The organism is Williamsia sp. D3 (assembly GCF_000506245.1).
Taxonomy (GTDB): Bacteria; Actinomycetota; Actinomycetes; order Mycobacteriales; family Mycobacteriaceae; genus Williamsia; species Williamsia muralis.
In genome coordinates, this window is record NZ_AYTE01000007.1 from 1 (window position 1) to 57,671 (window position 57,671).

The window sequence follows — 57,671 nt, forward strand, 5'->3', positions numbered from 1 at the left end:
GCCCAGGGCGGTCTCGCTCATCGGCTGAGGCTGCCACGACTCGACGTAGTCGCCCTGTTGCTGACGGTGTCCGATCGGTGCGCAGAAGTATGTGCCGAGACGGCCGGTGTTCGGATCGACGGCGCGCACGGTCAGCAGGGTGATCTCGTAGTCGAAGTCGATGAAACCTTCGACGATGACCCGTCCACCCTGGACGCGACCGCCGGCGACGGCGTGGTCCCAGGCTCGGTCGACCTCGTCCGGCCCGCGCACCACACTCTGGCCCTTGCCCGACGATGACATCACCGGTTTGACCACACACGGGAACCCGACCCGGTTGGTCGCGGAACGGACCTCGTCGGCCGAATCGGCGAACGCGTAGGGCGACGTCGGAAGACCCAGCCTTTCGTCGGCCAGCCGACGGATGCCCTCGCGGTTCATCGTCAGGGCCGTGGCACGCGCGGTGGGGATCACCTCGGTCAGACCGTCTTCGTGGACCTCGACGAGGACCTCGGTGGCGATGGCCTCGATCTCGGGGACCACGAAGTCTGGTTGCTCGGCCTCGATCACGGCACGCAGTGCGCGCGGGTCGGTCATGTTCACCACGTGTGAGCGGTGGGCGACCTGATGTCCCGGAGCGTTCGGATAACGATCGACCGCAACCACTTCGACGCCGAGCCGCTGGAAGGCGATGATCACTTCTTTGCCGAGTTCCCCGGCGCCGAGCAACATCACCTTGGTGGCGCCCGGGGTCAGTGGAGTGCCGATACGGTCGGGCACGGCAGAGATGACAACGCCGCTTCCCGAGGTATTGGTAGTCACAGAGCTAAGGCTAGCGCCTTCGGTCGGCCGTTCTACACCTGACGATCACCGGGCGCGGACTGCCGGGGCCGGGTCAGCCCATCTGGGCATGCCGATAGCACCAGCGCCACGTCTCGCCGGGCTCGGCCGAACGCATCACCGGGTGCCCGGTGGACTTGAAATGTGCGGTGGCGTGCTTGCGGGGACTCGAATCACAGCAGGCGACATGTCCGCAGGTCAGGCATTTACGAAGGTGCGCCCAGTGATCGACGCCCTCGGCAACGCAGTCCTGGCATGCATCTTGCGAGTCGACGGGTGGGTCCGCCGACGGATCCTCACTGGTCTGGACGAGTTCGGGGCACAATTCGTCCGCCACGTCGGCAAGCAATGTGGACGGTTTGATGTTGCGGTGCATGACCGACCGGATGGGGTTGCGCATCAGGTCCTTCCTCATGTGGTTCGCGAGCGGGCTCGGGCCAGGCCTCGGCGACGGGAGACGTCTGCGGCGAGAACAATTCCATTCTCCCGTATCTTTGGCTGGTTCGGTCGGGTGTGCGCTGAGGGAGGAATTCGGACGGTGGACGAAGGACTGTTGATCGTCGCCGTGGTCGCGGTGATCCTGGCCGCCATCTGTCGCCGATTCGGTCTCTCTGCCCCGTTGGTGCTGGTGGTGGTGGGGCTGGGGCTCGGCTGGATCCCAGGTCTCCCCGAGTTCACCCTGGAACCCGAGCTGGTCCTGTTCGCGGTGTTGCCGCCGCTGCTCTACTCGGCTGCCCTGGACAGTTCCTATGTGGCGCTGCGCAAGAACGTCCGCGCGGTAGGACTGCTGGCCGTCGGGCTGCCGCTCGCGACCACCGCGGGGGTCGGAGTGGTCGCGTACTACGCCGTCCCCGACCTCCCCTGGGCCGCCGCTTTTGTCCTGGGTGCGGTGATCGCCCCGCCCGATGCCGTGTCTGCGCAGGCCGTCGGTCGCCGTCTGGGTCTGCCCCGGCGCGTGATGACGCTGCTGGGCGGCGAGAGCCTGCTGAACGACGCCACCGCCCTGACGGCCTACCGCTTGGCGTTGGCCGCGGCTGTGGGCGCGACCACCACCGTGTGGGACGGCATCCTGGCCTTCCTGATCGCTGCCGTCGGCGGCCTGATCGTGGGACTTGCTGCCGGGCTCGCGGTCGCCTTCATGCGCCACTTCCTCACCGATCCCCCGATGGAGACGGCCCTGGGAATCATCGCGCCGTTTGCGATCTACTTCGTCGCCGAGGAGATCCATGCATCGGGTGTGATCGCGGTTGTCGCGGCGGGCCTCTATCTGGGTCAGCGGTCGGTGCGCGAGGGATACGCCACCCGCTTGCAGGACAACGCCGTCTGGCGTTCGATCGACGCCATCCTCGAGTCGTTTGTGTTCCTGCTCATCGGACTCCAGCTCCCGCAGGTCATCGAAGGTCTGGGAGACCGGTCGACCGCCGCGATCTGCTGGGCCGCGGCCGCCGTCTTCGCCGCGACCATCGCGATCCGCATCGTCTGGGTGTTCGGAGCGACATACGGTGCCCGGCTGTTCCCACGAATACGTGAGCGTGAACCGTATCCACAGCCCGGCGCGGTGTTTGTGGTGTCGTGGGCGGGCATGCGCGGGGTGGTCAGTCTTGCTGCGGCCTTTGCCATTCCGCTCACCGTCGACGACGGTACCCAGTTCCCGGCCCGCGACGCGATCTTGTTCCTCGCCTTTGTGGTGGTGGTCGGGACCTTGTTGTTGCAAGGAACCACGTTGCCGTTGCTCATCAGGTGGCTCGGTGTGCAGGGTGATGAGAGGCAGGCCGATCTGGTGGGCCTGGCCCGCGCCCAGGACCGCGCCGGCCGGACCGCGTTCGCGCGGCTCGAGCAGATCAAGGCCGAGATACCCGAGGGTGACGCCCGCCTGGAGCAGGTGAAGATCTTGGAGCACTGGATCCGGGCCCGGAAGAACCTTGCGTGGGAAGGACTGGGCCGGGACTCCGACGAGATCGGCGAGAGTCCGACGGAGGCGTACAACCGGATCCGCAACGAGCTCATCCAGATTCAGCGCGAGGTGTTCATCGACGAACGCGACCGCGGGCGGATCGACGACGAGGTGCTACGGAGCGCGTTGCGGCAGCTCGACCTCGCCGAAGGTCTCGGCGACAGCCGAAAGCAGGTGTGACAGTCGGCAGCCGAAAGCAGGTGTGACAGTGGATAGCCGAAAGCAGTTGTGACGAGCGGTCTGTCAGTCGGCGGAACTCTGGGTCGCGTACACCTCGGTGGCCTCGGAGCGGCCACGTAATACCGTCGAGTCCTGGTGGTGCCATTGTGACGCTTCGGATTTCGATGCCGCCTCGACCGCGCGGCCCGATGAGAGAGGACGGCCCGGGTCCTTTTTCGCGAGTTCACTGAGCCGGGCGGCCTCGTTCACGGCGTCGCCGATGACGGTGTACTCGAAACGCTGGATGGCGCCCACGTTGCCCGCGACCACCGGACCGTAGGCGACACCGATGCCCGCCTGCAGTTGCGGCACTTTGATGGCCAGTTCCTCGCTGATCTCACGCGCGGCGACGAGGGCCGATGCGGCGGAATCGGACAGGCCGATCGGAGCCCCGAACACGGCGAGCACCGCGTCGCCCTGGAACTTGTTGACCAGTCCGTCGTGCTTCTCGACGGTCGACACCACCACGGCGAAGAACTGGTTCAGGATGTTCACCACATCGGCGGGCGGGCGGGTGGCGGCCAAGGTGGTGGAGCCGATGACGTCGATGAACAGCACGGCGACGGTCTGTTCGCTGCCGCCGAGTTCGGGGTCCTGCGCCAAAGCGGCCTCGGCGACCTCCTTGCCGACGTGACGGCCGAACAGGTCGCGCAGGCGCTCGCGTTCGCCGAGACCGGCGACCATCGAGTTGAAACCCGCCTGCAGGTCGCCGAGTTCGGTGCCGTCGAAGACCACCACCCGTACGTCGTTGTCTCCGCTGCGAACCCGGCTCATCCCCTGCCGGACGGTACGGATGGGCGCGACGATGCTGTCCATGCTCAGGAAGTTCAGGATCGACCCGGTGAACAGTGCGGTGGCGCTCAGGACCGTGACGGCGATGAAGATGTCGACCTTGGTGGTGTCGTCGCGGAACAGCCCGAAGATGACCACGAGCATCACCCCGACGATGGGGATGCCTGATCCCACCGACCAGGTCAGCATTCCGCGTGTGCGCAGGCTGCCGCGGCGGGCAGCGCGGACGTGCCCGGCTTCGAGGGCCTGGGCGGCGACGGGCCGCAGGGAGAACTCGGTCAGCAGATACGCGATGGAGCACACCACGGCTGCCGAGAGCCCCACCACGAATGCGATCTTGGGGATGAGGGCAGCGTCGTAGACCCCGTATGCGGTGGTGAACAGGATGCCTGCCACCACCCACAGCGCGGCCTGCAGCCTGGTGAGCAGTGCTGGTGCCTTCAGTGCTGCGCGCGCCTGGGCCGCCGTCGGCGGTTCGTCGCGCAACGCCCACCGGAGTCGTCGCAATACTCGGGTGGTGCCCACCCATAGTCCGATCAGGAAGGCCAGCGAGACATAGACCGGCACCACGATGAAGTTGACCCACCACAGACCGGACTGCAGCACGCTCGGCTCGGGGATGCCGATGGTCACCAGCAGGATTACCATGCCGGCACCGATGGCGTTGGCGGTGAGGACACCGACGGAGATCAGGAGCTGGATCCGGATCCGCTTCTTGTGGATGGAGTCCTGCGTGGACCCCAGGAGGATGGATCCGTAGTCGGACTCGCGCCGCGAGAGCCTCATCGGCGCTCCGGTGTGGTGCGAGTGGGTTTCACGCCGGTCAATCTACTGCGGATCGGCGCTCACCAGGCAGGCGGTACTCCTGTTTGGGCCTGCCGGTGGCGCCGTAGCGCAGGCGCATCGCCAGCTTTCCCGACGCCACCATGTGGGCGAGATGCCGCCGGGCGGTGGGCGGCGAGATGCCGACCGCCGCGGACACCTCGTCGGCGAACATCACCTGGCCCGATTGCGCGAACGCCTCCAAAATCAGTTGCTCTGTGTGCGAGCCACTTTCGGAGCTCTCTCGCGTGACGCGGCCGAACCGCAATGCGCTGACCGCGGCGTCGACAGTGCTCTGGTCGATCGCCGGTGCAGCCAGGATGCGCCGATACTGCGCGTAAGCGGACAGTCGACGCGCGAGCTCGGTGTTCTCGAACGGTTTGATCAGGTACGTCAGCGCCCCACCGCGGAACGCGCGCCGGATGGCAGCGCTGTCGGTCTCGGCGCTGACGACAAACGTGTCGCAGCCGATCTGGGCCGCGAGTTCGAGTCCGGAACCATCGGGCAGGTGGACGTCGACGAGGGCGAGGTCGACGTCGGGTTGTTCGGCGAGGACCGAGAGGGCCTGCTCGCGACCGCCTGCTGTGCCTGCCACCGAGAACCCACCGACGGCCTCGACGATGGACGCGTGCAGACCGGCGACCCGGAAGTCGTCGTCCACGATGAGCACCTTGAACTCCCGGGCTGTCATCGCGCCGGCTCCTGGTCCAGCGGTTCGACTGGTTCGTGCGGGCTCAGCATCCTGGGCAGCCGCGCGACGAAGACGGCGCCACCGAGGAGGTTGTCGGGTTGCTTGGCGTCGCCGCCCGCATCCACGAGTGTCAGGTCCCCGCCGCGGGTTTGCGCCAGCTGTCGCGACAGCGCCAGACCCATCCCCCGCCCGCCGGGCACGGAGTCGTCCTTGTGGGTGGTGACGCCCTCGGTGAAGACCTGCCGCGGATCGGCGAGCCTCACACCGGGCCCGGAGTCCGACACGACCACCAGCAAGGTGTCGTCTGCGACGATCAGTTCCACCTCGACCTGGGCGGGTGCCCCGCCGGAGGCGGCCTCTGATGCATTGCCGGAGGCGGCCCCGATTGCCCCGCCGGAGGCGGCCTCTAATGCATTGTCGGTGAGGTTGCCCACGATTGTCGTTGCGGCCACCGGGTCCTGCAATGTTCCGGAGACCAACGTCTGTGGACCCAGCGTGAGCAGTACGCCGCGCTCGCGGGCGGAGGCTGCCTTGGCGTCGAGGAATGCCCGCAGGTGCGGCTCGTTGATGTTCTCGCTGCCGGGCAGGTCGATGCCGTACGGACCTGTGCCCATCACCTCGTCCAGATAGTCGAGTGCAGCGCCGGCATCGCCTTGCCGCAGCAAGCCGGCGGTGACGTGCATCCGGTTGGCCGATTCGTGTCGCTGAGCGCGCAGGGCATCGGTCATCGACTTGATCGAGTCGAGCTGTCGGGTAAGGGCTTCCACGTCGGTGCGGTCCACCACCGACAACACGATGCCTAGATCTGTACCGTCGCGCCGCACCTGGTGGGAACTGACCAGCACCACACGGTCACCCACCGCGGCCGACCGCGGCGTCTGCACGGGCGTGGTCGCGACCTCCAGCACGCGTGCGGTCAGACCCACCTCGGTGACCGGGGTGCCGATGTCGGCGGTCACGCCCAAGAGGGTGCGCGCCTTGTCGTTGATCACCCGGACCACACCGGATGGGTCGATGGCAACAACACCTTCACCGATCGAGTGCAGTACCGCCCCTTGCTCACGCACCAGCTCCGCGAGTTGGTCCGGTTCCAGGCCCAGGGTGAGGCGACGCCACCGCCGCGCGAGCAGCGCCGAGCCGATGACACCGGCGAGGAGCGCGGCCAGTGCGATGAGGACAAGGGCGATCACATCACCGCGCAGGTCGTCGCTGATCTTCTCCGTGGAGATCCCGACGCTCACGAGCCCGACAACCTCGGTGGAGTCCGGGGCGAGGACCGGTACCTTGGCACGCACCGATTCGCCCAGCGTTCCACGGTCGGTGGCCAGGTCCTCTCGACCGCCGAGTGCACGGCCCGGATCGGTACTGAGGGGGCGGGTCAGTTCGGTTGTGTCGGGGTGCGCAAGCCTCAGTCCACGATTGTTGGCGATGACCACGAAGAGGGCGCCGGTGCGGTCGGCGACGGCGACTGCCTGCGCTTGGAGCGGTCCGCCGGCAAGAGCTTTCTGATCGAGCGAGTTGCCGCTGCCCGCGGCCACCTCGGCGCGCACCTGATCGTCGGTCGCCACCGATCTGGCGATGGCGAGTGCGCGCTGACCGTATTCCTCCCGGAGTTTGTCGTCGCTGCCGGAGATCACGATGCCGAAGCCGACACCGAGACTGACCAGGATCACCACCACCTGCAGGAGCAGGACCTGGTTTCGCAACCGCATGAACACAGCGTAGGCACCCGCCATCCGACGGGTGCCCACGTTGCCTGCCAACAGTTTGGCCATCGTGTTGTCGATCAGATGGGGATGGCTCCCACAAGGGTGCCGACCACAAGCATCGCGACCGAGACCGCCGCGGCCCGCCACAGCACCTTCTTGTGATGATCGGCCAGCGAGACCCCGGCGAGCGACACAAGCAACAAGATCGCCGGAACCAGCGGGCTCTGCATGTGCACGGTCTGGCCTGTGATGGAGGCCCGTGCCATCTCGGCGGGGGTGATCCCGTAGGTGGCGGCGGTTTCCGAGAGCACCGGCAGCACACCGAAGTAGAAGGCGTCGTTGCTCATGAGGAACGTGAACGGCATCGACAGGAGGCCGGTGATCACGGCCAGGTGCGGTCCCATCGAATCAGGGAGCACGGAGGTCAGCCACTGTGCGATCGCCTCCACCATGCCGGTGCCTGCGAAGACCCCGGTGAGGACTGCCGCCGCGAGAACCATGGCCACCACGGAGACGATGCTCGAGGAGTGCCTGGTGATTGCCTGCTGCTGATCCTTGATGTGCGGGAAGTTGATCACCAGCGCGATGCCGGCGGCCACCATGAACAGCACCGGGATGGCGACGACGTCCATTCCGAGCACGGCGAGCAGGGCGACGGTGAGCGCCGCGTTGATCCAGAAGAGCCTGGGACGCAAGATGTCGCGATCAGGGTCTAGCGCGCCGGCGACGATGCCGGCGTCTGCGGTGCCGCCTGAATCGGTGTTCCGGAGTTCACTGGAGCCTGCACCGAATGCGTCTGTGCCCGAACCACCCGTACCCGAACCACCGGTGCCTCGCCGCGGTCCGCGACCACGGCCGTTGCCGCTGCCGCCGTTGCCGCCGCCACTGCCGACCAGGACGTCGGCGGACTCACGGGCCAGCACCGATTCCTTGATGGTGATCGAACCGATCCTGCGACGTTCCATCAGGCCGAGGTGGTAGGAGAACAGGAGCACGATGACAAGACCGACAACCAGCGACGGGATCATCGGGATGAACACCTCGGACGGTGAGATGCCCAGTGCCGCAGCGGCACGCGCGGTCGGCCCACCCCACGGGAGGATGTTCAGGGTGCCGTTGGCCAGACCCGCGGTGACCGTCAGGACCACCGGACTGACACCCAGCTTGAGGTAGAGGGGCAGCAGTGCCGAGGTGACGATGATGAATGTGGTGGAGCCGTCACCGTCGAGGGACACCACCATCGCCAGCAACGCCGTTCCCACCACCAGCCGTGCCGGATCGGCCTTCACCGCCCGGACGACTCCGCGCACGATCGGGTCGAACAGGCCGACATCGATCATGATGCCGAAGTAGATGATGGCGAAGAAGAGCATCGCCGCTGTCGGGGCCAGGTCCTCGATGCCGTCGGTGATCATGTCGCTGATCCCCAGGCCCGCGCCGGCGAACAGACCGAAGGCGATCGGGACCAGGATGAGGCCCACCACCGGAGTGGTCCTCTTGGTCATGATGAGGAACATGAAGGTGGCCACCATCAGGAGGCCCAAGGCTACTAACATGACAACGCTGCTCTCGGTTGGCGACTGTGGACTGGCGGGAGTGACCTCCGCTACATCCGAAGTCTTGAGGTAGCGCACGTCACAGTCACGCTTGAGCGCGTAAGTCGCGTTTTGCGCGTTTTGCTCACCGTTCGCAACACCGCATGAAACGGGTTGAACTGCAGGTTTTATCCGTCAACCCGGCAGCAGATAGTGAGCTGTCAGCGTTTTCCACAGCGGAAGATGCGGATCGTTGCGGGGGTCGCGTCTGTCGATGAGGTACGGCATGGCCGCCCCGCGCATTCCGGAGAGCAGGATCGGATACAGCTCGTCGTAGCGGGGCGCGGACGTCAGAACCGGCCCGAGAAATGATGCGACAGCAGCGCGGACGGTCGGGCCCAATTCACGTTCTGCGGGCAGCAGCGCACTGCGCAGGTTGGTGTTGGTGCGCGCGGCGGTCCAGAGCTCGATGGACGCGACGAAGTACGGCTGGTGGAATGTCGACCATCCGGTGTCGATGCCGAGGGAGATCCGCTCGATCGGATCATCGGGCCAGTCGACCTGGCGGGCCAGGTCCTCGATGCGCACCTTCGCGAGGTGATGCACGGCCGCCATCAGCAGGTCATCGCGAGATGGGAAGTGATGCAACAGCTTTCCGCGCGATACCCCTGCGGCCTCTTGGATGGCGAGGGTGCTCGCCTGGGCGTAACCCCTGTCGATCAGCACCTCGAGCGCCGCGTCGAGTATGTGATTGCGACTACGTGTGCCCTTGGACTCCCGTGGTCCGAGATCGACTGCGACAGGATCAGATTCGGGCCCGGTGGTCATCCGGTGATGCTACCGCGGCTCACACGTCCATGATGTGTGGCAGACCCGCCCGGTAGCGGTCGCGGTCGGTCTGTTTGAACGGGTCCAGCAGCGGGAGTTCCCAGAGCGGGTGCACCGCCACGCGAGCGGCGTTGCTACCTGCCGCGTCCAGAATTGCGTTGGCCACCCGCCGTCCCGACTCGTTGGCACCCTCCATCGTCGCGAGGTCGATGTTCGTGCGCACGTGGTCGCCGCCGATGAAGAAGTTCGAGATCGCGGTCTCGGCGGTGGGCCGGTGCCGGTAGGAATCGGCGGTGTTCACCATCAACGGCGTCGCGTTGGAGATGGCGGGTTCCCAGGTGATACCCGGATCGAGATGCCAGCTCACCAGTTCCTCGTCGCGCAGGATCGGCTTCGAGCCACGGTTGAGCGCGCGGCTCATCTGCGCCCAGACCTCCTTGGCGACCTCGTCTTTGGTGCATTGTTTGGCGGTTTTGCCGTACAGGATTCCCGGAGTGTCCCAGTCGGAGATGTCCACCGACAGGCAGTCGTGTACCCACCCGTCGCCGTAGATCCTCCCGAAGTCGACCTCCCACGGCGCCGCCTGGAACAGGCCGGTCAGGGCCCACGGAGTCCCCAGCGCCGCAATGTGACTCGGCACCACATCAGACCGCCGCGACAGGAAGTACTGGATTCCCACCATCCAGTCGTCGACCAGGTGGTTGATGCCCTCGAGTGCCGGCGCGGCCGCAAGGAGATCCGGCCGCAGGAGCGGTTTGAGCCGGTCCAGCGGCATGGCAGCGACGTACCAGTCGGCGGTCACGGTGGAGCTGGAACCGGCGTCGCCGGTCACCCGGGCACCGGTGATCCGTCCACCCTGCACGTCGAAGCCGGTTGCGGCCTGGCCCATCACGAACCGCACGCCCCGACCACGCAAGTACGCCACCCACGGGTCTATCCACGCGTGATTGGTGGGAGCGTTGAGGATTCGGTCCACCCCACCCCCGACGATGGTCCCGGCGTACTGCGAGATCAGACCGGTGGCCGAGGTGACCAGCGCGAGTCCGATCTGCCCGATGGTGCGCGCCGACCCCATGTCGGGTTTGGCCGCAACCGTCGCTCGGGTCAGGGCGCTCACCAGATACTTCTGGTAGGCAGGGGATTTGCCATTGGCCTTGACGAACTCCATCCAGGACTGCTTCTCCCACTGACCGATTCGCCGTTCCTCGCAACTGGTCGCGATGACGAGTTCTCGCTGCACGAAGAACGCGAGTTCGTGGGCGGGTACGTCTCCGGCGATCTTCAGCGACGTCATCAAGGTGTTGCGAAGATTGTCTAGATCGGCGATGGCGCCGACATGCTGCACGAGCCCGTCGATCGACTGTGGTGCGGTGACCGGCGCATAACCCGGTTCGTCGAGGGCCACCACCGCACCCTCGACATTGATCAGGTGTCGGTCCCTGACGTTTCCCCCACCTGGCAACGGGATTCGCGCCATGGTGTCCGGAACGTGTTGATAACAACCGGGAAAGAAGCGGAAACCGTGCTCCCCCGGCAGCGCCATCCGTCCGCCGGCGGCGCTGCCGGGCACGTCCATGCTCCGTGCCTTACCCCCTAGGAAGGCAGGCTCATAGACGGTCACCGAGAAACCACGCTCGATGAGTTCTTGGGCCACGGCCAGTCCTGACATCCCGCCGCCGAAGACCGCGACCTCGCGACCGCCGCCGGCCCCCGTCGGTGGGACCGCACGGGCAACCGGTCCGACCAGCGACGGCACCACAAAGCTGGTGCCGATAGCGCCGGTCGCCGCCGCGGCCCCCTTGAGCAGGGTGCGCCGAGACACCCCTCGGTCGCCCGTTGTCGTACCCACCATGATCGAGACCCCTCCCAACAGTCAGTACTGACTGTTCCCTGAGGGATGTCTATCACAGCGTTCGCCGCGGTTGGGACGGTTCGGCAGATCAGTCCCGTCAGACGAGCCCGGGCGAGCCACAGGGGCCAGGCCCGTGCCGTCGGCTAGAGGATGTCGCGCCGCACGATGGTCTGCTCCCGGCCGGGCCCCACGCCGATGCACGAGATGTGCGCGCCGGACAGCTCTTCGAGTCGGAGCACGTAGTCCTGGGCATTCTTCGGCAGGTCGTCGAAGGTGCGGCACTGTGAGATGTCCTCCCACCAGCCGGGCATCTCCTCGTAGATGGGCTTGGCGTGGTGGAACCCGGTTTGCGTCATCGGCATCTCGTCCACCCGCTCCCCGTCCACCTCGTAGGCGACGCAGATCGGCACGGTGTCGAGGCTGGAGAGCACGTCGAGCTTTGTCAGGAAGTAGTCGGTGATGCCGTTGACCCGCGTGGCGTACCGAGCGATCACGGCATCGAACCAGCCACAGCGACGCGCGCGGCCGGTGGTGACGCCCACCTCGCCGCCGGTCTTGGCCAGGTAGGCACCCCACTCGTCGAACAGCTCGGTGGGGAACGGCCCCGACCCCACTCGCGTGGTGTAGGCCTTGAGGATTCCGAGGACGGTGGTGATCCGGGTCGGGCCGATGCCCGAGCCCACCGCCGCGCCACCCGACGTGGGGTTCGACGAGGTCACAAACGGATAGGTGCCGTGATCGACGTCGAGCAGGGTGCCCTGCGACCCTTCGAGCAGCACGGTCTCGCCGGCCTCGAGCGCTTGGTTCAGCAGCAGCCTGGTGTCGGCGATGCGGTGTTTGAAACCGTCTGCCTGACCCAGCACCTCTTCGACCACGTGCGCCGGGTCCAGGGCACGCCGGTTGTAGATCTTGGTGAGGATCTGGTTCTTGATCTCGAGGGCAGCCTCGACCTTCTGGGTCAGGATGCTCTCGTCGAGCACATCGGCGACCCGCACGCCGACCCGGGCGATCTTGTCCTGATAGCAGGGCCCGATGCCGCGGCCGGTGGTGCCGATCTTCTTGTTCCCGAGAAATCTCTCGGTGACCTTGTCGATGGCGACGTGGTACGGCATCAGCAGATGCGCGTCGGCCGAGATCATCAGACCCGTGGTGTCGACGTCGCGATCCTCGAGACCGCTGAGCTCGGTGAGCAGCACCCCCGGGTCGACGACCACACCGTTGCCGATGACGTTGTTGACTCCCGGAGTCAAGATGCCTGACGGGATCAGATGCAGAGCGAAGGTCTCCCCGTTGGGCAGAACCACCGTGTGACCGGCATTGTTGCCGCCCTGGTATCGCACCACCCATTGCAGTCGACCACCGAGTAGATCTGTGGCTTTGCCCTTACCTTCATCGCCCCATTGGGCGCCGATCAGCACGATCGCAGGCATTTATGCGCTCCTTCCGGTTCGAGCGTGACGTAGACACACCGAACCGTGGGACAACCCTACTTGTTCGGACCGACGATTACCCGATCCCGGTGGCTCAAGAACCTCTCGGCGCCGTGCCGAGACCATCTGCGGTGCCCGCCAGTACGATCGCGGACGGGCGTCACGAGGATGATCGCCGCAGGTGAAGAGACGAGTGAGGTGACCGGTGGCGCCACAGGGTCTACGCGTGATCGCCGAGCAAGACGCGGCCGACGATCTCATCCCGCCGGGCGTCGCCACGGTCCGGGCGGTGCGCGAACGCGCGTCGATCATCGGTGCCGTCACCGCCACACTGGCCAACCCGGACATGCGACGAGTTGTCGTGGTCGCCGGGCCCGAGTTGCCCGACGCCTTCTGCGCTGCCGTGGTCGCACGACTCATGCTCGTCGAGCGCCTCGACGTCGAGGTCGCGCTCGTCCTGCCCGCCCCCACTCTTGCCACCAAGATCTACGAGCTGCCGTTCGGGGCGCCGGCCGTCGAACTGGCCCAGAGCGGCGCCGCCGTCGAACTACCACTGGTCCGGGACGATGCGGCCATCGTGTTGCTCGGCCGCGCCCACCAGCGCGGCGTCGACGGCGACCTCGGCGGCGAGAGTTACGTCGACAACGACCTGCTCTACCGCGGGCGGACCAAGGGAGTTGTCATCGAACCGCTGATGACGATGCCCGGGGTCAGGGCCAAGGTCGACCGCCGCTGGCGTTCGTCCTGGCTCACCGGCAGGGCCGTCCAGACCGGCGCACCACAACTGGTCGTCGACCGCGACGGGGTCCCCGGTCCCCGGCCGGTCAAGAGGTCGACCTTCTACCGCCATCACGTCAACTGGAAGTTGGTCCGCCCTTGAGCACCACCACCACCGAGATCATCCGCTCGGTGCGTCCTGGTCCGGTGTTCCTCGCCGTGGTCGCGGCCACCGCGCTGGGCGGTGCACTGCTCTGGACATCGGGCCGGGACAACGACCCCGTGGCGGTGATCGGGGCGCTCCTGCTCGTTGTGGGCGGCTGGGTGATCTCGCTGTCGCTGCACGAGTTCGGGCACGCCGTCACCGCGTTCAAGTTCGGTGACCGCGGCGCCGAGCTCCGCGGCTACCTCACACTCAACCCTCTCAAGTATGCCCATCCCGGCCTGTCGATCGGGCTGCCGCTGGTCATCATCCTGTTGGGCGGCATCGGTTTTCCCGGTGGCGCCGTATACGTGAACAAGTCGGGATTCACGCGGGCCCAGCGCAGCCTGGTCTCCGCTGCGGGCCCGTTGGCCAACATCCTCATCGCCATCGTCCTGCTCGTGGTCATCTCCGGCCGCGACAACGCGGCGCTGATCGGTGAACTGAACTTCTGGTCGTCGCTGGCGATGCTGGCCCTGCTGCAGATCACCGCCGCAGTGCTCAACCTCCTGCCGATCCCCGGACTCGACGGCTACGGGATCATCGAGCCGTACCTGTCCGACAACACGCGCCGATCGGTGGCGCCGGTCGCACCGTTCGGGATCCTGCTGATCTTTGTCATCCTGCTGGTGCCGCAGCTCAACCGTGCGTTCTTCGACCTCGTGTACTGGTTGTTCGAATTGTCCGGGGTCAGCAGCTTTCTGGCGTCGTGGGGCTGGGACTTGTTTGTCTTCTGGAAGTAGGGGGTAGTCGCCCCCCAAGCACGGCGCCGGAACCTGTCGTAGTGTGAAAAATCCGTGTGCTGATGCGAGGAGGACCAGTTGCAGATCCGTCCAGGTGCGGCGTACCCGCTTGGAGCAAATTACAGCGGAGCCGGGACGAATTTCGCGGTGTTCAGTGAAGTTGCCGAACGTGTGCAGCTGTGTCTGATCGGCGACGACGGCGAGGAAACGCAGATCGATCTGCTGGAGCAGGACGGCTTCATCTGGCACGGCTTCTTGCCTGACGTCGAGCCCGGGCAGCGTTATGGCTACCGCATCCACGGGCCCAACGACCCCGCGCAGGGTCTGCGATGCAACCCGGCCAAACTCCTCCTCGACCCTTACGCCAAGGCGATCGACGGCAAATTCGACTGGGCCCAACCAGTTTTCAGCTATATGTTCGACGACCCGTCGACGCCCAACAACGAGGACTCCGGTCCTTACATGCCTGCGTCTGTGGTGATCAACCCGTACTTCGACTGGGGCGTCGACCGTCCCCCTCACCACGCCTACGCGGACACCGTCATCTATGAGGCCCACGTGAAGGGCCTCACCCAGACCCACCCCGCGATCCCCGAGGAGCTGCGCGGCACCTACGCCGCGATCGCTCACCCCGCGATCCTCGACCATCTGACGAACCTGGGTGTGACCACTCTCGAACTGATGCCGGTCCACCACTTCGCGGATGACTCCGTGCTGCAGGACCGCGGTCTCTCGAATTACTGGGGCTACAACACCATCGGGTTCTTCGCCCCCGATTCCAAGTACTCCCGGGGCGACTCGCGGGTTGCGCCTGTCCAAGAGTTCAAGTCGATGGTCAAGGCCGTGCACGAGGCGGGCATCGAGATCATCCTCGACGTGGTCTACAACCACACCGCCGAGGGCAACCACATGGGTCCGACCCTGTCGTTCCGCGGAATCGACAATGCCGCGTATTACCGTCTGGTCGAAGATGATCCGCAGTACTACATGGACTACACGGGCACCGGGAACACCCTGAACGTCCGGCATCCCCATGCCCTGCAGCTCATGATGGATTCACTCCGCTACTGGGTCACCGAGATGCACGTCGACGGCTTCCGCTTCGACCTCGCGTCCGCTCTGGCCCGCGAGTTCTACGACGTCGACCGGCTTTCCAGCTTCTTCGACCTCGTCCAGCAGGACCCGGTGGTCAGTCAGGTCAAGCTGATCGCCGAGCCATGGGACGTGGGACCCGGCGGATACCAGGTGGGCAACTTCCCCCCGCAGTGGACCGAATGGAACGGCAAATACCGCGACACCGTGCGCGACTTTTGGCGCGGCGAGCCGGGTACCCTGGGCGAATTCGCCGCTCGCATAACAGGTTCGGCCGATCTCTACGAGCACACCGGACGGCGGCCTGCCGCGTCCATCAACTTCATCACCGCCCACGACGGTTTCACACTGCGAGACCTCGTCTCCTACAACGAGAAGCACAACGAGGCGAACGGTGAGGACAACAACGACGGCGAGAGCCACAACCGCTCGTGGAACTGCGGTGTCGAAGGCGAAACCGACGATCCCGAGATCCTCGCGCTGCGTGCCCAGCAGAGCCGCAACATGATCGCCACCCTGCTGCTGTCGCAGGGTGTGCCGATGATCAGTCACGGTGACGAACTGGGACGGACGCAGGGCGGCAACAACAACGCGTACTGCCAGGACAGCGAGCTGGCCTGGGTCGATTGGGAAAACGTCGACGAGGACCTCATCGATTTCACCCGTCGTGTCGCCGAGTTGCGGTCGAACCACCCGGTGTTCCGTCGCCGACGCTTCTTCGAGGGCCGGCCGATGCAACGATCGGCCGACAAGCTGCCCGACATCGCCTGGCTACGACCCGACGGCAGCGAGATGACCGAGGATGACTGGAACGCCGATTTCGGTCGTGCGGTCGGATTGTTCCTCAACGGCAGCGCCATCCCCGAGGTCGACGATTTCGGCGACCGCATCATCGATGCCTCGTTCATGGTGTTCCTGAGCGCTCACTACGAACCCATCGAGTTCCCGCTCGACACCAAGTACGGCGAGCAGTGGGAGGTGGTGCTCGACACCACCGTCGCGGGCGACGAAGCCGAGAAGCCATTGACGGCGCCGACCACGGTCACCGTCGGTGCGCGGGCGTTCCTGGTGCTGCGCCGCATCGAACCCGAAGACGACTGACCCCGTCGGCCGGGCCCTCTCGGCGGAGTCGGGCGGCTGCTACCAGGTGATCTTCTTGTGGCAGTCGCCTTGAGTTCCGGCCGGATCCACCTGAATGGTGGCGTGGTCGAGGCCATGACGTTCGAGCACTTCCCTGGCGGCGGCGAGCACCGCGGCGTTGTCGGCCGTGGCGGTCACATGCACCGTTGCCACGTCCATGCCGGTGGTCAGCGTCCAGACGTGCAGGTCGTGCACCTCGGTCACACCCGCCAGGTCGCTGAGTTCGCGCTGGATCCTGTCCACGTCAACGTGGACCGGGGCCTGCTGCGCCAGGATCCGAAGTGCGTCGACGGCAAGGCGGATGGCGCGCGGGGCGACCCACAGCGCAATCAGTACTGCCACCACCAGGTCCGCGTACGGCCAACTGGTAGTCATCGTCACCACGCCTGCCACCAGCACGCCGATCGACCCGACGGCGTCGGCGAGCACTTCCATGTACGCGCCGCGCACCGCGATGCTTCCCTTGGCGTCCGCGCGTAGCAGCAGCATCACCGCCAGATTGGCCGCGAGGCCGATGAGCGCCACCACCACCAGGGTCCCGCCCGGTACGTGGGGATCGGTACCGATGCGCTCGATGGCCTCGTAGAGGACAAATACGGCCACGCCGATGAGCAGCACGGCGTTGGCCACAGCGGTGAAAACCTCGGCGCGGTGCCAGCCGAAGGTCTTGACCCCGCTCGAACTCCCGTGCCGGGCGAGCAGCAAAGCGCCCAGTCCCATCACCATGGCCACCACATCGGTGAGCATGTGGCCCGCATCGGCGATCAGAGCCAGCGAGTTGACGGCGATGCCGACGGTCAGTTCGACCGCGAAGAACACGGAGATGATGACTGCCCCGGCCACCATCGGCCAAAGTCGCCGCTGGGTTCCGTCGTCAGCGGCGCCGTGCCCGGCGTGACCGTGGCTGTGCGTGTGGCCCATCGTGTCCCTTCGCGGTCAGTGGACCCCAAATATATGCATGACTACGCATGCGTCGCAACTGTCAGCGCAGCGTGGCGATCGCCGAGACGCGGGAAAGTCCGCACACCATCAGCAGATCAACGATTGTGGAACGAATCTGCGCCAAGATCACCGTCTCCGACAGCGCGCTGCCCTCGACCAGTTCTGGCTTCGAGCGACGGGCGATGCTGCGCAAGACCCTGGCCGCAGACGCCGGGTCGGGCTGCTGGCCGGGGTCGGCCAGGATCATGTCGTTGACCACCTCGAATGCGTGCGCGAGGCTGACGATGAGTTCGACGATCTCGGGCTTGATCGGCTCGTTCTTGTCCATCGCGCTCGCCGCCCGACGTGCCAGCACCCGAACGTTTCGCACCGCATTGTCGATCGGATCGGCGACGGCGGTGATGCGTTCGAGGCGCGACCGACTGTTCCAGTACAGCGGGGAGATGACACTGATCTCACGCCCACCAGAGATGTCCGACCGCATCGCATCGATCTCCGGCTGGGTTCCGCGCGCTTCTTCGAGCGCTTCGAGCAGCAGGTCGCGGTCCATCCGGCGCAGCCCCTCGGCCACATCTGCGAGCACATCGGACACCGTGGTGAGCACCCCGGCGGCGTCGCGGCGGGCCCGCAGCACCGGATGGGTGGGAACCACCGCAACCACCACGATCGCCACCACACCGCCGATGAAGGCGTCGATGACGCGGTGGAACCCGTCGGCTCCTCCTGGCGGCAAGAGCGTTGCCACCAACACGGCCGAACTCGCGGCCTGAATCGGCACCAGCGGACCCCGATCGAGCACGATGGCCACCACCATCGCGATGGCGACGACCACCATGATCTGCCAGGTGCCCGATCCGATCGCCGCGATGATCAGGTCGCCGACGGCCACGCCGACGGTCACGCCGATCGCCACCTCGAGGGCGCGGCGCCACCGCTGCCCGAGTGACAGACCCAACGAGATGACCGCGGCGATGGGAGCGAAGAACGGTCGCTCGTGGGCGAACACCTCGGTGGCGAGGTACCAGGCGAGGCCGGCCGCCAAGGAACACTGGAGGATCGGCAGGATCGCCACGCGCAGCCGATGCAGAGGGGCGCGGACGCGGGCCGGCAACCGTTCGCGGGCGAACACCGCGCGAACGGTCAGCAGACGGCCGTCCGAGCCGCCGGTGTCAGGCGAGTCCGAGCTCGCCGGCGGCTGCCGGGTCACTTTCGTTCAGCAGATCGAGGCAGCGCCGGTATTCGTCTTCCTCACCGATGGTCTGCGCCGCCCGGGCGAGCACGGCGACGCAACGCAGGAACCCGCGGTTGGGCTCGTGGCTCCACGGCACGGGGCCGAACCCTTTCCAGCCATGCCGGCGCAGCTGGTCGAGCCCGCGGTGGTAGCCGGTACGTGCGTAGGCGTAGGCGGTGATGGTCGCGCCTTCGTTCATGGCGGCTTCGGCCAGGTAGGCCCAGGCGATCGAGGCGGTCGGGTGCTGGGCGGCGACCGCAGCCGGGTCGGAACCGTTCAACAGGTCCGATTCGGCTTCGTCGTCTCCGGTCAAGAGGGTGGGCTGAGGGCCGAGAAGATCTCCGAACGACGTCATCGGACCATTGTCGCAGCTCTCGATCGGGTGCGGGCGACCCCTCCGGCCGCCCGTTCATTCGATAGGGTGGGCGCGACGCTGCGCGGGGGTGACTGTCCGAAGGTCGGCCAGGTTCCCGTGCACTGTGAACAGTGTCGGTCGAGGAACAGGGCTGGGTGGATGTCACATCCTGACGATGAAGGCAATTCTGTAGTACGGAGGGCCTTTTCGGCAGTTCGTAAGCTTCGCGAAGCAAGATCGGGTAGCGGGGCCGAAGCAACACGACGTCCCGGTGCATCCACAACATCTCCTGCAGGGCAGGAAAAACAGGGGGGTCTGTTGCCGCAGGGAAAGTCCGATGGCGAATCGCCGCAGGGGGCCGCGAACGATTCGGCCGACAGTCCGGTGACCGACACGGCGAGCGCGACCCCGGAGTCGGCATCGGGCACCGGCGCCGCTCCCGCCGAGCGCCCGACGTCCCCTGCCGAGTCCCCTGTCGAGCCGGACGCTGATACCGCGGTGGACAACCGAGCCGACGCCGCAGACGAAGACTCCCCTGCCACCCCGGACACCGCCGCGACGGCAAGCCAGGATCCGGTGGTCGACGCCGTGGTCAACGAAGCTCCGGCTGCCGAGCGCTCCGAGAACTCCGACCCGGCCGTCGAAACGGCAGAGGCCGAGGACGACGTCGAAGTCCCGCTCTCCGCGGAGAATGAGGCCGCCGCATCGCACGAGCCCACCGATACGTCCGGTGACGACGAGCAGCCTGCCGATGCGAAGGACAACAGCGCACCTGTGGCCGATCCGCACACCGATGAGCCGGTTGCCGATCAGACAGCCGACAGTCAGACTGTCGAATCTTCCGTTGAACCGGAGGCGGCGCAGGATGCTCCCGAAGAGGCGCCTGCACAGACGACGTCTGATCGCGCCGAAGCCGAAGCCGAGGCCGTGCCGGAAGACGAGCAGGCCGTTGCAGACGAGAAGGCCGCGGCGGACGAGAAGGCCCCGCGTCAGGACACTGCCGGGGAACAGCCCGGCGGCGACCCCGCCCCGGCGCCCAGCGAGGCCGTGACCGCCCAATTTGCCGCTGTCCCGGCGGTATCCACGTCGAAATCCTCGGCATCACAATCCGACTCGACGTCGAAGGACGAGCCCGTCGGATCACCCGCCGACGAGAACGAGACGGAGGTGATGGCGGCCGCTGCGGCCCCTGCCGTCGCCACCGACCAACCGACGGAGCGGATCAGCACCACAAAGGCGGCACCGACGACGTCGTCGACCGATTCGAACACCAGGTCAATGTCGAATCCAGGATCGCCGTCGAATACAGGGTCGCCGGCCGCGCAGGTGCCCGACTGGAAAGCGGAACCGGCTGCCCCGCAGTACATTCCGCCTGCAGGCGGCGCCCAGCAGAATCGAACCGCCGGCGGACCCAAGAAGTCGCGTAAAGGTCTGTGGTTCGCTCTCGCCGCACTGGTCCTGATCGCAGCTGTGGTCGCGGCGGTCATCGCCGTTGTCGCCTCCGGAGACGAAACCAGCGAGGTCCCCGCCGACGTCGCGGCCGCGCGGGCGCTCGAGTACACCACCGCGCTACGCGACGGCGACATCATCACTCTCCGACAGATCACGTGCGGCGAAGCGCAGCAACGCTTTACGAGCATGTCCGACCAGGAGTTCGCCGAGGATCACCGGATCCAAGAGGAGAACAACGAACTGGTCGGCGTCGACGGTGTCAAGGCGTCCAAGATCGTCAACGACGGCAATGGAGCCGTCGTAGAGGTGATCGCCTACAAGACGCTCACCCCTGACGAGAAGCTCGACGTGGCACTCACACTGAGCAAGATCGACGGGGAGTGGAAGGTCTGCAAAGCCTGATCGGACTGTGACAACCGCGCCTTCGCGGTCGTTCGGGCGTTAGGCTTGGTCGGTGCCCTCACCGCAGGACCGGCCATCACCACCTCCCCATCACCGTGTAATCGACGCGGCGACCATCCCATTGCGTTCGCAGCGACCCCCGGGCCCCGTTCGACGTAGCGGGTTCGAGGCGCCGCCTCGACCGAGCGACACCGCGGGCCGACCACCGCAGCCCCCTGGCCGTCCATGGCAGCCGCCGGCGCCACATGGCGTCCACGCGCCGGCGGACGTTCCTTTCCGGGACCGTCCTCAGATGAAGGTGGAGCAACAACAAGCCGCTCCGAGGCCCGTGATCGTCGCCCCGGCCCGGATGACAACAACGCAGCGACCGCACCGCCGGGTGGATACCTCGGTCTTGTGTGCGGCCGCTGCGTTGTTACTGCTCGGAGTGGCGGTCCTGGTGGGTATCGCGCTCTGACCCACCGGGACCGCTTACCCGGTTTTCGTCTCGGCTGTCAGGCGCTGATGGACTTGCCGACCGACTTGAGGTCGGTGCAGGCCTCCACCACACGCTCGCTCATCGACGTCTCTGCCTTCTTCATGTAGCTGCGCGGGTCGTAGAACTTCTTGTTGCCCACGTCGCCGTCCACCTTGAGGACGCCGTCGTAGTTCGAGAACATGTGGCCGACGATCGGACGGGTGAAGGCGTACTGGGTGTCGGTGTCGACGTTCATCTTGATCACGCCGTAGCTCAGGCTTCCTCGATCTCGCTCTTGAGCGAGCCCGAGCCGCCGTGGAACACGAAGTCGAAAGGCTTGGATCCCTCGGCCAGACCCAACTTCTTGACGGCCACGTCCTGGCCGGTCTTGAGCACCTCGGGGCGCAGCTTGACGTTGCCCGGCTTGTAGACGCCGTGCACGTTCCCGAAGGTAGCGGCCAGCAGGTAGCGACTTCCGGAGTCGCCCGCACCGAGTGCCTCGATGGTGGCCTCGAAGTCTTCGGCGGTGGTGAAGAGTTTGTCGTTGATCTCGTTCTCCACGCCGTCTTCCTCGCCGCCGACAACACCGATCTCGACCTCGAGGATGATCTTCGCGGACGCGGCCTTGGCCAGCAGATCCTTGGCGATCTCCAGGTTCTCGTCCAGCGGCACGGCGCTGCCGTCCCACATGTGCGACTGGAACAGCGGGTTCTGGCCTGCGTCGACGCGCTCCTGGGAGATGGCGAGCAGCGGACGCACGTAGGTGTCCAGCTTGTCCTTGGGGCAGTGGTCGGTGTGCAGGGCCACCGTGATGCCGTACTTGGCGGCCACCACGTGCGCGAACTCGGCCAGCGCCACCGCACCGGTGACCATGTCCTTCACACCGAGACCCGAACCGAACTCGGCGCCACCGGTGGAGAACTGGATGATGCCGTCGCTGCCCGCCTCCGCGAATCCTTTGAGGGCTGCGTTGATGGTCTCCGACGAGGTGCAGTTGATCGCGGGGAAGGCGAAACCGCCCTCTTTCGCCGCGTTGAGCATCTGTGCGTATTGTTCGGGCGTTGCGATGGGCATGTGGCCTCCAGCGAGGTTCGGTGATCTTCGCTGACCAGTATTGCAAGGACCGTCTGCGCCGGTGAGCACCCTCCCGCCGTACGGCACAGCGCCGCCTGGCGGGACCGGCCGGCAACAACCGGTACCCTTGGGTCCCGTGATGGAGACTGTCCTTGCCCAAACGACCGATGTGGCGTTGATGCCTGGGTTCTTGGACCCGATCAATCTCCTCAATTCCTTCGGGACCTGGATGCTCGGTGGGCTGCTGCTCATCGTGTTCATCGAGTCGGGTCTGCTGTTCCCGCTGCTGCCCGGCGACTCCCTGTTGTTCACAGCCGGATTGATCGTGGCCGCCAAGTCGAGCGAGATCGAGCCGTTCGCGCCGCTGTGGGTGTTGCTGCTCACCATCCCGATCGCCGCTTTCCTCGGCGATCAGGTCGGCTATTTCCTAGGCAACCGGTTCGGATATTCGCTGTTCAAGCCCGATGCGCGGGTCTTGAAGAAGAAGTACATCGATGAGGCGCACGAGTTCTTCGAAAAGCACGGGCCCATCACCATCTTCCTGGCGCGATTCGTTCCGATCGTCCGTACCTATGCGCCGCTCGTCGCCGGTGCAGCCCGGATGAAGTACTCGACGTTCCTCGCCTACAACATCGTCGGAGCCATCGCCTGGGGTGCGGGCGTCACCCTGCTCGGGTACTTCCTCGGCCAGATCGAGTTCATCCAGAAGAACATCGACATCATCTTCCTGATCATCGTGTTCGTCTCGGTCCTCCCGATCATCACCGAGCTGTACAAGCGCTGGCGCGGCCGCGATTCTCAGAACTCAGCCGATGCTGTGGCAGATCCCACCAGCGCACCTTCCGATACCCCGAGCTGACCCCGCCCCGCCGCTCCGGACACCCAAACGCAGGCTTTGTGTCTCCTTGCAGGCACTGCAGCGCCTGCATCTGGTGACAAACCCTGCCTGTGGTGGATCAGATGACCCCGCCCGTACGAAGGCCGTCGCGCAGTAGGGCCCGGAACCGTCTCCGGTCCTGAAGCATCTTCCAGTCCCAGCGGATCACGACGAAGCCGTGACGAAGCAAACGGTTGTGGCGATCGCGTTCGGCGTGCCACGACGCGTCGGCTTCCTGGCCGTCAGCTGTGTACTTGCCTCGCCCATCGAACTCGCCGATGACCTTCCCGTCCCAGTCGAAGTCGCTGCGGGCAAGGAAGATCCCGCCCGGCGAGAAGAACTCGTGCTGCAGCCGCGGTAGTGGGATGTCACCAATCTCGATCATTCGCGCCCGGCTCAGGGACTCTCCGGCAGTCTCGGCTTTCTCGTCGGCATGGCCGAGTGCGTTACGAAAGTTGGCGATACCTCTGCTCCCGGCGAGTCGAGCCGCCAGACCTTCCAGCTGGGCTCGCGGTACCCCGCGACGAAGTCCGCAGTCCACCACCGTCAGCGCACCGGCAAAGTCGGAAGCGCAGGCCACGTCCGCGACCGTTCGCGCCATCGACGTGACCCGGAACGAACCCACCTCGACGATGTCCTCGTCGAGTAGCTGTCCGCGGTGCAGGTATACAGATTTTCCGCGTTCAGCACCCCGGTCCACGATGAAGTGGACCTGTCCATAGTCGCGGCCGAGCGTGTCCACCTCGTGCAGGACGGCGGCAGATTGATGACTCAGCACTCTCCGGCCCCTGGTCCGCCCGGCCACAGCCACGACACGCCGCAGGTAGGTTTGCTCAGGCGTGAGGTCCGGCTGGGGTTCGCAGTAAGCGCCTCGGACCACACGCTCGAGTTCGCCGCGGCTCGTCGCCCGTCGCAGCGCGTGATCTGTGCTCGCGCCCGTACCAATCTGCACGGACCGCAGGATCAGGTTCACGTCGTCGATGCTCTCCACACCGCAATGGTCAGACATCGTTCCGTACCTGCTGAGCCCATCACCCAACCGCGGACTGATGCTGTGGATGACTGTTCCACTGTGGAGAACTCGACCTGTCCACGCGTACGCAGGATTTCCGGCAGAACGCAGGCACTGCAACACCGGCAAACGAACACAAAGACTGCAGATTGGAAGAAGTCGACTACCAGGCCTGATCCAGGTCGGCATGTTGCCTGATCCAGGCATGCATGGCGATACCGGCAGCGACACCGGCGTTGATCGAACGGGTGGAACCGAATTGGGCGATGGAGACGGTGAGGTCGGCGTGGGCCTGGGCGTCGGCGCTCACCCCGGGTCCCTCCTGACCGAACAGCAGAACACATTCTCGTGGGAGGTCCGCGGTCTCGAGCGGCACCGACCCCGGGGTGTTGTCCACGGCCACCACGGCAAGCGACCGCGAACGAGCCCATTCCATCAGGGCACTCACCGAATCATGATGCAGCACATGCTGATAACGGTCGGTGACCATGGCGCCGCGACGGTTCCAGCGTTTGCGCCCGACAATGTGGACCGCGGCCGCCGTGAATGCGTTGGCAGTCCGCACCACGGTGCCGATGTTGCCGTCGTGCCCGAAGTTCTCGATGGCCACGTGGAAGGGGTGGCGGCGCGCGTCGAGGTCGTCGATGATGGCCTCGCGCGTCCAATACCGGTACGCATCAACAACATTGCGCCGGTCACCGTCGGCCAGAAGCGTCGGGTCGTACCGTGGATCGGTCGGCGGCTCGGTGCCGTATTCCTCGGACCAGGGGCCCTTGCCGACCACCGGTTCGCCCCACTCGGTGGGCCCAGGCTCAGCGGTGGACTCGTCCTGGCTCACTCAGGCCAGGCCGATGTCGCTCAACCCGAGCAGCGAGCGGTATTCCACACCTTCGGCCGCGATGACCGCGTCGGCTCCGGTGGCCCGGTCCACCACTGTCGCCACCCCGACAACGGTGGCGCCGGCGTCGCGGAGGGCGCGCACCGCGGTGAGTGGTGAATTGCCGGTGGTGGTGGTGTCCTCGACCACGAGGACGCGCTTGCCCACGATGTCGGGCCCTTCGATCTGCCGTTGCATCCCATGGGCTTTCGCGGCTTTGCGCACTACAAACGAGTTGATCGGCCGGCCGGGGGCGTGCATGATCGCGGTGGCCACCGGGTCGGCGCCGAGGGTGAGTCCGCCGGCCGCTTCGAAGTCCCAGTCGGCGGTCAGTTCCCGCAACAACATCCCGATCAGCGCGGAGGCCTCGTGGTGCAAGGTCGCTCGCCGGAGGTCGACGTAGTAGTCGGCCTCGGCGCCCGACGACAACGTGACCTTGCCGTGGACCACGGCGATTTCCTTGACGAGTTCGGCCAACCGCTCACGCGCCACCGGCGTCGCGTCGGCGCCATCACGATCGGTCACGGTCACTGTGGTCCTCCGGGTCGGGGGCTCCCCGGCGGACCGGGCTGGCGCGGTATCGGTCCTGACGTGCGTACGGGCGGAACAGGTCCGCGGGGGAGCGGCCCGGCGCTTCGGGTCATCGGACCTGATCCCTCATTGCGACGGATCGGGCCGGCCTCGCGGGCGTGGGCCCCCGATTCGGTCCGCGGCCCCGGATTGCGCTGCGGTCGTGGCAGATCCTCGCGGCGGATGTTCTCGGTACGGGGGTCGGCCAGGCCGCGACGCGCGCGCCCGGTGGGACTCGACGGGTCCCGCGGGTCCGGCGCGCTCTGCGGATCGACGACGGGCGGCAGCACCCGGAGCAGGTCGGTGAAGCGGCGAACGGTCTCCAGAGCGACATCGAGGCGTTCGGGGTCGTTGGTGATCGGCATCGAACCGAGCGACCACGCCCCCTCGTTCCAGAGGATCTGGATGTAGTCGGGAGCGTTGGTGGCCAGGGCGACCATGCGGCGATCGCACACGCGGCGGGCGACATCGAGGTGACTGGAGAACATCACCCTCTTACCCATCGCGCCGAGCAGTTCGACATCGTCCTCGGCCGGCGCGAGAGTCTTCTCGTGCCGCAGATCGATCGTCACGTTCGATTCGGTGGTCCGGCGGATTGCCACGATGGTGGCGGTTTCGGCAAGGTCGAAGACGACGGTCTCTTCGCCGTAGTAGCTGCCGTAGGCCAGATCCTGGACCTCGATGTGGTCGGGCACATCCATCGCCGCCCGTCCGAACTCCGATTTCAGGGCCGGATCGGAGTCGCGGTATTTGAACCCGTGCTGATCGCCCCACACCGCTCGTTCACGGCGCACCCCGGTCGTCCGCTTGCGGTCGAGCCACAGCAGAGCCAGGGCGCCGGCCAGCGCGAGGGCGGCGATCAGGAAGTAGACGGCAGTCATCACCGGTCAGCTTACCGTGGGGCGTCCGATTCGATACGCAGGCGAGGTTGCCGAGACCCGCACTCGCCCAGCGGGCCCCGCGAGGGCCTCAGTTCTCGGGGATCGAACCGGAGACCCGGCCGTCCACGATGAGGTCGGCGATCATCGTGCCGTCGACCTTCACCACCCGGACGACAACCAGGTCACCGACGTCGAGAACACTGAGCGAGCTGCCCTCGGTGGACTGCACGTGGGTGTCCGGACTGAGGATGAAGTGCTGTTTGCGGCCGTCGGCGGTGTGGACGTCGAGGGAGTCGGAGCTGATCTTGTCGATGGTGCAGAGCACCACCTTCGACCGTTCGGTGCTGAGGGCCTCGGGAATCTCTTCGGTTGTGGTCTCGCCCGAGAGCACTCCGGCCTGACTCGGCGGTTCGCTCGGGGTGACGTACTTGATCTGTGTCGACGCCTGGCCCTGATCGCTGCGCTCGGCTCCGAGATGGATGCAGTAACCCAGGGCCACGCCCGCAACCGCCAGGCCGGCGATGCACAACAGCGTCACGACCCTTGTCGAACGCGGCGCGGAATCAGTCACGTGTCCGAACATAGAAGCCGAGTCTGAGATCCGTCTGTGAATAGCGACAGCGGGGCCTGACTTGTCACCTCTGTCAGGAGCTTTCGCGTGCCCTGACGTAGCCGGCCTGCTTGTCGACCACGTTGATCAGCGGTTCGCCGGCGATGTAGTGCTGCAGGTTCTGCAGGAACTGACCGGCCAGTTCATCGCCCCACCCGACCACATCCCCGCTCATGTGCGCCGAGATGTGCACGTTCTCCATCTCCCACAGCGGGTTCTCGGCGGGCAGCGGCTCGGTCTCGAACACGTCTAGCGAGGCGGCTCCGATCGATCCCGTCCGCAACGCGTCGACGAGCGCCGTCTCGTCGACCAACTCCCCTCTGCCCACGTTGACCAGGTGCGCGGTCGGTTTCATCGAGGCCAGTACCGCGGCGTCGATCATGCGGGCGGTCTGGGCGGTGAGCGGTGCGATGGCGACCACCACGTCGAAGTCGCCGGCGTAGGAAGTCAGGTCTGCGGTGGCCCGCACCACACCGAAGTCCGGGTCGTGCGCACGTTCGGTGCGACCCGCACCGCTCACCTGCAGGCCGGCTGCCCGTAGAAGGCGGGCGGTGGCGCGTCCGATCCCGCCGGTCCCGATGACGAGTACCGAACGTCCGGCAGTCCGGGTGGTGTCGCGGCGGATCCACCGCTTTTCCCGCTGGAGGGTTTTCGACAGATGCAGCTGCTTGTCCTCGGCGAGGATCGAGCCGAGGACGAACTCGGCGATGGGCCCGTCGAAGACCCCGTGGGCGTTGGTGATGGTCACGTCCGACCGGCGCACGTCATCGAACAGCATTGCGTCGACGCCTGCTGCACAGACATGTACCCACCGGAGGTCATCTGCGGCCGACCAGTTGTCCCGCAAGGCCGCGGAGAAGAAGTCCCACAACAGCAGAACGTCCGCACCGTCGAGCGCCGCACCCAGATCTGCGGTGGTGCATTCACGCACGGTTGCGATGTTGCGGATCTGCTCCAGGTTGCTGGGCGGGGCAAGTCCTTCGCGACCCAGGAGCGCGACCACCGGTGGTGTGTTCGGCGTTGCCATGGGCCCAGATTAGGGCAGCCCGCCAGAGTGGCCGTCGGCGACTGTCCAATTGTTGACAATCCATCAATCTGCCGTCACCGTGTACCCATGAGCCGCGCCACCCTCAGCCCTGCCCTCAAACAAGCCACACCGGTTGTCGTCGATCACGCGAAGGGGTCGTGGATCCACGGCACGGACGGCCTCGACTACCTCGACTTCACCACTGGCATCGGCGTCACCAGCACCGGGCACTGCCACCCGAAAGTGGTTGCCGCAGCCCAGGAACAATGCTGCAAGATCATTCACGCGCAGTACACCACCGTGATGCACAAGCCGCTGCTCGAGTTGACCGACAAACTCGGTGATCATCTGCCCACCGGGCTCGACTCGGTGTTCTACGCCAACTCCGGATCCGAGGCCGTGGAGGCCGCCGTCCGGCTGGCGCGGATGGCCACAGCACGACCGAACATCGTTGTCTTCCAAGGCGGTTTCCATGGCCGCACCGTCGCCGCCGCCACCCTGACCACCGCCGGAACCCGTTTCTCGGCAGGCTTCTCCCCCTTGATGGGCGGCGTGCACATGGCGCCCTTTCCGTACGCCTACCGGTACGGCTGGGACGAGCAGACAGCAGTCGACTTCGCTCTCCGGGAACTCGACTACCTGTTCGCCTCACGCGTCGCTCCCAATGACACCGCTGCCTTCCTCATCGAACCGGTGCTGGGTGACGGCGGATACCTGCCCACGCCACCGGCGTTTCTCGAGGGACTCCGCGAACGCGCCGACCGATACGGCATCGTCCTCATCCTCGACGAGGTCCAGGCAGGCGTCGGGCGCACCGGCAGATTCTGGGGACACCAGCACACCGACGGCCTGATTCCCGACATCCTCATCACAGCCAAGGGCATCGCCTCCGGGTTCCCGATCTCGCTATCGCCGCACCCCGCGACCTGATGGCGAAGGCGTGGCCGGGTTCCCAGGGCGGCACCTATGGCGGCAATGCGGTCGCCGCGGCCGCGGGCGTCGCGACACTCGAGGTGATCGCCGAGGAGAACCTCGTCGACAACGCGCGCATCCGGGGCGACCAGATGCTCCGCGGACTGGCCGAGCTGGCTCCGAAGTTCCCGCAGATCGGCAACGTCCGCGGGATCGGCCTGATGGCCGGCATCGAATTCGTCGACGATGCGGGCACGCCCGACAGTGTCTCGGCAGCCGCCGTGCAGCAGGCGTGCATACCCGAGAAGCTGCTGACGCTGACGTGTGGACCGATGGGCAACGTTGTCCGCCTCATCCCCGCACTGGTGATCTCAGAAGACGAAATGGCCACGGGTCTGAACAGATTCGAGGCCGCCTTGACCGCGGCACTGGGATAGCGGGGGTGATGGACCCCGAACTGTCCGGCTCCCGTGTCGCCACTGATCTACAAGCGCTCGGGCTGAGCGCCGACGCCTCGTCTCGCCGTCTCACCGAATACTCCTACGACGCCTCGAACTACCGACTCAAGCCCCTCACGGTGGTCTTCCCTCGGGACGATCGCGAGGTGGCTGCGGTGGCCGCCTACTGCCACCGGCATCACCTCACGCTCACCGCCCGCGGTGGCGGAACGGGCATGGGCGGCAACGCGATCGGGACCGGCGTGGTGCTGGACTTCTCCCGGCACATGAACAGGCTCATCTCCGTCGATCCGCACGGCAGGACCGCGGTGGCGCAGGCCGGCATGGTGCTCACCACGCTGCAGCAGCAAGTCGCGGCCCAGACCGACGGTGAACTGACCTTTGCGCCGGACCCCTCGAGCCAGTCCCGGGCCACCCTCGGCGGGGCCATCGGCAACGACGCCTGCGGCAACCACTCGGTGCGCCACGGGCGCACCACCGACCACGTCGAGGCATTGAACCTGGTCACGGCCGATGGACTGCGCCTCACCGCATTCCGAGACGGGTTGAGCGCAACCGACCCCTCCGACACCGAAGCGGTGGCCCGGGCAGCTCAACTGAGTGCGGCGATGCGCGAGCTGACGGTGGCGAACATGGCCATACTGCGAACCGAGATGGACCGGATCCCACGCCAGGTGTCCGGCTACCACCTCGGTAAGTTGCTGCCCGAAAACGGTTTTGACGTGGCCCGCGCCCTGGTCGGCACCGAAGGTACCTGTGCGATCGTGGTCTCGGCCACCGTTCGTCTCGTGCCCGCGCCCACCAGCGCGCTGCTGCTCTGTCTCGGCTACCGCAACGTGGTGGACGCCGCCCGCGACGTACCGACCCTGCTCGAGTTCAAGCCCTCGGCCATCGAAGGTATCGACGAGCGCATCGTCGAGACGATGCAAGCGCGTCGAGGCGACGACTCCGTGGTGGGCCTGCCACAGGGAAATGCCTGGCTGTACGTGGATCTCGACGAAGAGAGCAGCTCGAACGTGCCGCAGGCGGCGCAGGACCTTCTCGACAAGCTGTATACAAACGGGCGACTGGTGGACGGCCGGACCGTGCCCGACCGCCGGCATCGGGTCTCGCTGTGGCGTATCCGGGAGGACGGCGCCGGATTGTCGTCGCGGCTGGTGGCACCGCAGCAGGTGAACCCCGAGGACGGTGGCGACGGCGGCAGCTACGAATCCTGGCCCGGCTGGGAGGACTCGGCCGTTGCCCCCGAAAGGCTGGCCGACTATCTGGAAGGGTTCACCGCACTGCTCGACCATCACGGGCTGACCGGTGTCATGTACGGACACTTCGGCGCCGGTTGCATGCATGTCCGAATCACCTTCGACCTCCGCAGTGCGCAAGGCCGAGCGGTGATGAGGAAGTTCTGTCATGATGCCGCCGAACTCGTTGTGCGTCATGGTGGTTCGCTGTCGGGTGAACACGGCGATGGCCGGGCCCGCTCGGAGCTGTTGCCCCTGATGTACTCGCCTCGGATGATCGAGACCTTCGGCGCCTTCAAGCGGATCTGGGATCCGGCAGGCATCCTCAACCCCGGCAGCATCGTCGATCCGGACCCCATCGATGCGAATCTTGTGCTCGCCGATGTGCCCAGCCGCGTATGGCGCACCAGTTTTGATCTCGGCACGCCCGGGACCCGGGACGATGGGCAGCCGGGCCTCGACCCCTTTGTGCACGCCGTCCAGGGGTGTATCGGTGTCGGCCGTTGCCGATCGGATTCCGGTGGCGTCATGTGCCCCAGCTATCGCGCCACCCGCGACGAGAAGGACTCCACGCGCGGCCGCGCCCGCGTCCTGCAGGAGATGGTTCGCACCGCACCCGACATCGAATCAGGCTGGCGCGACGAGGATTCTCGCGAAGCCCTCGACCTGTGCCTGTCATGCAAGGCGTGTTCGACCGATTGCCCGGTGGGCGTCGACATGGCGACGTACAAGTCCGAGTTCTTCTCCAACTACTACCGGCGGCGCCTGCGCCCACTGTCGCACTATTCGCTCGGCTGGATGCCTGCCTGGCTCGGCGCCGCCAAGGCTCTGGCCCCCGTCATCAACAGGATGCTGGCGGGCCGCCTCGCCGGCCCCGCATCCCGGGCCGGCGGGCTTGATCCGCGACGCACCATGCCCGCTTTCGCCACCCGCAAACAGGTGCACACCGCGATGGCCGGTCTACGCACCGACCCGACGTCCGACGTGGTGCTGTTCGTCGACTCGTTCACCAAGGCGTTCCGGCCACACGTCGCCGGTGCCGCGGCGCGGGTCCTGGAATCGGGAGGCCAGACCGTGAGCTGTTCAGCCGACCAATGTTGCGCGCTCACCTGGATCTCCACCGGGCAACTCGATCACGCGCGAAAGGTGCTGACCCGTACCGCCGCTGCTCTCGACGACGGCACTGACCGGCCGATCGTGGTGCCCGAACCGAGCTGCGCTGCCGCACTGCGCAAGGACCTCCCGGAGTTGGTGCACAGCGAGGTCGCCCGCCGGGTGGCTTCACGGGTCCGGAGTTTCGCCGACGAGGTGGGCCATCTACTCGACGACGGATGGGAACCACCCGTGCCGTTGCCCGCGGACGTCGTCGTGCAGACCCACTGCCACGAGTACTCGGCGTTCGGGCCAACCGTGCAGCAATCGGTTCTGCGCAGACTCGGGGCGACCAAGGTCGAGCAGGCCGACGGATGTTGCGGTGTGGCAGGCAATTTCGGCTTCGAGAAAGGTCACTACGACGTCAGTATGGGCGTGGCCGAACAGGCGCTCGCCCCAGCGCTGCGTGCCCGGGACCGATCCACACCGGTCCTCACCGACGGATTCAGTTGTGCGATGGCCGTTTCGCACCTCTCTGCCACCGACGACACCGTGCCGGCCGTCGAGTCGGTCCACCTGGCCGAATTACTCGACCCGGCCACTTCAACCGAGACCACCGAGGAGGTTCGACCATGACGACATCCACCGTCACACCCGCCGCCCAGAACGCCGAACGGCGTGCCCGGGCAGCCGAGCTGATCGCTTCACTGCCCACCGGCCTGTACATCGGCGGCGAATGGGGCCCAGCAGCGGACGGCGCCACCTTCGCGGTCGAGAACCCCGCCACCGGTGAGGTCATCGCTCACGTCGCCAAGGGTGCACAGGCCGATGCCGCTGCGGCCATCGAGTCGGCCGCGGCCACCCAGAAGAGCTGGGCAGCAACACCGCCCCGCACACGCAGCGACATCCTCCGCCGGGCATACGAGTTGATCCTGGAACGGCAGGAGGATCTGGCGCTGATCATGACCACCGAGATGGGCAAGCCTCTGGCCGAGGCGCGAGGTGAAGTGGCCTATGGCGCAGAGTTCTTCCGATGGTTCTCCGAAGAGGCAGTCCGGATCGACGGTGGACACACCACCACCGGCGACGGTGCAAACCGCATCCTGGTGACGAAGGAGCCGGTGGGACCGTGCATCCTCATCACCCCGTGGAACTTCCCACTGGCGATGGGCACCCGCAAGATCGGGCCCGCGATCGCGGCCGGCTGCACCATGGTGTTCAAGCCTGCCGAACTCACCCCACTCACGACGCTTGCCCTCACCGAGATCCTCACGCTCGCCGGCTTGCCTGCCGGTGTGCTGAACGTGGTCACCACCGACGACCCCGGTTCCGTGGTGGAGACCTGGATGGACAGCGGCCTGGCCCGCAAGGTCAGCTTCACCGGATCCACCCAGGTCGGAAAGTTGCTGCTGGAGCAGGCATCTCGGACCGTGATGCGCACGTCTATGGAACTGGGCGGCAACGCACCGTTTATCGTCTGTCCTGACGCCGATCTCGACAAGGCCGTCGGCGGCGCGATGGTCGCCAAGATGCGCAACATGGGTGAGGCCTGCACGGCGGCCAACCGGATGTTCGTGCATCGCAGCGTGGCCGAAGAGTTCGCCGGGAAGCTGGCCGAACGGATGGGCGCGTTGAACGTCGGCAACGGCGTGGACGAGGGCACCCAGGTGGGGCCGCTCGTCGAGCGCAAGGCCGTCGACAAGGTCCGCACCCTGGTCTCGGACGCCGTCGAACGAGGGGCCACGGTGGTGGTGGGCGGTGAGGAGGGTGCTGATGCCGGCTATTTCTACCAGCCGACGGTGCTCTCGGGAGTCGACCCACAGTCCGAGCTGATGGGTACCGAGATCTTCGGGCCGGTGGCACCGGTCATCCCCTACGACACCGAAGAAGAGGTGATCGAGATGGCCAACAACACTCCGTGGGGTTTGGTCGGCTATCTGTTCACCCAAGACATCGATCGTGGACTGCGGATGTCGTCGGCACTCGAAGTCGGAATGGTGGGTCTGAACACAGGTTTGGTCTCCAACCCTGCAGCACCCTTCGGTGGGGTGAAACAATCCGGATTGGGCCGCGAAGGCGGCCGGGTCGGGATCGAGGAGTTCCTCGAGATCAAATATCTCGCCATACCGAGGACCTGATCAGACCGGCGCAACCGCGAACGTTCACCGAAAGGTGTGAGGACACAGTATGTATCTCGGATCGCAGCTGTTCACCGACGCCGAATACGAGCAGCGGCTGGCGGCTGTCCGCAAGTTGATGGACCGGCAGGGGCTGTCGGCGATCATCGTCACGGACCCGGCAAACATCTTCTATCTCATCGGGTACAACGCGTGGTCCTTCTACACCCCACAGATGTTGTTCGTACCGATGGACGGCGACATGGTGTTCTTCGCGCGCGACATGGACGCTCGCGGTGCGCATCGCACCACCTGGCTGCCCGAAGAGCAGATCGTAGGTTATCCCGAGAGCTACATTCACAGGCCCCACGTGCATCCGTTCGATTGGGTGGCATTCGCCTTGCGGCAACGGCATCTGATCGCGCCGGCGTCGCGAGGTGGCTCCGTCGGCTTGGAGATGGACTCGCACTTCTTCTCCCCCAAGGCGTATCGGGCGCTGTTCAACGCGATCCCGGAGTGGAAGCTGGTGGACTGCTTCGAGCTCGTGAACTGGGTGCGGTCGGTCAAATCGGATGCCGAGGTGCAGCTGATGCGGCAGGCGGGCATGGTGTGCTCGGAGGCGATGCGTGCGGCCATCGACACCATCGACATCGGAGTGCGACAGTGTGATGCGGCAGCGGCGATCTCGCAGGCGCAGATCACCGGCACCGATCAATTCGGCGGGGACTATCCGGCCATCGTGCCGATGATGCCCACGGGCGAAGCAGCCGACACCCCTCACCTCACCTGGCATCAGGGCACTTTCGTCGGTGGCGAGGCAGTGGTGGTCGAGCTGACGGGCGCCCACAACCGGTACCACTGCCCTCTCGCCCGCACCGTGTCACTCGGTCCGGTGAACAAGGATGTCGACTACGTTGCCGGAGCCACCGCAGAGGGCCTCAACAACGTTCTCGACGCCATCGCACCGGGCGTGCCGACCCGGGAGCTCGCCTCCACGTGGAACTGGACCCTGGCCAAGTACGGACTCGAAAAGCCCTCGCGGCTCGGCTATTCGATCGGTATCGGCTACCCACCCGACTGGGGTGAGCGCACCATCAGCATCCGGACCGAGGACGAGACGATCCTCGAGGAGAACATGACATTTCACATCGTCTGTGGAATGTGGATGGACGGCTACGGATTCGAGTTGTCCGAGTCGGTGCGGGTGAGCGCGACCGGGGTCGAGACGTTCACCAGCTTTCCGCGAGACCTGATCCGCAAGTGACCTGATGAGAAGTGAGAGGTGACCGCATGACCGCAACCGATCTGTCCCACTCCAGCCGCACCTTCCCGCTGGCCGGCCGGGCCAAAGATCTGGTCGGGTCGATGATCGACTCGTCGACGTCGCTGCTCGCCGCGCAGAAGCACGACATCGTCCGATTCGCCATGGGTTCACCCGCCGATGAGGCAGTACCCGCCGACGAGTTCCGCGAGATAGCCGGCACCATCCTCGACCACACGTCGTTCACCTACGGCGCTTCCGAGGGCGAGCCGCGTCTGCTCGATCTACTGGTCAAATACCTTGCCGGCACACCTGATCCGGCCTCCGAGGATCGGCTGGTCATCACCACCGGCGGTATGCAGGGACTCGATCTGGCCTGCAAGTTGTTCGTCGACCCCGGCGACCTGGTGATCGTCGAGTCGCCCACGTACACCAACGGAAGCGCCACCGCCCTGTCGTACGGGGCTCAGCTACTCGAGGTGCCGGTGGACGACGAGGGACTCATGGTGGACCAGCTACCGGATCTGGTCGCGCGAACACATCGAACCCCCAAGGCCATCTACACCATCCCCAACTTCCAGAACCCGAGTGGCGTCACCTTGTCACTGGAACGGCGAATCGCGTTGCTGGAGTTGGCCCACAAGTGGGGCGCGGTCATCATCGATGACGATCCGTACGCGCTGCTGCGCTTCTCCGGCGAGGACATCCCCACGTTCCGGACTCTGAGTCCCGATGACCCACTGCTCTTCTCGGTTCGAACGTTCTCGAAGATCCTCGCGCCGGGGTGGCGCGTCGGATGGGTGGACGCCGACCCCGCTCTGCGGCAATTGCTGATCAATGGCAAGCAGGCGATGGACACATGTACCAACGTGCCCAACCAGCACATCGTGGCCGAGTACATCTCGCGTGGTGGGTTGGAGGACCATCTGGTGATGCTGCGCGACCTGTACCGCATTCGACGGGACGCGATGATCGCCTCTCTGCACACACATCTGGGCGATGAGGTTGCCACCACACATCCCGAGGGTGGCTTCTTCCTCTGGGTGACGTTGCAAGGGAAATATGCCGGTATCGACACCCGCGAGCTGTTCGAGATCGCACTGGCCGAAGGTGTTGCGTTCATTCCGGGCCCGGCGTTGTCGCCCGGTGGCCACTACCGAAACGCGCTGCGGCTTTGCTTTGCATCCAGCACACCCGACCGCATCGACGAGGGTGTGAAGCGGCTGCGTACCGCACTGGATCTGGCATTGGCGGCATGACCGAACGGTCCGTTCTCGAGCTGATCGACGAGCCTGAGTTGGTGGCACTGACCTGCTCGCTCATCGACGCGGGCGGCGAGAATCCCGGCGGCACCGAGCAACAGACGGTCCAGGTAATCCACAAGGCCTGTCACGAACTCGGTTTCATCGTCGACAGCTGGGAGGTGGCACCGGGAAGACCGAACTTGACTGCGACACTCCCCGGCACCGGCAACGCACCCGGTCTCATGATCCTCGGCCACTCGGACGTGGTACCTGCCGGTGACGGATGGACACGCGATCCGTTCGAATCCACGGTCGACGCGGGACGGATCTACGGTCGCGGCGCCGCCGACATGAAGGGTGGCCTCGCGGCGGCAATCATCGCGATGGCGGCGTTGTCGCGGTCGGAGGTGGAACTACCCGGTCCCGTCCAATTGGCCTGCACCGTCGACGAAGAAGACCTCGGCATCGGCATCCGCGATTTTGTGGCCCGAAACGATGGGTCGTATCGATTCGCCGGTTGTGTGGTCGCCGAACCGACCGACCTCGAAACCGTGATCGCTTGTCGCGGAGCCTCGTACCTCGAGGTCCGGGTGACCGGCCGGGCCGCACATTCGGGTCGCCCGGCAGATGGCCGCAACGCCATCGACGCCGCCGCCGCGATCATCGACCTCGTCCGTGCCGACGCCCGCCGACTTGCGCGCTCGCCAGATCCGCTTCTGGGCTCGGGAACCTGGAACACCGGGCTGATCGAAGGCGGGCAGGGCATCTCGGTGGTCGCACCGCATGCGACCGTCAGCTTCGACCGCCGGCTGATGCCAGGGGAAGACGCCAACGCAGTGGCTCCTGGTTACGCGGCGCCATCACCGACGCGGGCATCGACAGCGACGGCATCACAGTGAACGTCGAGGTGACGATGTCGATGCCGGTGTTTTCGACCACCATCGACCACCCATTGGTCACCGAGGCCGCTCGTGCCGTCGGTGACGCCGGTGGCCATACCGAGATCACCGGCTGGACCGCCGCGTGCGACGGCGGCTTCATCAGCCGGGACCTCGGGATCCCCGCCATCGTCCTGGGCCCCGGTGGTCTCAACGATCAGGCACACCGCCCGGACGAATCGGTCTCGATACACGAATTGGTCACCGCTGCAAAGGCTTACGCACTACTGGCGCTGCGCATGATCTCCCCCACGAACGGGCCCTAACCCCCGCCCACCGTGCCCTCATTGCCATCGAGCGGGCCTTTAATAGCGTCGAGCGGGCCCTCAATGCCGCCGACCGGGCCGTTGAATCCCGTCGAGCGGTATGTCAGCCATCCTGCAGCACGGCGGACGGCGGTTCGACGACGATTTCGCGGCCGAGATCTGCCGCAGTGCAACGGGCCAAGGCCGAAGCCGTGGCGACATATGGGTCGTCGGAGCGGCACTGAACCCGGCGACCTCACCCAGGTCGACGGCTTGTCAGTCACATCAGTGGTGCGCACCGCCGACTGCGCCACGCTCGACGGGTGGAAGGGCCCGCTCGACGCGCTGTTGAGGGCACGATCGACGGCATTAAGGGCACGCTCGACGGAAATGTCGGCCCGGTGGGCGGGATCAACGGCCCGCTCGACGGTCAGTTGTTGTGCACCAGCTTCTTCTCGGCGTCGGTTTCCTCACCTGGGATGTCGGTGCCCCGAATCGAGAATCCTGCCGTCTCGCGCAGGAAGGGCAGCGCGATCATGCCGATCGCGCAGGCGAGCATCATGTAGCCGGCCGGGAACAACTCCCAACCCTCGTTCTCGGTCACCGCGTCGTTGATCAGCGGAGCCGTGCCTCCGAACGCCGCCGTGGCCACGTTGTAGGAGATGGCGAACCCGGCATACCGCACCTGCGTGGGGAACATGGCCGGGAACGTTGCCGAGATGGTCGACAGCTGCGGGATGTACAGCAGCCCCAGCACCAGGAATCCGACAATGGCCCAGCCGAAGCCCTGCCCCATCAGCCAGTACATCGGCAGCGCGAACACGAACAGACCGATCAGCGAGCCCCACCACATCGGTTTTCGGCCGATCTTGTCCGACCAGGCACCGAAGAACGGGATACACGCCATCATCGCCAGCTCGCCGATGAGGATGACAACCGTGCCGGTGGTCTCGCTCATTCCGATGGTGGTCTTGAGGTACGTCGGCTGATATGCCAGCAACGTGTAGTTGGCCACGTTGAGGGCGATCACCAGGCCGAACATCACCAAGATGGGCTGCCAGTAGTTGGTGAGCAGATCCTTGAACCGCGTCCACGCGGTGCCCTCGATCTCATCCTTCTGCTCGAGTTCCTTGAATACCGGCGTGTCTTCCATCTGATTACGCAGATACAGACCCACCAGACCCAATGGCAACGCAAGCAGGAACGGGATGCGCCAGCCCCAGGTCTCCATCTGCTGGTCGCTGAGCGCCAGTTCGAGCAGCAGCACAATGGCGGTGCCCATCACGAACCCGGCGAGTGTGCCGAACTCGAGGAAACTTCCGTAGCGGCCGCGCTTCTTGTCCGGGGCGTATTCGGCCATGAACGTTGCCGCTCCGCCGTATTCGCCTCCGGTGGAGAATCCCTGGACCACCCGGAGTGCGATCAACAGGATCGGCGCCCATACGCCGGCGACCGCATGCGTGGGCAGCAGTCCGATGAGGGCGGTGGCGCCCGAGATGAGCAAAATGGTCATGGCCAGCACGGCTTTTCGGCCGATCCGGTCTCCGATCGGACCCCAGATCATGCCGCCGAGCGGTCGGAGCACAAATGAGATCGCAAATCCCAGCATCGTGCCGATGGTCCCGAGGTCGCCGGGAAAGAAAGCTTGCGTGAGATAAGTCGTGGTGGCGGCGTAGACGCCGTAGTCGTACCACTCGGTTGCGTTGCCGATGGCGGATGCGCCGATGGCCTTGCGTAAGAGCTTCTTGCCTTCCGGTGAATCCGGATCCGGAAATCCTGGTGCAACGTCTGAATTCGTTTTCGCGATGTTCGGGCTCATTGATACCCCCTTCAACTGAAGACGTCGGGCTCTGGTGTCTTCGAGGCCCACAGATTCCTGCTACTTCCGCGTTTTGAAAGCAGGTGACTAGGCGTTTGTCGGTGCAGGCCTCCTCGAGGGTGGTGGCCCCGGCAGGTTGCCGAAGCCCGATCTATCTTCCCGATACCGGTCGGTTGACGGGCACGTTCGGACTCGACGTTATCGCTGCGCCACCGAACTGAGATACGGCACCCGGTTCGGCGATGATTCGCCGCAACCCGTCCCGCATGTGGTCGACCATCAGTTCGTCGGCCGATTTTGTGTCCCGCTGGGCAATTGCCGAAACGATGCGGCGGTGTTCGGAGATCCGCTCTTCGGCGGATACGTAGGTGCCTCGCATGGCCCCCAGACACATCCGTGTCTCGACGAGAATGGTCTCGTGAAGTCGCGAGAGCCGGGGGCTACCTGCGAGTTCTACGAGTTCGTGGTGAAATGCCATGTCCGCGTCCGCAATCTGCGGACCATTGGGGTCGTCCGCGTGCCGCTCCATCTCCTCGACTGCGGCGGTGAGGACGTCGACGGCGTCGTCGGGGCGACGCAGGATCACCTGTTCGAGTGCGGCGCGCTCGACCGCGGCCCGGGCGACGTACATGTCCCTGATGTCGTCGTCGTCCATCGTGATCACGAACAGACCGCGATTCCGGTAGCTGACCAGCAGCCCTTCCTGCGTCAACCGCTGCATGGCCTCGCGCAGTGGTCCGCGGCTGACGCCCAGATCGGCCGCCAGGCCCGATTCGGTGAGTTGCGAGCCGGGAGGAAAGTCACCCTTGGCAATGGCTGCTCGTAATTGACGCGCGATGATGGCCGGCGTCGACTCCTGGACCAGGGGTTCGAGTACCCGAGGCCTGGCCACGCGCCCGCGGGCACCGCCGGACTTCTTGATCTCATCGGACATGAGTCACCGCACCCAAACCCCTCGCGTTCCGTCTTCGTAGATTGTTGACAATCTACCGCAAAGGCGGGCTCACACAACCTGCCTGCCGGTTTTTGGCGGCGGCGGGAACACCTGGGCCATTCAGTTGCTTGACGTGATCGCCAACCCCACGGTGCCCTTCTTGCCTCTACGCAGCAGGCTGCCCTTCACCGTGACCCATCCGAGAAGCCGGTACTTCTTCTGCACCACCTCGCGCGCGTGATCGGTGCCTGCGGCATCGAGAATCGCGGCTGTACCGGACACGGGATCTCCGTATGTCTGCTTGCCCCGCACGTCGCACGCCTGGACCACCACGGCCGGGTTGCGGCGCAACCGCTTCACCTTCCACGAATCGGTCACCGTCCACATCAACAACTTGTCGCCGTCGAGCGCCGCCCACAACGGCGAGGACACCGGTGTCCCGTCCTTACGGAACGTGGTCAGCTGCACGTATTTCGCGGTTCCTGCCTGCCCAAACGGTGTTGTCATCAAAAGCCCTTCGTCGCCAGCCCTTGTCCGCAGATGCTACGCACCCGGTGGGGTACGCCGGCCACCATCAACAACCGCCCTTCGATATCACGCAGGCGATGACCGCGTACTCAATAGGAGGCAAGGCAGTCGGTTGCGAGCGAATATCGCACCGCAGCAAACCAATTCGCGCTGTGCCGACCACACACAACGAACTCATCCACGTACTGAGGTCGTGGTCGTCAATCGAACATGTGTTCGACAAATGGCCGGCGCCCAGGTAGACTGGAAATACGTTGATCGAGGCCCGGGGGGGACCAACCGATGACCGATACCACTTCTCTTGATCCACCGGCGACGCCGGTGTTGATGGGCCTGTATCGAGAGCTGAGTTCTGTCCTCGACCGAATAGCGGGTGCGTCTTCGTCAGATCTTGACGACGCGTCGGTGTGCGAGCTGGCACGACTGAACGAGAAAGCTGTTCGCGCCCTTGGTTTTCAAGGTTTACAACGGCTGCTCGAAGTGTCAGATCGGGGCGCATTTCGCAAGGCCGGGCACCCGACATTGCACCGCTTCGTGATGAGTGAGTTGCGGGTTACCCGCGGCGATGCGTCATCGCGGTTGAAGGCATTGGATGCCGTCGCCCGGCTTCACTCCCTGCAGGGCGAGGTGCTTCCGCCGAAGTGCCCTGCCGCAGCAAAAGCACTGGCAGAGCGAGCAATTGGTCTCGCGCATATGGATGTCATGCTTGATGTCCGCAAACACATCCCCAACAAGGCCGCGCCCGAGGTACTCGACGTTGTCGATGCGTGGATGGTCGACAACGCGCGCACGATGAATCCGACCGACCTGATCCAGTGTGGGCGCGAGGTGCTGGCGCGGGTCGACCCCGACGATGCACTGACCGATGAGCAGGACCGCAAACGCAACCGCGGGTTGAGTGTGGGCGAACAGGGCACTGACCTGATGGCCAAGATCACCGGCACCCTCGATCCGCAGACGCTCGCACTGTTCAAGACCGTCCTCGATGTATGGGCGGCCCCAGGTATGAACAACCCTGATGACCCCGAGTCCCCGGTCGGAGCCGTCGACGATCCGGGCCACCACAAAGCACTGATCGAGTCAGCCGCCCACCGCGACACCCGCACCACCGCCCAGCGCCAACACGACGCGTTCAAAGCGATTCTGCGCACCGTCCTGGAGTACAAACTTCTGGGCACGTCCTATCGCGGGTTGCCGGCCCAGGTGATCATCACGATGACAAAGCAGCAACTCGACGACGTGGCAGGCATCGCAACCACCGCGTCGGGGGTGGATCTTCCGGTCAAAGACGCTCTCGAACTCGCGGCTCGCTCAGACAAGTCGTTGGCTGTGTTCGCACATCACTCAGCCGAAGTCCTGTACTTCGCGCGGGCGAAACGCGTTGCCCAGCAGGGCCAACGGTTGGCATTGTTCGCCGCCTACCGCGACTGTTCGCACCCGGGCTGTCGCCAACCGGCCACCTGGGCCGAGATCCATCACGTGAACGCGTGGATTCTGGGCGGACTGACCAATGTCGATGAGCTGGTGCCGGCCTGTTCCGCCCATCACGCGATGATCGGCGACGGTCCCGACCAGTGGCAGACCGTCATGATCACCGAAGGCGCCGACGCGGGCCGGGTCGCCTGGATCCCGCCGGCATGTGTCGATCCCGATCAAGTCCCGCGGGTCAACCGCGCCAACCACGTGGGCGAAACCGTTGATGCCGAGTGGATCAAGGTCATCACCAAACGCGACAAAGCGCTCAGAGACCACGAACAACGCCTGATGCACCAGAGCCATTCGCGGCCGCCAGACCTCCCGCCAGACGACAATGCCGACGCGAACGGTGAGGGCTGAGGGGCCGAAGCAAACTGGCCAGACCGGCGGTTTGCGCCGGACGCAAAGGGGTAGTCTGCGCAACAAGTTTCTCGCAGCGCAACGAGAGGGCAGAAAATCATGCCGACAACAACCCCACTGCCTGCTGTGTGGACGCCCGGCGTCACCCTGCGGCACGGAAACGTCTGCACGGACGCTCAGTCGTGAGCACCACCGAGAAGAACACCGGCGGTTCGGCCACGTCGTCGTCGCTGGGTACCAGCCTCAAACCCAGACACATCACCATGATCTCCATCGCCGGCGTCATCGGTGCCGGGTTGTTCGTCGGATCGGCGAACGCGATCGAGAAGGCCGGGCCTGCGGTGATCATCTCGTACGCGCTTGCCGGGACACTCGTGGTGCTGGTGATGCGCATGCTCGGCGAGATGGCCACCGCCAACCCCAACACGGGTTCCTTCTCGGTGTATTCGCACCGGGCACTGGGGCGCTGGGCAGGCTTCTCCGTCGGATGGCTCTACTGGTGGTTCTGGGTGCTGGTGATCCCCGTGGAGGCCACCGCGGCTGCGGAGATCTTCAGCAAACTCATCGGCGGCGAACAGTGGATCTGGGCCCTCGCCGTCACACTGTTGCTCACCGCCACCAACCTCATCAGTGTCGGGAACTACGGCGAGTTCGAATTCTGGTTCGCCTTGATCAAAGTTGTTGCCATCATTGCGTTCATCGCGATCGGCGTGGTGGCGATCCTCGGCTTGTTCCCGGGTTCGGAGACCAGCGGGGTCAGCCATCTCTGGGAGCCCGACGGCTTCCTCCCGAACGGATCCACCGCGATCATCTCGGCCATGCTGGTGACGATGTTCTCTTTCATGGGCACCGAGATCGTCACCATCGCCGCGGCCGAATCACCCGATCCGGAAAAGGGCATCACGCGCGCGGTGAACTCGGTGATCTGGCGCATCAGCATCTTCTACATCGGTTCGATCTTCGTGGTGGTGGCCCTTGTGCCCTACAACCAGCTCGATGACGGGTCGTATCAGACAGTGCTCGAGGCGATAGGTATTCCCGCGTCCGCGCAGATCATGGACGTGGTGGTGCTCACGGCAGTCGCATCGTGCCTCAACTCCGCGTTGTACACCGCGTCACGGATGTTGTATTCCCTCGGCGAACGGCACGAGGCTCCCGCCGCGGTCAAGAAGCTGACGGCCAACGGGGTCCCGTGGGTGTCGGTGCTCGCGTCGATGGTGCTGGGATTCCTTGCAGTCATCGGCAATTACGTCCTCCCCGACAAGATCTTCGGCTACCTGCTGGCCACCAGCGGCGCAGTTGCGCTGTTCGTGTACCTGTCCATCGCGGTGAGCCAGCTGGTGCTGGGCAAGTCGATGCGAGCCCGCGATCAGGTTCCGGCTGTGAGGATGTGGCTGTTCCCGTACCTCACCGGACTGGTCATCGTATTCATCGTCGCCGTGCTGGTACTGATGGCGTTCGATTCCGATCAACGCGAGGCCATCACGTTGTCAACCATCTCGGCGGTCATCATCGTGGCCATCGGCGTCTGGATGCAAAAACGGCACGGCGATCGGGGGTACGACGCCCCGGATGCAGCAAAGGCCGCGGTCCCTGGTGCACCCGGACCGAAGAGATAGTTGCCTTTCAACCCAATGCATGGTTAGGCTCTCCTAACTCTAGTTGGGTTTCGTGAAGGGTGAAGCATGCGCCGGGCGTTCAATCATGGAAAAATCATCGGCAGCGTGGTGGCTGCGTTGTCGCTCCTGGCGGCAGGTTGTAGCTCCCCAGACGACGAATCCTCCGACAACGGGGCTTACGAACCGGTGGTTGTCGAGCACCAGTTCGGTTCCACCACAATCGATTCTGACCCGATGACGGTGGTCACGTTGACGGGCAGCTGGACCGATTCCCTCCTCGCGCTCGACGAACCGATCAAAGCCCGGTACGTGACCGAGGGGTATGCCGGCGAGAACAATCGATTCGAGTGGACGCCGGAGAACGACGCCGAGGTCATCACGTTTTTCGGCACGGAATCCATCAGTGTCCCTCAACTCGCCGCCCTCGAACCAGATCTCATCCTCGCCGGCTATCTCGGCAGCGAGGACGAATACAAGCGGATCAGCCAGGTGGCCCCGACCATTCCGGTGATGGCCAAGGATGCGGTCATGGACTCCTGGCAAGACGTCACACTGACGGCGGGCCGGATCTTCGGAAAAGAAGACAAGGCACAGTCACTGGTGGACGATGTGGAATCGCAGGTCGCCGACTTCAAGGCGGATCATCCTGCAGCACAGGGCAAGACGTTCTCGTTCGGCCAGCTGACCCAAGAAGGTCAAGTCGGTGTGGTCGCCGACGACACCGATCCGGTCAGCAAGTTGATGTCGTCGATGGGCATGGTTCTCGACCCGAAGGTCAAAGAGGTCGCCGAAGGCCAGACACGCGTACTGATCTCGCGTGAACGCACCGATCTGCTGAACTCCGACTTGCTCATACTCTGGCCACTGGGCGGCGATCCGGCGGCGTTCGAATCGCTACCGGGCTGGTCCAATCGGACAGCCGTCAAGAGCGGTGCGGTGGTGTACGTGAACAACAACAACGCGGCGGCACTGAGTGAGCCGACGATCTACTCCGTTCCCTACGCGTTGAACCTCATCGGGGCGGCGGCGGACAAGATCCCCGGCTGATCACATCCCACGCGCCGCGAGCTCCTTCGACGTCGCCCAAACCGCGATGTCGCCGCGACCGATGGCCACCGCAAGAAGTTCCGGGAAAGCGTCGGGTGTGCATGCAAAAGCCGGTATCCCCATGGCGGACAGCGCCGTTGCGATGTCCCGATCGAATGCCGGCGCACCCTCATCGGACAGCGCCAGCAGCACGATGACCTGCGCCCCGGCCGCTGTCATGGCGGCGACTCGGGCCAGCATCTTCTCTCGAAGACCACCCTCGTAGAGATCGGAGATGAGGACGAAGATCGACTCGGCAGGCCGGGTGATCAGGCCCTGGCAGTACGCGATCGCCTGGTTGATGTCGGTACCACCGCCGAGGGTCGCGCCGAACAAGACGTCCACCGGATCTTCCAGTTCGTCTGTGAGATCCACGATTTCGGTGTCGAACAGCACCAGGGACGTCTTCACCGACCGCATCGAAGCCAGCACCGAACCGAAGATCGACGCGTACACGATCGACGACGCCATCGACGCCGACTGGTCGATGGCCACGATGACGTCGCGACCCAGATGTTGGGCCCGTCGACCATGCCCCACCAGGTGCTCGGGGATCACCGTTCGGTAATCCGGTTGATAGTGCTTGAGATTCCTGGCGATCGTGCGATTCCAGTCGATGTCACCCGGTCGCGGGCGATGCGTTGTTGCCGCCCGGTTCAGCGCACCGGTGACGGCCGCACGCGTCTGGTCGGCCACTCGGCGTTCGACGTCGTCGACCACCTTGCGGACCAGAGCGCGCGCCGATGCCCTCGACGTCTCCGGGATGGCCTTGCCGAGCCCGATCAGTGTGCTCACCATCTCGATGGTCGCCTCGACGGTATCCATCAACTCCGGCTCGGCGAGCAGTTTGGTGATGCCCAGACGTTCGACGGCGTCCCGCTGCATCACCTGAACCACGTTCGAGGGGAAGTACTTTCGGATGTCACCCAGCCAACGGGCCACCGACGGCGCCGACCCGCCCAAGCCGCCTCTGCGCGAACGGTCCGACTCATAGAGGGCGGCCAGCGATCGATCCATCCCCTGCATATGTCCGGGATCGGGCGTACCGAGCGGCTCATCCGCCGCAGTGCCCACCACCATTCGCCAGCGTCGGAGCCTGGTGTCTTCGACCGGGTCTGATTCATCAGGAGACATCTGCGCCCTCCTTCGCCGCCGGCGTGGACTGCGGAGCTGACAGCCCGAGCAGTGCGGCGACAACGGCGACAGCGGGCGCCGCACGCTCCGGGTCGACCGACGACGGAGCCGCCACCTGCACCACACCTCCGCCGATACCCTTCACCGATTCGGCGATGTTGCGGCGGATCCCGGCCTCGAACACACTGAACGTGCGCCGCAGCAACGGGACCAGCTCGGTGAACTGCTCGTCGGGCAGTCCGGCCAACCAGTGGTCGATGACGGCCAGCAGCGACCGATCGTGCACCAGCAGCAGGCCTCCCCCACCGATGAAACCGTCGATCCAGGCAGCCTTGTCCGCGGGCACAGCACCCACCGAGAGCGCACGATGCAACCGCGTTGCCGCCTCATCGCCGTCGATCTCCCTGGAGTCGAGCAGTATTCGGACGATGCGACCGACCAGAGAACCGTGCAGATCCCGCCGATCGGCAAGGCTGCGGAGCACGCCACGCCAGTTCGCTGCTTCTTCTCTGGCCACCCCAACCTGTTCGAGCAGCGCAGTCACCTCGTGCACCTGATCGATCAACGTGCGGAATTCGGCGGCAGCGTCCGCGCCGAGTCCGGTGATCGCAGCGGGCAGTCCCGCAGAGACCCGGACCAGCAACGATGTGGTGACGTCGGCAAGGGCGCTGGTGTCGGTGCCCCGCACATCGCCGTAGCGCAAGGCCCGCGACAGGGCAGGCAGAGCACTCATCAGATGCTCCACATCGCGGTCGAGCGCAGCGCGGTCGCGTAAAGCGTCCAGCACCTGGCTCACCGCGGTGGGGAGGTCGGCAAGAAGCGCCTGCTCGAGCACAGCGGTGACACCGGACAACCGGGACGCCTTCACCGCGCGCTCGATCAGCCTGTTGGTCGCGGCAGCTTCCACCGTGGTCCCCCACGACGATGCGACCACGATGTCGACCGCGAAATCGGGCTTCCACGCCACGAGCCAGCCCTCCTTGAAGGTGCCCGAACCGCTCACGTCTTCCGGAACGCCCCAGTCGATGGACAAGGCTGCAAGCCGATGCAGCAGAACCGACTTCGCCAGATCAGGAGGTCTGCGCAGGTCCAACACGAGCTCACGCACCATGGGTTCGATCTTGAGCCGGGCCGAACGGGCGACAGCCCGCAGATCCGCCTCCAGAGGTACCGTCGGGGCGTCCGTGGGCGTGGACCCCAGCTGCTCCCCGATCACCAGCTCGTCGGTGATCAGCCGCATCACCGTGTCGTCGCCGTCGCACATCACCGCCTCGGCCGCCTCGCTCACCTCCGCTAGCCCCGGCAGCGGTCGCCGCCGGAGCGTCGACAGACTCTCGGCGAGCCGGGCGGCCTCGATGATGTGCGCAGACGAGATCGCGATGTCTTTGGCGCGCAACAGCTGTGCGACCTTGATCAGCCACCGGGTGATCACGTCCTGATGCTGGGTGAACAGGTGGTGGTACCAGCCGGGCGACACCACCCCGGCGCCGTAACCGGACGCGAACGCCAGTCGCGAGTGTGTCCACGGCACCCATGCCAGTTTCGCCCGGACCTTGGGAGTGCCGCGCAGCACTTTCGCGTCCGCGGTTGCGGGCGGAAACTTCCCCATCAACGCCGGGGCGTGCCACGCACCGCAGATCACCGCGACCTTCTGCACGCCTGGCTCTTTGAGCGCTTTGCGCAGCACCTGCCGCATATGCGCCTCGCGTCGTTCCTCGTGTAGTCGTTCATCAAGATCGCCCACCGGCGGAAGTTCATCGCGCAACGCGCTCATGGCTTCGGCGATGGCATCAAAACCCCCACCATCCGAGCGTGTTTCGATGACGTCATCCCACCATCGTTCCGGATCGTCGTACCCGGCCGCGTCGGCGAGCACTCCGATGGGATCGGTCCGTACGGGGGCACCCGCGTCGAGCCCACCCGGTACGGCCAGGTCAAGAGTGAGGTCGTCGTCCGCCGGCTCGGTCCCGCTCCGGCCACCACCACCGCTGTGGGCCAACACCATCGAAGCAGGGAGGTCACAGAATCGGACCGGCCGGGCATTGTCGACGGCCCAGCGCATGGCCTGCCACTCGGGAGAAAACGCAGCGAAGGGCCAGAATGCCGCGACCGCAGGTTTGGTTACCGCATACGCGAGGATGGCGACAGGCGGCGACATCTCGTCCGACCCGACGAAGCCAACAAGTGGGTCGGCATCCGCCGGTCCTTCGATCAGCACGATGTCCGGGTCGATGCGCCTCAACTCGGCCAGAACCCCACGGGCCGAACCCGGCCCGTGGTGCCGTATCCCGAGCACGTAGGTGCCCGGACCAACATCTTCGGGACGCCCGGTGTCGAGCGCCTGCGGCGACGTGGTGTCGACACTCTGCTCAGACACCGCCGTCAAGATCCGACCTCTCGGCACGCCCGGTAGAAGTCAGCCCAATCCTTGCGTTCGCGCACAACGGCTTCCAGGTACTCCGTCCACACCACCGCATCGGCGACCGGGTCTTTGACCACGGCGCCCAGGATTCCTGCGGCAGTGTCGGAGGGTCGGAGCACGCCGTCGCCGAAGTGGGCCGACATCACCGCACCGTGCGTGATCACCGAGATCGCCTCGGCCGTCGACAAGGTGCCGGACGGCTGCTTCACCCGGGTCCGGCCGTCAGCCGTGAGTCCCGACCGCAGTTCGCGGAACACCGTGACCACCCGGCGGATCTCGTCGGAAGCACTCGGGATCTCCGGCAGTTCCAGCGTCTGCCCGAGGGCTTGGACGCGCTGCGTCACGATCGCGACCTCCTCGTCGGCGGTCGCGGGCAGTGGCAGGACCACCGTGTTGAAACGACGACGAAGAGCCGACGACAGATCGTTCACACCACGGTCCCGATTGTTCGCGGTGGCGATCACCGAGAATCCCTTGGCCGCTTGCACTTCGGTGTCGAGTTCGGGTATTGGCAGCGACTTCTCCGACAACACCGTGATGAGCGCATCCTGCACATCGGACGGGATGCGGGTGAGTTCCTCGATGCGTGCGATTTTCCCTTCGCGCATCGCGGTCATGATCGGTGACGGAACCAATGCCTGCTCACTCGGGCCCTCGGCCAGCAGTCGTGCATAGTTCCATCCGTAGCGAATCGCTTCCTCCGGAGTACCGGCGGTGCCCTGGATCAACAGGGTGGAGCGGCCGCTGATGGCGGCTGTGAGATGCTCGGACATCCACGTCTTGGCTGTACCGGGTACCCCGAGCAGCAGTAGCGCCCGGTCGGTCGCAAGTGTCGCGACCGCCACCTCGACCAGGCGCCGGGGCCCGATGTATTTGGGAGAGATCGTCGTTCCGTCGTCCAGCGTGCCGCCCAGCAGATAGGTCACCACCGCTGCTGGGGACAAGTTCCAGTGTGGCGGCCGGGGTCGGTCGTCGGTGTCGGCGAGCGCCGTCAGCTCGTGCGCATAAAGTTGCTCTGCATGTGGTCGCAGGATGTCTGTGTTCACCGTGGACGCATCGGGGTCTGTCACTTCATCTCCTCGGTGATCGCGGCGCGCAGGATCAGCGCCCACTTGAGTGGTTCGAGCAACTGGGGCCAGCCGCCCTTCATCCGGTCGGTGACCGCGTCGATCTGTTCGATCCATCGGTGACCAGGTCCGACGGGGAGGCCCGTACGCAGGTGGTCGACCAGCCCACGCCAATGCCAGAGTTGTGTTCCCGAGCCAGTGATCGCCTCTCGGAGAACTAGGTTGAGGGCTGTCGCGGCGACCTCGTCCGGCCACGGCACCGGTAGGTGTGGCAGCACTGCTCCGGGCGGGCGTCGGTTGCGTAACCACCACACGGCCGCCTCACGCCTCTCTGTCTCGTCGAGCACTCCGACAAGGCCGGGTTCGGCGCCTTTCCATCGGTACAGAGCCCGAGCCCACGTCGCGCTGTGTTGCGCGACGGCGGCAGCACTCCACGCGGCGAGGACGATGTCGGCGTCGTCATCGGCGACCGCCTCGACCACAGAGCCCGGATCTTTGCCGAAGCTGTTCTCCCACAACGACAGTGGTGCTCTCTCGAGAACCTGACGGGCAAGCCATGCGCCCGCCCCTGTTCCCCGCGGCGGTGTGGGATCGATGCCGTCACGGCGAGCGGCCTGGTCGGCACCCTCGGGTAGTACCAGTGCGATACGCCACCGGCGGCCACCACCGGAACCCACGAGGACAGCGCGGGCTCGCTCGATCATCCGTTTCTGCAACCCGGAGTCGGGAATCCTGTTGAGCAGGCGGGCGGCACCGGCCCGCACCGACCCCTTGCGGTCGTCGAGGGCCATCTCGAGAAAGGCCTCGTCGGTGGACGACAGCCCGACCTCGAGCGCGCCGAGCAACGCCGCCCTGACGTCACCGGGCTCCGATGCCCAGGTCTCCTGAAGCCGGCGCAGGGCTTCGGCCGAATCAGCTGTACGCCAACGTCGCAGTACCTCCACCCGTGCCGGCGTGTCTCCGAGAGACCACACTTCCTCGACATCGACATCGGGCTCGGCAGCGAGATCACGGGCCGGGAGGGTGCCGGGGATGTCACTGACATCGCTGAGCCACCGCCCCCGTTCACCGACCAGGACCGCGACTGCAGGTCTGATGCGGACCTGTCTGGCGGTGCGTTGCAGCAGTGCCGGGATCATCGCCGGCGGCACTCGCAGGTCGCGGGCGGCCATGGATTCGATGGCCCAGGTGGCCAGCTCTTCACCGGAATCGAGTGCCTGGCCGAGCAGTCCGGCAAGCCGCTCGTTCATCACCGGACGGTCCTCGTCCGGTGCGGGCGCCATCGCGTCCACGTGAGGGCCGGCCGACATCCCGGCCCGGACGGCCACCGTGTCGAGGGCCGCGATCGAGAAGACCGCTGCCACGGCGTCTCTGCGGTCGATCCGGTTCACCGGCTCGGCGATGGCCGGGGCGAAGTCGGTCATCTCGAGCGCTTTGCCACCCACCCCGACCGTGGCCGCGGACACCAATTCGTCCCAGGCGCTCACGCCGCACCCATCTGTTGCGTCGAAAGCGGTTCGGTTGCAATCGGATCGAGACCGTCGGGTCCCAGTTCGCCGAAGACCTGAACCGCATGGCCGCCGGAGATGGCCAGCAGGGTGTACCAGCGGTCGTCGGAGGCGTCGAGGCTCACCGACGCGCCGTCATCATCGACGAACAACCTGACGCCGTCAGCGACGGCGGGGCGCCCGACAATCGCCACCGGAAACGTCTGCAGCCAGGGGTCTTTCGCTATTGCTTCCGCCCGATCGGCGAGTGCGGCCGCGACGGTGTCCCCGAAGAGGGTTGACCCTGAACCGGCCAGATCCGGCGGCCTCATGCCGAGGTCGCCGTCGGCAACCAGCGCGCGCAGCGGCGGCGACCCCGGATAGAAGTACAGCGGACCATCGAAGACCATGCCTGCAAGGAACCGCCCGTCGAGCCCGGCGGCGGTGGGCGCGAACGACAACACCACCGCACGTCGTCCGGTGCCGCTGCCCCACAACCAGATCCGGCGGGTGACCAGCTGCTCATCATCTCGGTCACGGACGGCCACGATCTTCCAGGTGTCGCTCACGGGTGAGCTCGCCAGCACGTCGGCCCGGGCAACCGGGTAACCGACATGCCTGCGTACGTTCGCGGCCATCGCCGGATCGAGGTCACGCAACGATCGATGTGCCTGCACCAACAACCGAAGCATCGCCAGTTCTCGGAGCAGCCGCTCGGGCCATCGGGTGCCCGTCACCATCGCAGGCAGCTCACGCACCCGGCGGGCCAGGCCAGGCGCCTGCGCATCGACGAGTCGCGCCGCCACCGGATCGAAACGCCGGTAAGGATCCGCCTCCGCACCGGCCAAGCCGCTGCGCACCTGGTCATCGAGCCACATCTCGAACTCGTCCAGGCCGGCGGCGACGCGGAGTTCTCGCTGCTGTGCCGTGCGGGCCGCACGTTCGGGATCTTTCGGTTCCGCTCGGACCGGACGGGACGGCGCCGCGGCGGCTTTCGCTACCCGCTCATCGATCCACGGTCTGGCAAAGTCTGCGACCTGAGGTTCTTCGGGCACACCGCCCGCAGCCCAGAGCAACATCAGCCCCAGCGCATGTTTGCAGGGGAACTTCCGCGAAGGGCAGGAGCACTTGTAGGCAGGACCGCTCAGATCGACGATCGTCTGGTACGGACTTCTGCCGCTGCCCCGGCACAGCCCCCACACCACCTGGTCGGCGCAGCCTGCGAGGACCACGGCGCCGATACGGAGAGTTTTCGGCCCGCCGCCTGCGAACCCGGGTCGGGGGCGAGCGCCAGTACCTGCTCGGCCCGCCATCGCTGTGTGCCCACACTTCCAACCAACCACAGAGCCCGGACAACCGCATCGACCGGGAGTTCAGAGGTTCTTGGCGACCTCGCGGAACGTCTGGTACGTGGCCTTGAGCGTGTCCGCCGCCACAGTCGAATCGGCTATCGAGCCCGCCTGCCCGCACCGCCAGGTGTCGAGCGAGATATGCATCAGCGACATGAACACCGACACGATCACCCGCACCCGCGCGTCGTCGGCGGGTACTTCCATCCGCTCCGCGATCTTGTCGGCGATGCTGCGGAACTTCCTGTCGCCGAGTTCCATGCTGCGCGCATTCACCGACGGCGCGTTCTGGATGATTCGGTTCATCGTCTCGAACCGGGAGAGGTCCACCGAGCCGACGGGGCACTGTCCACCGAGAATCTGCACCTGGGCGTTGATCAGCGCCTCGATCTCGTTGCCGGTTCGCGGTTGCGCGTCGAGGGAGTCGGCCATGGCCACGATCATGTCCTCGACCGGCGCAAGCACGACGTCTTCTTTTGTCGCGAAGTACCGGTTAAACGTACGGGGCGAGATGTCCGCAGCGTCCGAGATCTGGTCGACCGTGGTGGTCTCGAAGCCTTGTTCGTCACACAACTTCAGGGCAGCCGCAATGAGCCGATCGCGGGTCTGCACCTTCTTGCGTTCCCGAAGACCGGCCCTGACCTGGCCAGTTGCGGCTTGTACGAGTGTCACGTCCACATGATAACTCGACATCCCAGAAATTGCTGCGGAGCGCGCCAATTGGCAATGTCCGAATTTTGTCGCTTGACGACTTCTGTCTGGCTCTGCCACTATTGCCGAGGACCCAATCACCCCCTCTTCAGATATGAGGATCTCGTGGCTTCACCCGACACCGTCATCTCACAGGATTCACCTGACAGCGGGCTCGCGAAAGACAGCGCGGCCGCACCGAAGTCGACCGGCGACTCGCGCCGATGGTGGGCGCTGGGAATCATCGCCCTCGCCCAGCTGATGGTGGTGCTCGACGCCAGCATCATCACGATCGCGTTGCCCTACGCGCAGGTCGACCTGGACATCTCCGACGCCAACAGACAGTGGGCGCTCACCGCCTACACCCTGATGTTCGGCGGTCTACTACTACTGGGTGGCCGGATGGCCGACTACCTGGGCCGCCGCCGGATGTTCCTGATCGGCCTGGCCGGTTTCGCCGCATCGTCGGCGATGGCCGGATTCGCCTGGGACGCAATGTCCTTCTTCGCCGGACGCGCGCTGCAGGGTGTGTTCGCAGCCATTCTCGCCCCGGCAGCCCTGTCCCTGATCACCGTCACCTTCACCGAACATCGTGAACGCGCACGCGCTTTTGCCGTCTACGCAGCAGTGTCGGGCGGTGGCGCCGCGATCGGCCTCATCGCAGGTGGCGCGCTCACCGAGTACCTGTCGTGGCGCTGGACCATGCTGGTCAACACCCCGATCGCGATCATCGCGGCCATCGGTGGACTGTGGCTCGTGATCCGGGACATCCCCACCAAACGAACCGGTGGCTACGACCTCCCCGGCGCGATCACGGTGACCCTCGGCCTGATCAGCATCGTCTACGCGTTCACCAAGGCAGCTGAATCCGGCTGGGGCGCAGCATCGACCATCATCTTCTTCGTCGCCGGCGCAGTGTTGCTCGCCGTGTTCGTGGCGATCGAGATGCGCACATCGAATCCGCTGTTGCCGCTCCGTATTCCTGGCGAACTGAACCGCGGTGGCGCCTACCTGGTCGCCTTCATCATCCCGACGGCGATGTTCGCGATGTTCCTCTTCCTCAGCTACTACTTCCAGAACACCCTCGGGGAGACACCGCTGCGGGCCGGAGTCCTGTTCCTCCCGTTCCCGATCGCTTTGATCGTGTCAGCGGGAGCGGCCAGCTCCCTGCTGCCACGGTTCGGTCCGCGACCGTTGATGATCGCCGGCACCGTCTCGGGCGTCCTGGGGTATCTCTACCTCGCCCAACTGGACTCCGACTCGTCATGGCTGGCCCACATCCTGCCCAGTGAGCTCCTGATCGCCCTCGGCATGGGTCTGGTGTTCGTTGCCATGCAGGCAGTGGCGCTGCACCGCATCGACGTCAACGACTCGGGCGTGGCCAGCGCCCTGGTGAACACGGCGCAGCAGGTCGGCGGTTCGGTGGGCGTTGCGCTACTGAGTACGATTGTGGCGCAGGTGTTCTCGAACGATTCCGGCAGCGCGACGAAGATCGGCGAAGACGGGAAACCGATTCCTGTCGATCCAGAGGCCTTCATCTCGGCCAGCATCCACAGCTACGACGTCGCGTTCTACTGGGGAGCCGGGTTCATGGCGCTGGCCCTCGCGGTCACCGTCTTCATGATCCGCATGAATCGTCACGCCCTGGGCGACGAAACCCAGAATGCCGCGGTGGTCGCCGCCTGATCTTCATCGGCCGGAGAACCGGGTCGTGCCCTCGCGGGCGCGGCCCGGTTTTTGCTGTGGGCGAAGCCGGCGCACCGTTCTGTGCGTCACGCACCTGATCGACACGGGCGCAAACGCACCGGAGCGTACGCGAGCCGAACGAGCTGTCGTGCGACACCCTTGACCCTGACACCGTGTCAGCCTGCAACGTAGGGACCGCCATGAAAACCATCGGAGATTTCGCCAAACTCGGCCGGGTGTCGGTGCGGATGTTGCGGCACTACGACTCGATCGGTCTGCTCACACCGCAGGTCATCGACCCCCACAGCGGATACCGGTTCTATGAGGTGTCCCAGCTGGAACGGCTCAACCGCATCGTCGCGCTCAAAGATCTCGGTCTACGACTCGAGCAGATCCGCCGCATTCTCGACGGCGAGCTGACCGGCGCGGATCTACGCGCGATGCTGCGGTTGCGTCAGGTCGAACTCGAGTCGCAGATTCGTCAGGATCAGCACCGGCTCGCCCGGGTGGAGGCGAGGCTTCGACTCATCGAATCGGAGGACAGCATGTCAGAACCCAACATCACCACCAAGACGGTTGAACCGGCCACCACCATCGGCCTTCGGGCCCTGGCCGACAGTGTCACCAGCGAAGACATCGGGCCGGTGATCCAGCCGCTGTACCCACGGATCATCGAAGCCCTGGGCGCCGCCGGGCAGACGCCCGTCGGACCGAGCATCGCGTACTACGCTCCGGCACCGGAACACTCACCCGACGCGGTGTGGGTGCACGCCACCTTCCCGGTGGCCGTCGACACCGTTGCCGGGCTGGAGACGTTCGACATCCCCGGCGGCGAGGTGGCCTCGATGATCCACCTCGGGTCGATGAATCAGATCGACAGCACCTACCAGACCCTCAACCGGTGGGTCGGCGAGCAGGGTTACAGGCTGACCGGCCAGGGTCGAGAGATCTACCTCGAGATGTCAGATGACCAGAGCCAGTGGGTCACCGAGGTGCAGGTCGACTTCGTTCGCTGAGTCGGCTCACCCCCTCGCGGCGCGAGAACGCAGGCTTTGCGTCCACCTGCAGGTGTTGCAACACCTGCGGACAGCAAGAACCCCTGCACCTGAATGGTGCAGGGGTTCTTGCGCCTTCTGACGAGCCCGGTCAGCCCAGGACCAACGTCTCGCCGTCGGCGCTGGTGTTCACGGGCACCACGTCGCCGTCGGTGATGTCGCCGGAGAGCAGAGCCCTCGCGAGCTGGTCGCCGATGGCCTGCTGAACCAGTCGACGCAGTGGCCGGGCCCCGTACAGGGGATCGAAACCGCGTGTGCCGAGCCACTTCTTGGCGTTGTCCGAGACCTCGAGGTGCAGTCGACGCTGCGCGAGTCGCTTCTGCAACTGGCCCAACTGGATGTCGACGATGGACACCAGCTGCTCCTCGGTGAGCGAGTCGAACACCACCACGTCATCGAGCCGGTTGATGAACTCGGGCTTGAACGCCGAGCGCACCGCCGCCATGACCTGGTCCTTGTTCCCGCCTGCACCGAGGTTCGACGTGAGGACCAAGATGGTGTTCCGGAAGTCGACCGTGCGGCCTTGACCGTCCGTCAACCGTCCTTCGTCGAGCACCTGCAACAACACGTCGAACACGTCGGGGTGCGCCTTCTCGACCTCGTCGAACAGCACCACCGTGTACGGGCGACGCCGAACCGCTTCGGTCAACTGGCCGCCGGACTCGTAGCCGACATATCCCGGAGGCGCACCCACGAGCCTTGCGACACTGTGCTTTTCGCCGTATTCACTCATGTCGATGCGCACCATCGCACGTTCGTCGTCGAAGAGGAACTCCGCCAGCGCCTTCGCGAGCTCGGTTTTGCCGACGCCCGTGGGTCCGAGGAACAGGAACGATCCGAGCGGACGATTCGGGTCGGCGACACCGGCCCGAGCGCGACGAACCGCATCCGACACCGCTTCGATGGCCTGCTTCTGACCGACGACCCGCGATCCGAGTTCGTCTTCCATCCGCAGCAACTTGGCGGTCTCGCCTTCGAGCATGCGGCCGGCGGGGATGCCGGTCCACGCCGAGACAACCTGCGCCACGTCGTCGGGGCCGACCTCCTCCTGCAACATCACATCACCGTTGACCGCACCTGACTTGGCGGCAGCGGCGGCGAGTTCCTTTTCCAGCGACGGGATCTGGCCGTATCGCAGCTCT

Annotated in this window: 44 protein-coding genes and 5 pseudogenes (1 of these 49 running past the window's edge); 19 read left to right on the plus strand and 30 right to left on the minus strand. The window is 65.5% G+C overall.

Features of this window, described 5'->3' with window-relative positions; translation table 11 throughout:
• Window positions 1-801: formate-dependent phosphoribosylglycinamide formyltransferase (gene purT, locus W823_RS35975; RefSeq protein WP_304413077.1), on the minus strand; the 801-nt coding region annotated here is incomplete at its 3' end.
• 73 nt (window positions 802-874) lie between these two features.
• On the minus strand, window positions 875-1,195 hold the full coding sequence (locus tag W823_RS35980) for a UBP-type zinc finger domain-containing protein (RefSeq protein WP_120802928.1): 321 nt from the start codon (window positions 1,193-1,195) through the stop codon (window positions 875-877).
• Window positions 1,196-1,357: 162 nt separating this feature from the next.
• Between W823_RS35980 and W823_RS35985 the strand changes: the two genes are divergently transcribed.
• Window positions 1,358-2,953 carry a Na+/H+ antiporter gene (locus tag W823_RS35985; RefSeq protein ID WP_023955529.1) on the plus strand — a complete coding sequence of 532 codons (1,596 nt, stop codon included), beginning with the start codon at window positions 1,358-1,360 and terminating at the stop codon, window positions 2,951-2,953.
• Window positions 2,954-3,016: 63 nt separating this feature from the next.
• On the opposite strand, the gene W823_RS35990 is transcribed toward W823_RS35985, so the two are convergent.
• From W823_RS35990 to W823_RS36020, 7 genes are all read right to left on the minus strand, one after another.
• Window positions 3,017-4,570 carry an adenylate/guanylate cyclase domain-containing protein gene (locus W823_RS35990; RefSeq protein WP_023955531.1) on the minus strand — a complete coding sequence of 518 codons (1,554 nt, stop codon included), beginning with the start codon at window positions 4,568-4,570 and terminating at the stop codon, window positions 3,017-3,019.
• A gap of 37 nt (window positions 4,571-4,607) precedes the next feature.
• Window positions 4,608-5,297 (minus strand): response regulator, encoded by a 690-nt coding sequence (locus tag W823_RS35995; protein WP_031331513.1) that lies wholly within the window; start codon window positions 5,295-5,297, stop codon window positions 4,608-4,610.
• A complete protein-coding gene (locus W823_RS36000; RefSeq protein WP_031331514.1) occupies window positions 5,294-7,009 on the minus strand; it encodes a sensor histidine kinase in 1,716 nt (571 codons plus the stop codon). The genes W823_RS35995 and W823_RS36000 overlap by 4 nt, the downstream gene beginning before the upstream one ends.
• A 74-nt stretch (window positions 7,010-7,083) precedes the next feature.
• Window positions 7,084-8,562: a CitMHS family transporter gene (locus W823_RS36005; RefSeq protein WP_023955537.1), complete on the minus strand. Its 1,479-nt coding sequence runs from the start codon at window positions 8,560-8,562 to the stop codon at window positions 7,084-7,086.
• A gap of 174 nt (window positions 8,563-8,736) precedes the next feature.
• Window positions 8,737-9,369 carry a TetR/AcrR family transcriptional regulator gene (locus W823_RS36010; RefSeq protein WP_023955539.1) on the minus strand — a complete coding sequence of 211 codons (633 nt, stop codon included), beginning with the start codon at window positions 9,367-9,369 and terminating at the stop codon, window positions 8,737-8,739.
• A gap of 19 nt (window positions 9,370-9,388) precedes the next feature.
• The gene (locus W823_RS36015; RefSeq protein ID WP_031331515.1) at window positions 9,389-11,221 is read right to left on the minus strand and encodes an FAD-dependent oxidoreductase; all 1,833 of its coding nucleotides are present in this window, start codon (window positions 11,219-11,221) and stop codon (window positions 9,389-9,391) included.
• A gap of 143 nt (window positions 11,222-11,364) precedes the next feature.
• Window positions 11,365-12,651, minus strand: coding sequence for an adenylosuccinate synthase (locus W823_RS36020; protein WP_023955543.1), 1,287 nt, complete (start codon window positions 12,649-12,651; stop codon window positions 11,365-11,367).
• 226 nt (window positions 12,652-12,877) lie between these two features.
• On the opposite strand from W823_RS36020, the gene W823_RS36025 reads away from it, so the two are divergent.
• The 3 genes from W823_RS36025 (at window position 12,878) to glgX (ending at window position 16,506) form a co-directional block, all read left to right on the plus strand.
• Window positions 12,878-13,531: a hypothetical protein gene (locus W823_RS36025; RefSeq protein WP_023955545.1), complete on the plus strand. Its 654-nt coding sequence runs from the start codon at window positions 12,878-12,880 to the stop codon at window positions 13,529-13,531.
• Complete coding sequence (locus W823_RS36030; RefSeq protein ID WP_023955547.1) at window positions 13,528-14,313, plus strand: site-2 protease family protein; 786 nt, start codon at window positions 13,528-13,530, stop codon at window positions 14,311-14,313. Before W823_RS36025 ends, W823_RS36030 begins: the two co-directional genes overlap by 4 nt.
• Before the next feature lie 78 nt (window positions 14,314-14,391).
• Window positions 14,392-16,506: a glycogen debranching protein GlgX gene (glgX, locus tag W823_RS36035; protein ID WP_023955549.1), complete on the plus strand. Its 2,115-nt coding sequence runs from the start codon at window positions 14,392-14,394 to the stop codon at window positions 16,504-16,506.
• 39 nt (window positions 16,507-16,545) lie between these two features.
• Here the strand turns inward: glgX and W823_RS36040 are convergent, their stop codons facing one another.
• The 3 genes from W823_RS36040 to W823_RS36050 form a co-directional block, all read right to left on the minus strand.
• The gene (locus tag W823_RS36040; protein WP_023955551.1) at window positions 16,546-17,466 is read right to left on the minus strand and encodes a cation diffusion facilitator family transporter; all 921 of its coding nucleotides are present in this window, start codon (window positions 17,464-17,466) and stop codon (window positions 16,546-16,548) included.
• A gap of 61 nt (window positions 17,467-17,527) precedes the next feature.
• Window positions 17,528-18,631 carry an FUSC family protein gene (locus tag W823_RS36045; protein ID WP_030172416.1) on the minus strand — a complete coding sequence of 368 codons (1,104 nt, stop codon included), beginning with the start codon at window positions 18,629-18,631 and terminating at the stop codon, window positions 17,528-17,530.
• 25 nt (window positions 18,632-18,656) lie between these two features.
• Window positions 18,657-19,073, minus strand: a complete 417-nt coding sequence (locus W823_RS36050; RefSeq protein ID WP_023955555.1) for a DUF3151 domain-containing protein — start codon at window positions 19,071-19,073, stop codon at window positions 18,657-18,659.
• A 318-nt stretch (window positions 19,074-19,391) separates the two neighbouring features.
• Between W823_RS36050 and W823_RS36055 the strand changes: the two genes are divergently transcribed.
• Entirely contained in the window at window positions 19,392-20,927 is a 1,536-nt protein-coding gene (locus W823_RS36055; protein ID WP_023955557.1) for a hypothetical protein, read from the plus strand.
• 292 nt (window positions 20,928-21,219) lie between these two features.
• Window positions 21,220-21,384, plus strand: coding sequence for a hypothetical protein (locus W823_RS58015; protein WP_023955559.1), 165 nt, complete (start codon window positions 21,220-21,222; stop codon window positions 21,382-21,384).
• A gap of 37 nt (window positions 21,385-21,421) precedes the next feature.
• On the opposite strand, the pseudogene fbaA reads toward W823_RS58015, so the two are convergent.
• Window positions 21,422-22,458: pseudogene (gene fbaA / locus W823_RS36060) on the minus strand (class II fructose-bisphosphate aldolase).
• Between the two features lie 139 nt (window positions 22,459-22,597).
• Here fbaA and W823_RS36065 point away from each other — a divergent pair.
• On the plus strand, window positions 22,598-23,317 hold the full coding sequence (locus tag W823_RS36065; RefSeq protein ID WP_023955561.1) for a VTT domain-containing protein: 720 nt from the start codon (window positions 22,598-22,600) through the stop codon (window positions 23,315-23,317).
• 97 nt (window positions 23,318-23,414) lie between these two features.
• Here the strand turns inward: W823_RS36065 and W823_RS36070 are convergent, their stop codons facing one another.
• From W823_RS36070 to W823_RS36095, 6 genes are all read right to left on the minus strand, one after another.
• A complete protein-coding gene (locus W823_RS36070; protein WP_023955563.1) occupies window positions 23,415-24,344 on the minus strand; it encodes a hypothetical protein in 930 nt (309 codons plus the stop codon).
• 166 nt (window positions 24,345-24,510) lie between these two features.
• Window positions 24,511-25,185, minus strand: a complete 675-nt coding sequence (locus W823_RS36075) for an RNA methyltransferase (protein WP_023955565.1) — start codon at window positions 25,183-25,185, stop codon at window positions 24,511-24,513.
• Entirely contained in the window at window positions 25,186-25,749 is a 564-nt protein-coding gene (gene pyrE, locus W823_RS36080; RefSeq protein ID WP_235189411.1) for an orotate phosphoribosyltransferase, read from the minus strand.
• Between the two features lie 2 nt (window positions 25,750-25,751).
• Window positions 25,752-26,675 (minus strand): hypothetical protein, encoded by a 924-nt coding sequence (locus W823_RS36085; protein WP_023955569.1) that lies wholly within the window; start codon window positions 26,673-26,675, stop codon window positions 25,752-25,754.
• Between the two features lie 88 nt (window positions 26,676-26,763).
• A complete protein-coding gene (locus W823_RS36090; RefSeq protein ID WP_152537993.1) occupies window positions 26,764-27,246 on the minus strand; it encodes a hypothetical protein in 483 nt (160 codons plus the stop codon).
• A gap of 73 nt (window positions 27,247-27,319) precedes the next feature.
• Window positions 27,320-28,312 carry a D-2-hydroxyacid dehydrogenase gene (locus W823_RS36095; RefSeq protein ID WP_023955573.1) on the minus strand — a complete coding sequence of 331 codons (993 nt, stop codon included), beginning with the start codon at window positions 28,310-28,312 and terminating at the stop codon, window positions 27,320-27,322.
• Between the two features lie 87 nt (window positions 28,313-28,399).
• On the opposite strand from W823_RS36095, the pseudogene W823_RS36100 reads away from it, so the two are divergent.
• The 7 genes and pseudogenes from W823_RS36100 to W823_RS59225 all read left to right on the plus strand — a co-directional run.
• Window positions 28,400-29,661: pseudogene (locus W823_RS36100) on the plus strand (aspartate aminotransferase family protein).
• Between the two features lie 8 nt (window positions 29,662-29,669).
• Window positions 29,670-32,648, plus strand: a complete 2,979-nt coding sequence (locus W823_RS36105; protein ID WP_023955575.1) for an FAD-binding and (Fe-S)-binding domain-containing protein — start codon at window positions 29,670-29,672, stop codon at window positions 32,646-32,648.
• A complete protein-coding gene (locus tag W823_RS36110; protein ID WP_023955577.1) occupies window positions 32,645-34,150 on the plus strand; it encodes an NAD-dependent succinate-semialdehyde dehydrogenase in 1,506 nt (501 codons plus the stop codon). Before W823_RS36105 ends, W823_RS36110 begins: the two co-directional genes overlap by 4 nt.
• Before the next feature lie 49 nt (window positions 34,151-34,199).
• On the plus strand, window positions 34,200-35,393 hold the full coding sequence (locus W823_RS36115) for a M24 family metallopeptidase (protein ID WP_023955579.1): 1,194 nt from the start codon (window positions 34,200-34,202) through the stop codon (window positions 35,391-35,393).
• 26 nt (window positions 35,394-35,419) lie between these two features.
• Window positions 35,420-36,649 carry a PLP-dependent aminotransferase family protein gene (locus W823_RS36120; protein WP_023955581.1) on the plus strand — a complete coding sequence of 410 codons (1,230 nt, stop codon included), beginning with the start codon at window positions 35,420-35,422 and terminating at the stop codon, window positions 36,647-36,649.
• A gap of 227 nt (window positions 36,650-36,876) precedes the next feature.
• Window positions 36,877-37,413 (plus strand): annotated as a pseudogene (locus W823_RS59220) (M20 family metallopeptidase); the annotation flags it as partial.
• Window positions 37,356-37,838, plus strand: a pseudogene (locus tag W823_RS59225) (M20/M25/M40 family metallo-hydrolase); the annotation flags it as partial. The pseudogenes W823_RS59220 and W823_RS59225, both read left to right, overlap by 58 nt.
• A gap of 409 nt (window positions 37,839-38,247) precedes the next feature.
• On the opposite strand, the gene W823_RS36130 reads toward W823_RS59225, so the two are convergent.
• The 3 genes from W823_RS36130 to W823_RS36140 all read right to left on the minus strand — a co-directional run bounded on the left by W823_RS36130 (window position 38,248) and on the right by W823_RS36140 (window position 41,077).
• Window positions 38,248-39,636: an MFS transporter gene (locus W823_RS36130; protein ID WP_023955583.1), complete on the minus strand. Its 1,389-nt coding sequence runs from the start codon at window positions 39,634-39,636 to the stop codon at window positions 38,248-38,250.
• A gap of 151 nt (window positions 39,637-39,787) precedes the next feature.
• Window positions 39,788-40,570 (minus strand): GntR family transcriptional regulator, encoded by a 783-nt coding sequence (locus W823_RS36135; protein ID WP_023955585.1) that lies wholly within the window; start codon window positions 40,568-40,570, stop codon window positions 39,788-39,790.
• A 120-nt stretch (window positions 40,571-40,690) separates the two neighbouring features.
• Window positions 40,691-41,077: a PPOX class F420-dependent oxidoreductase gene (locus W823_RS36140; protein ID WP_023955587.1), complete on the minus strand. Its 387-nt coding sequence runs from the start codon at window positions 41,075-41,077 to the stop codon at window positions 40,691-40,693.
• A gap of 303 nt (window positions 41,078-41,380) precedes the next feature.
• On the opposite strand from W823_RS36140, the gene W823_RS36145 reads away from it, so the two are divergent.
• From W823_RS36145 to W823_RS36155, 3 genes are all read left to right on the plus strand, one after another.
• Complete coding sequence (locus W823_RS36145) at window positions 41,381-42,934, plus strand: HNH endonuclease signature motif containing protein (RefSeq protein WP_023955589.1); 1,554 nt, start codon at window positions 41,381-41,383, stop codon at window positions 42,932-42,934.
• A gap of 182 nt (window positions 42,935-43,116) precedes the next feature.
• Entirely contained in the window at window positions 43,117-44,553 is a 1,437-nt protein-coding gene (locus W823_RS36150; RefSeq protein WP_023955591.1) for an amino acid permease, read from the plus strand.
• Between the two features lie 66 nt (window positions 44,554-44,619).
• Window positions 44,620-45,600: an ABC transporter substrate-binding protein gene (locus W823_RS36155; protein ID WP_023955593.1), complete on the plus strand. Its 981-nt coding sequence runs from the start codon at window positions 44,620-44,622 to the stop codon at window positions 45,598-45,600.
• Here W823_RS36155 and W823_RS36160 read toward each other — a convergent pair whose 3' ends face one another.
• The 7 genes and pseudogenes from W823_RS36160 to W823_RS36180 all read right to left on the minus strand — a co-directional run bounded on the left by W823_RS36160 (window position 45,601) and on the right by W823_RS36180 (window position 53,770).
• A complete protein-coding gene (locus tag W823_RS36160; protein WP_023955596.1) occupies window positions 45,601-46,773 on the minus strand; it encodes a VWA domain-containing protein in 1,173 nt (390 codons plus the stop codon).
• Complete coding sequence (locus tag W823_RS36165; RefSeq protein ID WP_051406383.1) at window positions 46,763-49,069, minus strand: DUF5682 family protein; 2,307 nt, start codon at window positions 49,067-49,069, stop codon at window positions 46,763-46,765. Before W823_RS36165 ends, W823_RS36160 begins: the two co-directional genes overlap by 11 nt.
• Before the next feature lie 86 nt (window positions 49,070-49,155).
• A complete protein-coding gene (locus W823_RS36170) occupies window positions 49,156-50,265 on the minus strand; it encodes an AAA family ATPase (protein ID WP_023955600.1) in 1,110 nt (369 codons plus the stop codon).
• The gene (locus W823_RS57660; protein WP_023955602.1) at window positions 50,262-51,749 is read right to left on the minus strand and encodes a DUF5691 domain-containing protein; all 1,488 of its coding nucleotides are present in this window, start codon (window positions 51,747-51,749) and stop codon (window positions 50,262-50,264) included. The genes W823_RS36170 and W823_RS57660 overlap by 4 nt, the downstream gene beginning before the upstream one ends.
• Window positions 51,746-52,828 (minus strand): SWIM zinc finger family protein, encoded by a 1,083-nt coding sequence (locus W823_RS36175; RefSeq protein WP_235189416.1) that lies wholly within the window; start codon window positions 52,826-52,828, stop codon window positions 51,746-51,748. Before W823_RS36175 ends, W823_RS57660 begins: the two co-directional genes overlap by 4 nt.
• A gap of 30 nt (window positions 52,829-52,858) precedes the next feature.
• Window positions 52,859-53,062: pseudogene (locus W823_RS58645) on the minus strand (hypothetical protein); the annotation flags it as partial.
• A 60-nt stretch (window positions 53,063-53,122) separates the two neighbouring features.
• On the minus strand, window positions 53,123-53,770 hold the full coding sequence (locus W823_RS36180; protein ID WP_235189414.1) for a TetR/AcrR family transcriptional regulator: 648 nt from the start codon (window positions 53,768-53,770) through the stop codon (window positions 53,123-53,125).
• 144 nt (window positions 53,771-53,914) lie between these two features.
• On the opposite strand from W823_RS36180, the gene W823_RS36185 reads away from it, so the two are divergent.
• The gene (locus tag W823_RS36185; RefSeq protein ID WP_023955606.1) at window positions 53,915-55,474 is read left to right on the plus strand and encodes an MFS transporter; all 1,560 of its coding nucleotides are present in this window, start codon (window positions 53,915-53,917) and stop codon (window positions 55,472-55,474) included.
• Window positions 55,475-55,674: 200 nt separating this feature from the next.
• Window positions 55,675-56,490, plus strand: a complete 816-nt coding sequence (locus W823_RS36190) for a MerR family transcriptional regulator (RefSeq protein WP_023955609.1) — start codon at window positions 55,675-55,677, stop codon at window positions 56,488-56,490.
• 130 nt (window positions 56,491-56,620) lie between these two features.
• On the opposite strand, the gene clpB is transcribed toward W823_RS36190, so the two are convergent.
• Window positions 56,621-57,671 carry the final stretch of an ATP-dependent chaperone ClpB gene (gene clpB, locus W823_RS36195; protein WP_023955611.1) on the minus strand. The gene runs 1,499 nt beyond the window's last position, so only the last 1,051 of its 2,550 coding nucleotides appear in the window; the start codon falls outside the window, past its right edge — the gene reads right to left on this strand; its stop codon occupies window positions 56,621-56,623.

Excerpts from the sequence above, each read along its gene's own strand:
- W823_RS35980 (WP_120802928.1), bottom strand. The coding sequence starts at position 1,195 with ATGCACCGCAACATCAAACCGTCCACATTGCTTGCCGACGTGGCGGAC.
- W823_RS35990 (WP_023955531.1), bottom strand. The coding sequence starts at position 4,570 with ATGAGGCTCTCGCGGCGCGAGTCCGACTACGGATCCATCCTCCTGGGG.
- W823_RS35995 (WP_031331513.1), bottom strand. The coding sequence starts at position 5,297 with ATGACAGCCCGGGAGTTCAAGGTGCTCATCGTGGACGACGACTTCCGG.
- W823_RS36000 (WP_031331514.1), bottom strand. The coding sequence starts at position 7,009 with ATGCGGTTGCGAAACCAGGTCCTGCTCCTGCAGGTGGTGGTGATCCTG.
- W823_RS36005 (WP_023955537.1), bottom strand. The coding sequence starts at position 8,562 with ATGTTAGTAGCCTTGGGCCTCCTGATGGTGGCCACCTTCATGTTCCTC.
- W823_RS36010 (WP_023955539.1), bottom strand. The coding sequence starts at position 9,369 with ATGACCACCGGGCCCGAATCTGATCCTGTCGCAGTCGATCTCGGACCA.
- W823_RS36015 (WP_031331515.1), bottom strand. The coding sequence starts at position 11,221 with ATGGTGGGTACGACAACGGGCGACCGAGGGGTGTCTCGGCGCACCCTG.
- W823_RS36020 (WP_023955543.1), bottom strand. The coding sequence starts at position 12,651 with ATGCCTGCGATCGTGCTGATCGGCGCCCAATGGGGCGATGAAGGTAAG.
- W823_RS36040 (WP_023955551.1), bottom strand. The coding sequence starts at position 17,466 with ATGGGCCACACGCACAGCCACGGTCACGCCGGGCACGGCGCCGCTGAC.
- W823_RS36050 (WP_023955555.1), bottom strand. The coding sequence starts at position 19,073 with ATGACGTCGTTCGGAGATCTTCTCGGCCCTCAGCCCACCCTCTTGACC.
- W823_RS58015 (WP_023955559.1), top strand. The coding sequence starts at position 21,220 with ATGAAGGTGGAGCAACAACAAGCCGCTCCGAGGCCCGTGATCGTCGCC.
- W823_RS36065 (WP_023955561.1), top strand. The coding sequence starts at position 22,598 with ATGGAGACTGTCCTTGCCCAAACGACCGATGTGGCGTTGATGCCTGGG.
- W823_RS36070 (WP_023955563.1), bottom strand. The coding sequence starts at position 24,344 with ATGTCTGACCATTGCGGTGTGGAGAGCATCGACGACGTGAACCTGATC.
- W823_RS36085 (WP_023955569.1), bottom strand. The coding sequence starts at position 26,675 with ATGACTGCCGTCTACTTCCTGATCGCCGCCCTCGCGCTGGCCGGCGCC.
- W823_RS36095 (WP_023955573.1), bottom strand. The coding sequence starts at position 28,312 with ATGGCAACGCCGAACACACCACCGGTGGTCGCGCTCCTGGGTCGCGAA.
- W823_RS36105 (WP_023955575.1), top strand. The coding sequence starts at position 29,670 with ATGGACCCCGAACTGTCCGGCTCCCGTGTCGCCACTGATCTACAAGCG.
- W823_RS36110 (WP_023955577.1), top strand. The coding sequence starts at position 32,645 with ATGACGACATCCACCGTCACACCCGCCGCCCAGAACGCCGAACGGCGT.
- W823_RS36115 (WP_023955579.1), top strand. The coding sequence starts at position 34,200 with ATGTATCTCGGATCGCAGCTGTTCACCGACGCCGAATACGAGCAGCGG.
- W823_RS36120 (WP_023955581.1), top strand. The coding sequence starts at position 35,420 with ATGACCGCAACCGATCTGTCCCACTCCAGCCGCACCTTCCCGCTGGCC.
- W823_RS36130 (WP_023955583.1), bottom strand. The coding sequence starts at position 39,636 with ATGAGCCCGAACATCGCGAAAACGAATTCAGACGTTGCACCAGGATTT.
- W823_RS36135 (WP_023955585.1), bottom strand. The coding sequence starts at position 40,570 with ATGTCCGATGAGATCAAGAAGTCCGGCGGTGCCCGCGGGCGCGTGGCC.
- W823_RS36140 (WP_023955587.1), bottom strand. The coding sequence starts at position 41,077 with ATGACAACACCGTTTGGGCAGGCAGGAACCGCGAAATACGTGCAGCTG.
- W823_RS36145 (WP_023955589.1), top strand. The coding sequence starts at position 41,381 with ATGACCGATACCACTTCTCTTGATCCACCGGCGACGCCGGTGTTGATG.
- W823_RS36155 (WP_023955593.1), top strand. The coding sequence starts at position 44,620 with ATGCGCCGGGCGTTCAATCATGGAAAAATCATCGGCAGCGTGGTGGCT.
- W823_RS36160 (WP_023955596.1), bottom strand. The coding sequence starts at position 46,773 with ATGTCTCCTGATGAATCAGACCCGGTCGAAGACACCAGGCTCCGACGC.
- W823_RS36175 (WP_235189416.1), bottom strand. The coding sequence starts at position 52,828 with ATGTTGCTCTGGGCTGCGGGCGGTGTGCCCGAAGAACCTCAGGTCGCA.
- W823_RS36190 (WP_023955609.1), top strand. The coding sequence starts at position 55,675 with ATGAAAACCATCGGAGATTTCGCCAAACTCGGCCGGGTGTCGGTGCGG.